Source organism: Enterobacter wuhouensis (assembly GCF_004331265.1).
Taxonomy (GTDB): domain Bacteria; phylum Pseudomonadota; class Gammaproteobacteria; order Enterobacterales; family Enterobacteriaceae; genus Enterobacter; species Enterobacter wuhouensis.
Genome location: NZ_SJOO01000013.1, coordinates 1 through 56,962, shown reverse-complemented (window position 1 = coordinate 56,962; position 56,962 = coordinate 1). Strand labels below are relative to the sequence as shown.

Genomic DNA, 56,962 nt, shown 5'->3' with positions numbered 1-56,962 from the left:
TTTCGCTAACATTAACAGGGGGCTGGTCGTGTCTTGCCCTCTGCATCAGATCTCGCATCTGTTGACGCTGATGTTCGGTTAAACTTATGCCGTCAAACATATGGCTTTGGCTGCTATTCTGCGGTGCGCCCTCTTGCGAGGAACCGTTATTGCCGATGATAGCTACAGCAGCCTGGCTACACGCACTGAACGCCAGCGTTGAGGCCATGACGGCAGCGGTAACTTTGCGCATCACTTGCTCCCAAAATCTTTCGTGTCGCGATTCAACGAGAGACAGTCTACGATTCAGGCTGCAAACATGCGTCAGGGGGTGTAAAACAACGTAAAGTCATGGATTAGATAGCCTTGATGTCGTAATTTCTGCCTCGGAGGTATTTAAACAATGAATAAAATCCTGTTAGTTGATGATGACCGAGAGCTCACATCCCTTTTAAAGGAGTTGCTCGACATGGAAGGTTTCAACGTCCTGGTTGCCCACGATGGCGAACAGGCGCTGAGTCTCCTTGACGACAGCATCGATTTACTTTTGCTCGACGTGATGATGCCGAAGAAAAACGGTATTGATACGTTGAAAGAGCTTCGCCAGACGCACCAGACCCCCGTTATCATGCTGACCGCGCGCGGCAGCGAACTTGACCGCGTACTCGGCCTTGAGCTGGGCGCGGATGACTACTTACCTAAACCGTTCAACGACCGTGAACTGGTGGCCCGTATTCGCGCGATCCTGCGTCGTTCCCACTGGAGCGAGCAGCAGCAGAATACCGACAACAGCTCACCGACGCTGGAAGTGGATTCTCTGAGCCTCAACCCGGGCCGTCAGGAAGCGAGCTTCGACGGTGAAACCCTGGAACTGACCGGCACCGAGTTCACCCTGCTGTATCTGCTGGCGCAGCATCTCGGCCAGGTAGTCTCGCGTGAACACTTGAGCCAGGAAGTGCTGGGCAAACGCCTCACGCCGTTTGACCGCGCTATCGACATGCACATCTCTAACCTGCGCCGCAAGCTGCCGGAGCGTAAAGACGGTCACCCATGGTTTAAAACCCTGCGTGGACGCGGCTATCTGATGGTTTCCGCTTCATGATAGGAAGCTTAACCGCCCGCATTTTTGCCATCTTCTGGCTGACGCTGGCGCTGGTTTTAATGCTCGTGTTGATGCTGCCAAAACTCGACTCACGCCAGATGACGGAGCTTCTCGACAGCGAGCAACGTCAGGGCGTGATGATCGAGCAGCACGTCGAAGCCGAGCTGGCAAACGATCCGCCAAACGATTTGATGTGGTGGCGCAGGCTGTTTCGCGCCATCGATAAGTGGGCACCGCCCGGACAACGCCTGCTGCTGGTCACCAGCGAAGGCCGCGTCATTGGGGCCGATCGCAATGAAATGCAGATTATCCGTAACTTCATTGGCCAGGCGGATAACGCCGATCACCCACAGAAGAAAAAATACGGTCGCGTTGAGATGGTGGGCCCTTTCTCCGTCAGGGATGGGGAAGATAACTACCAGCTCTACCTGATCCGCCCGGCGAGCAATTCCCAGTCCGACTTTATCAACCTGCTGTTTGACCGCCCGCTCCTGCTCCTGATCGTTACGATGCTGGTCAGTTCACCGCTGCTGCTATGGCTGGCATGGAGCCTGGCAAAACCGGCGCGTAAGTTGAAAAACGCCGCGGATGAAGTGGCGCAGGGCAACCTGCGGCAGCATCCCGAACTGGAAGCCGGCCCGCAGGAGTTCCTTGCTGCCGGCACCAGCTTTAACCAGATGGTAACGGCGCTTGATCGCATGATGACCGCCCAGCAGCGCCTGCTGTCGGATATCTCGCACGAGCTGCGTACCCCGCTCACGCGCTTACAGCTCGGCACCGCCCTGCTGCGCCGCCGCAGCGGTGAGAGCAAAGAGCTGGAGCGTATTGAGACAGAAGCCCACCGCCTGGACAGCATGATTAACGATCTGCTGGTGATGTCGCGTAACCAGCAGAAAAACGCGCTGGTGAGCGAAACGGTGAAAGCCAATCACCTGTGGCACGAGGTGCTGGACAACGCGGCGTTCGAAGCGGAGCAAATGGGTAAATCCTTTACCGTCAACTTCCCACCGGGCCCGTGGCCGCTGTACGGTAACCCCAACACGCTGGAAAGCGCGCTGGAGAACATCGTGCGTAACGCCCTGCGCTACTCGCACACGAAGATTGAGGTGGCGTTCTCGGTGGATAAAGACGGGATCACCGTTATTGTCGATGACGACGGTCCTGGCGTCAGCCCGGAAGACCGCGAGCAGATTTTCCGTCCGTTTTACCGTACCGACGAAGCGCGCGACCGCGAATCTGGCGGCTCGGGGCTGGGGCTGGCGATTGTTGAAACCGCCATGCAGCAGCACCGCGGCTGGGTGAAAGCCGACGACAGCCCGCTGGGCGGGCTGCGGTTAACGCTGTGGCTACCGTTGTATAAGCGTTCGTAGTTTTCCCCTCACCCCGGCCCTCTCCCCAAAGGGGCGAGGGTGTTCAAGTCCCCTCTCCCCTTTGGGGAGAGGGTTAGGGTGAGGGGTAAAGCGTCGCCTTATTTACCCCACAATCTCCGCGAATTATCCTCAATCTTGCCGCTTACGCGTCGCTTCTGCATCGTTCTGGTCCAGCTGGTTGATAACCCCGCCGCCGACAGCATGCGGTGATACTGCTCGTCGTCAAAAGGCATATGCCAGGCAATGGCGCAGGCGTCATAAACAGACACATCGCTCAGGCGCGACGCCAGCTCAAGCGGCGCGTCCGCAGAAACCTGCCCAGCCAGCACCACGCGGTACAGCCAGCCGGTCTTACCCGCAATTTGCAGCTGCTCGGACATATCGCTGATGCCAAAATGGTAGTTGAGCTTAAAGCACGGCGAGCGCGGCTGCGTCACCTGAATCAGGGCATCACCCCAGCGGTAAATATCACCGATAAAGACGTTTTTCTCGGTCAGTCCTTCGGTCGAGAGGTTCTCGCCAAACGCGGGCGCGACAAACAGATCCGCCTGTTCGGGGAATTCGGTTTTCCAGTGCTGGTAGTGCTCGCGCGGATAGTGGCACAGCGCGCGCTCGGGCCCGCCGTGGATTTTCTTCTCCGCCTGCTCATCCCCCGCCAGCCCCAGCTCGGTGAGGGTGAGTTCGCCGTCAACCTGCAGTTTGGCAATAGCGCTCGGGCGACTGCCATCGTAATCCCTTATTTTTCCGGTGAATACATTAACGGGATAGTTCATCGCGGCTCCTTACGCAGATTGTGGGTATAAAAAAAGCGAGTCATCAGACTCGCTTCTCACAGGCGTCAATGCAACCTTATTTTTTAGCGGCGAAACGCGCTGCTGCTTCGTCCCAGTTCACCACGTCCCAGAAGGCTTTGATGTAGTCCGGGCGACGGTTCTGGAATTTCAGGTAGTAAGCGTGTTCCCACACGTCCAGGCCCACGATTGGGAAGCCGGATGCGCCAGAGATTGCTTCACCCATCAGCGGGGAGTCCTGGTTCGCGGTAGAAACAACCGCCAGCTTGTCGCCTTTCAGAACCAGCCACGCCCAGCCAGAGCCGAAACGGGTTGCAGCGGCTTTTTCGAATTCCGCTTTGAAGTTGTCAACAGAACCGAAGTCGCGCTCGATAGCCGCTTTCAGGTCGCCCTGCAGGGTGGTACCGGTTTTCAGGCCTTTCCAGAACAGGCTGTGGTTAGCGTGACCGCCCGCATTGTTACGCAGCACGGTTTTCTTGTCCGCAGGCAGCTGGTCCAGCTTGGTGATCAGCTCTTCAGCAGACAGGTTCGCGAACTCTGGCAGGCTTTCCAGCGCGGCGTTCGCGTTGTTCACGTAGGTCTGGTGGTGTTTAGTGTGATGGATTTCCATCGTCTGCTTGTCGAAATGCGGTTCCAGTGCGTCATAGGCATACGGCAGGGATGGCAGTGTATAACTCATAATCCTCTCCATTATTGTCGGGCGGCACAGCTGTTAATGCCGCGTAAGCAGTTGGTTCATTATAGTTAATTAAATGATATTGAAAATGATTATCAATGCCGTAGTTTTTATAAGGTTATTCATTTTTCGATTAATAGCGGAATTGTGAGTCTGCTCACGCGGTTAACGTGCTGATTGCCATCCAGAACAAAAGTGCGGCAACCTTCTGAAGGTTCCCAAACCGCCTAATTTTTACACTCATCAAGTCGGCGGGAAGCCACCGACTATAAAAACGATGAGGATGTAAAAATGAATCATGCGATTACGATGGGTATTTTCTGGCATTTGATAGGCGCGGCCAGTGCAGCCTGTTTCTATGCCCCGTTTAAAAAGGTAAAAGGCTGGTCGTGGGAAACCATGTGGTCCGTAGGCGGTACCGTCTCCTGGCTGATTTTGCCGTGGACCATTAGCGCCATGCTGCTCCCGGATTTCTGGGGCTACTTCTCCTCCTTCAGCGCCTCTACCCTGCTGCCGGTGTTTCTGTTCGGCGCGATGTGGGGCATCGGCAACATCAACTACGGCCTCACCATGCGCTATCTCGGCATGTCGATGGGCATCGGCATCGCGATTGGCATTACGCTTATCGTCGGCACCCTGATGACGCCGATCCTCAACGGCCACTTCGACGTGCTGATTAACACGCAGGGCGGACGGATGACGCTGCTGGGCGTGCTGGTCGCGGTGATCGGCGTGGGTATCGTCACCCGCGCGGGCCAGCTGAAAGAGCGCAAGATGGGCATTCGTGCGGAAGACTTCAACCTGAAGAAAGGCCTGCTGCTGGCGGTGATGTGCGGCATCTTCTCGGCGGGCATGTCGTTCGCCATGAACGCCGCCAAACCGATGCACGAAGCCGCTGCCGCGCTGGGCGTCGACCCGCTGTACGTTGCCCTGCCAAGCTACGTGGTGATTATGGGCGGCGGCGCGCTGGTGAACCTCGGCTTCTGCTTCATTCGTCTGGCAAAAGTGAAGAACCTGTCGGTAAAAGCCGACTTCTCGCTGGCAAAACCACTCATCATCACCAACGTGCTGCTTTCCGCGCTCGGCGGCCTGATGTGGTACCTGCAGTTCTTCTTCTACGCCTGGGGCCACGCCAGCATTCCGGCGCAGTATGACTACATGAGCTGGATGCTGCACATGAGCTTCTACGTGCTGTGCGGCGGGCTGGTTGGGCTGGTGCTGAAGGAGTGGAACAACGCCGGGCGTCGTCCGGTGGGCGTCCTGAGCCTGGGCTGCGTGGTGATTATCATTGCCGCTAATATCGTTGGCCTCGGCATGGCGAACTGATTACGCCGCCTTTCGACTGCGATGACGCCACTGAACCGGCGTCATCCCCACCTCGCGGTTAAACACCACCGAAAAGTAGTTGCTGTCCTCAAAGCCGCAGCGCATCGCCACTTCGCTCACCATCAGCTCCGTATGCTGCAGCAGATACTGGGCGTGGCAGATGCGCAGCTGGCGCAGGTAGTGGTTGACCGTCATCCCCGTCTGGGTGCGGAACTGCTGGCGCAGCGCGCGCTCGCTGCACTGCTCCTGCTCGCAGAATTTCTCCAGCACGAAGCTTCTGTTCAGGCTGCCCGCAAGCGTGGTGATGAGCTTATCCAGCAGGGCTTCCTGCGTGGTGGCTGAGGGGTTGTCCGTGGCATAACGATGGCGCTTCAGCGTCATCACCAGCTGGGCAAAAAGCAGCTCCGCCATCTGGTTAGCGACCGGGTCGCTCTTCTGGCTCTCCTGCTCCAGCTGGGAGATAACCTGCCGCACCTGCGTCATACCGCTGCTGCTTAACCGCCAGTGCGGGGAACCCTTAGCGTCAAGAAAACCGGGGATGTTCGCCGCCCAGTCGACGTTAAGCCTGAGCCTGTCGGGGCAGTAGATGACGTTTTGCAGCACCAGGTCGTTAACCGAGGCGTAGGAGTGCTTATCTTCGGCGCGAATGTAGAAAAGATCCCCACGCGTGATGCGGTAGGGCCGGTCGTTGAGGACGTGCAGGCCGTTGCCGCGCCACACCAGCACCAGCTCGCAAAACTCGTGGGTGTGCTCGGCAAAGACGTTTTGCGGGTAGCGATCGGCCACCGCCACGGCCTGACCGGCGGAGGCAAAAAAATCATCTTTGCGAAGTATTAACTGAGCAGCCACACCACGACCTCTACGGCGAATAACCGGACATTATTAGCCTTTTTGCGGTTAAAAAACGGTGACTGCCCTCGCGTTACTGAAGTGACGCATCCTTGCCCTGGCGTATATCGCGCGGCGACCAGCTAAACTCGCGGCGAAAAAGCGTCGAAAAGTGGTTACTGTCGCCGAACCCGCAGCGATAGGCGATATCCGTAACGCTTTCGTCCGTATGGCGTAAAAGATGACGCGCTTTGATCAACCGCAGACGGTTAAGGTAGCGCTGGGGCGTCAGCCCGGTGTGCTGCTTGAGCTGGCGATGCAGGGTGCGCAGCGACAGCGAAAAGTCCTCCGCCAGCGTTTCCCAGCAGACGTCCTCGGCGAAATGATCTTCCAGCCAGGCCATCAGCTGGTTCAGCCGCGCGTCGTTATTTTCCAGCCCTTCCACCAGGCTGCTGCGGCGCAGCAGCACCAGTAGCTGCATGAACAGCAGCTCGCGGGTAGCGATGGCGTGCGTCTCCTGCCCGTCCTCGCTCTGCTCCATCTGGCTCACCAGCTGTCGCACCTGCTGCAACGTGGACTGATTCACCCGCCAGTGCGACGGGTAGTGCCCGTCCTTCTCCTGCGGCAGCAGCTGATTCAGCCCGGAAAGGAACTGGAACGCGTCCGGGGAACGATAGAGCACGTTGGTCAGGCACAGGTTGTCGGTATGTTCATACAGGTGCCTGTCGTGGTCGCGCACGAAGCACACCGTGCCGCCGCTGATGGTATACGGCTGGCCGTTAAAGACGTGAATGCCCGTGCCGTGCTCAACAATCACAATCTCATGAAAATCATGATGATGTTCCGGGAACGCGGCCTGAGGGAGCCGCGGCTCAATCGCGACGGGCGACCCTCCCGAAGGAAAAAAATCCACGCTGTGCAGTACGGTCATAACGGCCCCCACCAATGAGAAATGTTCTCAAAATAGTAATGGGGGCCTGCCGCGCTCACCTTAAATTTTCGGCAGCAAACTTCGCAAAAGCTGTCCGTTTTTCAAGAAACAGGCGGAAAGATCGGGAAATGCGGTAAGCGTCACACTGCCTGAAAACCCCGCCATTACTGGAAACTGTGAACTCCCTCACGTTCATCTTTGCTTTCTTGCCAGCGCGGGATTTGCCCTGTCAGTGGCGAGAAGGTGCCTTTTTCTTCCCTTTCTTACACTCACCGCTAATGACTTAAGAAAGGACCCGACCATGACTTTTCGCCATTGTGTGGCAGTCGATTTAGGCGCATCCAGCGGCCGCGTAATGCTCGCCACCTGGGACTGCGACCAGCGCACACTTTCGCTTCGCGAAATGCACCGTTTCGCCAACTGCCTGCAAAAGCAGGACGGTTTTGAGACCTGGGATATCGATGCCCTGGAAGCGGAGATCCGCACCGGACTGAACAACGTCTGCGATGCCGGCATTCGCATCGACAGCATCGGCATTGATACCTGGGGCGTGGACTACGTGCTGCTGGACGGTGACGGCGAGCGCGTCGGCCTGCCCGTCTCCTACCGCGACAGCCGCACCGACGGCCTGATGGCGCACGCCATCGCCCAGCTTGGCAAAGACAACATCTACGGGCGCAGCGGCATTCAGTTCCTGCCGTTTAACACGCTGTACCAGCTGCGCGCCCTGGTCGAGCAGCAGCCGGAGCTGGTCGCGAACGTGGCCCACGCGCTGCTAATCCCGGATTACCTGAGCTACCGCCTGACCGGCAATATGAACTGGGAATACACCAACGCCACCACGACGCAGCTGGTGAACATCAACACCGATAGCTGGGACGAAAACCTGCTGGCGTGGACGGGCGCATCGCCGTCCTGGTTCGGCACGCCAACGCATCCCGGAAATGTGATCGGTCAGTGGATTTGCCCGCAGGGGAACGACATCCCCGTCGTTGCCGTCGCAAGCCACGACACCGCCAGCGCGGTTATCGCGTCGCCGCTCGCCGGCAAAGACGCGGCGTATCTTTCTTCCGGCACCTGGTCGCTGATGGGCTTCGAGAGCAAGACCCCGTACACCAGCGATGCCGCGATGGCGGCGAACATCACTAACGAAGGTGGCGCGGAAGGGCGCTACCGCGTGCTGAAGAACATTATGGGCCTGTGGCTGCTCCAGCGGGTGCTGAAAGAGCAGAACATCACCGACCTGACCGCGCTTATCGCGGAAACCGAAAAGCTGAAGGCCTGCACCTTCCTGATCAACCCGAACGACGACCGCTTTATCAACCCGGCGCACATGAGCGCTGAAATCCAGGCCGCCTGCGTCGAGGCCGGGCAGCCGGTGCCGTCCAGCCCGGCAGAGCTGGCGCGCTGCATTTTTGACAGCCTCGCCCTGCTGTATGCCGACATCCTCAGCGAGCTGGCCGATCTGCGCGGCAAGCCGTTCAGCCAGCTGCACATCGTGGGCGGCGGCTGCCAGAACCGGCTGCTGAACCAGCTCTGCGCGGATGCGTGCGGCATCACCGTGGTCGCGGGCCCCGTGGAGGCCTCCACGCTCGGCAATATCGGCATTCAGCTGATGACCCTGGACGAACTGTCTAACGTTGACGACTTCCGCTCGGTGGTCACCGCGAACACCCGACTGACCGCCTACACCCCCAATTCCTGCCATGAAATTGCCCGCTACCGGGCGCAGTTTCAGCAAAACCGACTGACTAAGGAGCTTTGCGCATGACCACTCAACTTGAACAAGCCTGGGACCTGGCTAAACAGCGTTTCGCCGCCGTCGGCGTGGATGTCGAAGAGGCCCTGCGCCAGCTCGACCGTCTGCCCGTCTCCATGCACTGCTGGCAGGGCGATGACGTCGCCGGTTTCGAGAATCCGGGCGGTTCCCTGACGGGTGGTATTCAGGCCACGGGTAACTACCCGGGCAAAGCGCGTAACGCGACCGAACTGCGCGCCGATCTGGAGCTGGCCCTGAGCCTGATCCCGGGGCCAAAGCGTCTGAACCTGCACGCGATTTATCTCGAATCCGACGAGCCGGTGGCGCGTAACGAGATCAAACCGGAACACTTTACGAACTGGGTTGAGTGGGCGAAAGCCAATAAGCTGGGCCTGGACTTTAACCCATCCTGCTTCTCGCACCCGCTGAGCGCCGACGGGTTTACCCTCGCCCACGCGGACGATGAAATCCGTCAGTTCTGGATCGACCACGTGAAGGCCAGCCGCCGCGTTTCTGCGTATTTCGGCGAGCAGCTCGGCACGCCGTCGGTGATGAACATCTGGATCCCGGACGGCATGAAGGACATCACCGTTGACCGTCTGGCCCCGCGCCAGCGCCTGCTGGCCGCGCTGGATGAGGCCATCAGCGAAAAACTGGACCCGGCGCACCACATCGACGCCGTGGAGTGCAAGCTGTTCGGCATCGGCGCCGAGAGCTACACCGTCGGTTCAAACGAGTTCTATATGGGGTACGCCACCAGCCGCCAGACCGCGCTGTGCCTGGATGCCGGCCACTTCCACCCAACCGAGGTGATCTCCGACAAAATCTCCGCCGCCATGCTCTACGTGCCGCGCCTGCTGCTGCACGTCAGCCGCCCGGTGCGCTGGGATAGCGACCACGTGGTGCTGCTGGATGACGAAACCCAGGCGATTGCCAGCGAAATCATCCGCCACGACCTCTTTGACCGCGTGCACATCGGCCTCGACTTCTTCGATGCCTCCATCAACCGCATCGCGGCGTGGGTTATCGGCACCCGCAACATGAAGAAGGCCCTGCTGCGCGCCCTGCTGGAGCCGACTGCCGAACTGAAAAAGCTGGAAGCAAACGGCGACTACACCGCGCGTCTGGCGCTGCTGGAAGAGCAGAAATCCCTGCCGTGGCAGGCGGTGTGGGAGATGTACTGCCAGCGTAACGACGCGCCTGCGGGCAGCCAGTGGCTGGATAACGTGCGGGCGTATGAGAAAGACGTGTTGAGTCAGCGCGGGTAACTGCCCCCTCACCCCTGCCCTCTCCCCAAAGGGGAGAGGGAGCAAACCATCCCCTCGCCCCTTTGGGGAGAGGGTTAGGGTGAGGGGAAACTCTCACCGCGATAACTGGAAATGAAAACTATGCAGACCATCACCACCTCCTGGTTCGTCCAGGGCATGATCAAAGCCACCTCCGACGCCTGGCTGAAGGGCTGGGACGAGCGCAACGGCGGCAACCTGACGCTGCGCCTGGACGACGCGGATATCGAGCCGTTCGCGGCCGACTTCCACCAGAAGCCGCGCTATATCGCGCTGAGCCAGCCGATGCCGCTGCTCGCCAACACGCCGTTTATCGTCACCGGTTCCGGCAAGTTCTTCCGCAACGTCCAGCTCGACCCGCAGGCCAACCTCGGCGTGGTGAAGGTGGACAGCGACGGCGCGGGCTACCACATTCTGTGGGGCCTGACGGACGAAGCGGTGCCAACCTCTGAGCTGCCGGCGCACTTCCTCTCCCACTGCGAGCGCATCAAGGCCACCAACGGCAAAGACCGCGTGATCATGCACTGCCACGCCACCAACCTGATCGCCCTGACCTACGTGCTGGAAAATAATTCTGATTTCTTCACTCGCAAACTGTGGGAAGGCAGCACCGAGTGTCTGGTGGTGTTCCCGGACGGCGTCGGCATTCTGCCGTGGATGGTGCCGGGTACCGACGAAATCGGCCAGGCAACCGCCGTGGATATGCAAAAGCATTCTCTGGTGCTGTGGCCGTTCCACGGCGTCTTCGGCAGCGGCCCGACGCTGGATGAAACCTTTGGCCTGATCGACACCGCCGAGAAATCCGCGGAGGTGCTGGTGAAGGTCTATTCCATGGGCGGCATGAAGCAGACCATCACCCGGGAAGAGCTGATCGCCCTGGGCAAACGCTTTGGCGTCACCCCGATGCAGTCCGCGTTAGATCTTTACCCATAACAACATCGCGCCCCGCTCACCGAGACGGGGCGAAAACCACCTGCAATCCCTACAACTAACTCAAGTCAGTGGAGTAAAAGCAATGAAAATAAAGACAAGCTTGATCCTCACCGTTGCCGCTCTGGCGTTGTCCGGTTCCGCTTTAGCAGAAGTGAAAATCGCCCTGGTGGCGAAGTCCTTGGGGAATGGATTCTTCGAAGCAGCGAACGTCGGCGCGCAGGAGGCGGCCAAAGAGTTAGGCGATGTAAAAGTGATTTATACCGGCCCGACCACCACCACGGCGGAAGCGCAGATCGAGGTGCTGAACGGGCTGATCGCCCAGGGCGTGGATGCGATCGCGATTTCCGCGAACGATCCGGACGCCGTTGTGCCGGTGCTGAAAAAAGCGATGCAGCGCGGCATTAAGGTGGTGTCGTGGGATTCCGGGGTGGCGAAAGCCGGACGTCAAATTCATCTGAACCCGTCCAATAACGCCCTGATTGGCGAAACCAACGTTAAGCTCGCCGCCGACGCGCTGAAGGCGCTGAACGTCGAGAAAGGCGACGTGGCCGTGCTGAGCGCGACCCCAACCTCCACTAACCAGAATACCTGGATTGCGGAGATGAAAAAGGTGCTGCCGAAGTACCCGTCCGTCAATCTGGTGACCGTGGCCTACGGGGACGATCTCTCTGATAAAAGCTACCGCGAGGCGGTCGGCCTGCTGAAAACCTATCCTGATCTGAAAGTGATCGTTTCACCGTCGTCCGTCGGCATTGTCGCTGCGGCGCAGGCGGTGAAAGACCAGGGCAAGATCGGCAAAGTGTACGTGACGGGGCTGGGCCTGCCGTCCGAGATGGCGGGCGCGGTGAAGTCCGGCGCGAGCAAAAGCTTTGCCATCTGGAACCCGATTGACCTGGGCTATGCGGCAACCTACCTGGCGGATGACCTGGTGAAAGGCACCGCCACGAAGGGCGAGGCCAGCATGGGCAAGCTGGGCAAAGTGAAGCTGGATGCCGACGGCAACGGCGCAATGGCCGAGCCGTTCGTCTACGATGCCAGCAATATTGATAAGTTCTCGAAGATTTTCTGATAAATACCGAACCCTTACCCCTCACCCCAACCCCTCTCCCCAGAGGGGCGAGGGGCTCGATCGGCGCCATCCTCCAATAGGTGCGAGGGGCTCGATCAATTCCCTCTCCCCTTTGGGGAGAGGGTTAGGGTGAGGGGTGAGGGTGAACCAAACGGAGAACTATCATGACCCCATTGCTACAGCTTTCCGGCATCACCAAGGTATTCCCCGGCGTGCGTGCCCTTGAGAACGTGCAGCTTGCGCTCTGGCCCGGCAAAGTGACGGCACTTATCGGCGAAAACGGCGCGGGCAAGTCGACGCTGGTCAAAGTGATGACCGGCATTTACCAGCCCGACGAGGGCGAAATCCTCTACAAGGCGATCCCCGTTCACCTCCCTACGCCGGAATCAGCGCATAAGATCGGCATTACCGCCATTCATCAGGAAACCGTCCTGTTTGATGAACTCTCGGTCACCGAAAATATCTTTGTCGGCCAGTATCTCTACAAAGGCTTTCTGAAAAAACTCGACTGGACGGAAATGCACCGCCGGGCGCAGGCGCTCCTCACCCGCCTTGAGGTGCAAATCGACCCGCGCGCGACGCTGAAAACGCTGAGCATCGCCCAGCGCCACATGGTCGCCATTGCCCGCGCGCTGTCGTTTGAGGCGCAGGTGGTTATTCTTGATGAACCTACAGCGGCCCTGTCGCAGCACGAAATCCTCGAGTTTTATCAAATCGTTGAGCGCCTGAAGCAGGAGGGCAAAGCCATCCTGTTTATCTCCCACAAGTTTGACGAGATTTTCGAGCTTGCCGATCACTACACCATTTTGCGCGACGGCGCGTTCGTCGGAGAAGGCGCGATGAGTGCGATAACCGAAGAGCGGATGGTGTCGATGATGGTCGGGCGCGCCATTACCCAGACCTTCCCGAAGGTGGAGTGCGAAAAAGGCGAGACGGTGCTGGAGGTAAAAAATCTCTGCCACCCGACCGAGTTTGCCAACATCTCTTTCTCCCTGCGTAAAGGGGAAATCCTCGGCTTCTACGGGCTGGTCGGCGCCGGGCGTACCGAGCTGATGCAGGCGCTTTCCGGCGTCACGCGGCCATCTTCAGGAGAGATCATCCTCAACGGTCAGCCCCGGCGCTTCCGGCAGCCTGCGGATGCGATTAAAGCCGGTATCGTCTGCGTGCCGGAAGAGCGGCAGAAGCAGGGTGCGATTATCGAACTGTCCATTGCCCAAAACATCAGCCTGCCGCAGCTCGCCAAGCTCAACCCGAACGGCGTGCTGCACGACGACCGCGAATGGCGGCTGGCGGATGAATACGCCAGGCGCCTGCAGGTGAAAGCCTTTAGCTGGAAGCAGGCGGTGCAGACCCTCTCCGGCGGCAACCAGCAAAAGGTGGTTATCGGCAAATGGCTGGCGACGCATCCTGACGCGATCATCCTCGATGAGCCGACAAAAGGTATCGATATCGGCTCAAAGGCCGCCGTTCATCAATTTATGTCCGAGCTGGTCGCTCAGGGGCTGGCGGTGATTATGGTGTCGTCCGAGCTGCCGGAAGTGATGGGCATGGCGGACCGCATCATCGTAATGCACGAAGGGCTGATGGTGGCCGAATACCGGGCGGGTGACGCGACGGCGGAAACCATCGTCAGCGCCGCCAGCGGTGCAAAACAGGAGGCGGCATAATGCTTACCTCACTGTTAAAACACCGCGAAGCCCTGCTGGGCGCGGTAGTGTTACTCATGGTGGTCGCTATCGGCAGCCGCGTGCCGTCGTTTATCGCGCCGGGCAACCTGGTGGAGATGTTTAACGACACTTCGATTCTCATCATTCTCGCGCTCGGGCAGATGATGGTGCTGCTTACTAAAGGCATCGACCTGTCGATGGCGGCCAACCTGGCGCTGACCGGGATGATTGTCGCCCTGATTAACTTCCACTACCCGGACGTGCCGGTCTGGGCGCTGCTGATCCTCGCGAGCGCGCTCGGGCTGCTGATGGGCGCAATTAACGGCCTGCTGGTGTGGAAGCTCGGCATTCCGGCGATTGTGGTGACGCTCGGCACCATGAGCATCTACCGCGGGATTATCTTTTTGCTCTCCGGCGGCGGCTGGGTGAACGCCAACCAGATGGGCGCGGACTTCCTCGGCCTGCCGCGCGCCTCGGTGCTGGGCCTGCCGGTGCTGAGCTGGTGCGCCGTCGCCGCGCTGCTGCTGGTGGGCTATTTCCTGCGCTTCAGCCGCACCGGACGGGCGCTGTACACGGCGGGCGGCAACGCCACGGCGGCGTACTACACCGGGATCAACGCAGGGAAAATGCAGTTTGTCAGCTTCTGCCTCTCCGGGCTGCTGGCCGGGTTCTGCGGCTACCTGTGGATTTCGCGCTTCGCCGTGGCCTACGTCGACGTGGCGAACGGCTTTGAGCTACAGGTTGTCGCCGCCTGCGTGATTGGCGGTATCAGCACCATGGGCGGCACCGGGCGCGTGCTCGGCTGCCTGTTCGGCGCACTGTTCCTCGGCGTTATCAACAATGCCCTGCCGGTGATCGGCGTCTCCCCGTTCTGGCAAATGGCGATTTCCGGCACGGTGATCGTCATTGCGGTGCTGCTGAACGAGCGCGGCAACAGGCGTAAAGGGCGGCTGATCCTGCGCGACGCGGCGCTGGCACGGCAGAAACTGGCGGTGAAATCATGAGCAAAATGATGGCCTCTGAAGAGATCAAAAACGTGCCTGCTGCGCCGGGCATCTTCCAGCGCCTGCTGTGCTGGGAAGGCTTCCTGCTGGCGGTGACGCTGGCGGTGTTCGTGGTGAACGCGCTGGCCTCGCCCTACTTCCTCAACGTCTGGAACCTCTCCGACGCGACGTTCAACTTCACCGAAAAGGCGATCATCGTGCTGCCGATGGCGATGCTGATCATCGCCCGGGAAATTGACCTGTCGGTGGCCTCCACCATCGCGCTCAGCTCCACGGTGATGGGCTTTTGCGCGGCGGCGGGCGTGGATACGCCGCTGCTGGTCTGCGTGGGATTAGGCGTCGGGCTGCTGTGCGGGCTGCTCAACGGCATCCTGGTGACGCGCTTTAACCTGTCGTCCATCGTCATCACCATCGGCACCATGAGCCTGTACCGCGGGATCACCTACATCCTGCTCGGCGACCAGGCGCTGAACAGCTACCCGGAGAGCTTCGCCTGGTTCGGACAGGGCTACGTCTGGGGCGCGCTGTCGTTCGAGTTCGCGCTGTTTATCGTGCTGGCATTGCTGTTTGCCTTTGTGCTGCACCGCACCAACTTTGGCCGCCGCACCTACGCCATCGGCAATAACCCGACCGGCGCGTGGTACTCCGGCATTAACGTTAAGCGCCACAACCTGATGCTGTTCGCGCTGGTGGGGCTGATGTCCGGCCTGGCGTCGGTGCTGCTCACCTCGCGCCTGGGCAGCACCCGCCCGACGATCGCGATGGGCTGGGAGCTGGCGGTGGTGACGATGGCGGTGCTCGGCGGCGTCAATATTCTCGGCGGGTCCGGCAGCATGGTGGGCGTGATTATCGCCGCCTTCCTGATGGGGCTGGTGACCTTTGGCCTGAGCCTGCTCAACGTGCCCGGCATCGTGATGTCGGTGATTATCGGCGCGATGCTGATCGTGGTGATTTCGCTGCCGATTATTACCCGCCGGGTGATGCAGCGAAGACGGAGTTAAATTGCCCCTCACCCCTGCCCTCTCCCCGGAGGGGAGAGGGTGAAACCCGCACCGAGCAGTCCCCTCTCCCCTCCGGGGAGAGGGTTAGGGTTAGGGTGAGGGGGAAACGGATTACCTCAAAATCATATTAAGGAGAATTATCATGAGCTTTATGTTGGCACTGCCAAAAATCAGCCTGCACGGCGCGGGCGCAATTGGCGATATGGTGAACCTGGTGGCAAACAAGCAGTGGGGAAAAGCGCTGATTGTTACCGACGGCCAGCTGGTAAAGCTGGGCCTGCTCGACAGCCTGTTTACCGCGCTGGACGCCCATCAGATGTCGTATCACCTGTTCGATGAGGTGTTCCCGAACCCGACGGAAGCGCTGGTGCAAAAGGGCTATGCGGCATATCAGGATGCGGAGTGTGATTACCTCATTGCCTTCGGCGGCGGCAGCCCGATTGATACCGCCAAGGCGATCAAAATCCTCACCGCCAACCCCGGCCCGTCAACCGATTATTCCGGCGTCGGCAAGGTGAAAAACGCGGGCGTGCCGCTGGTGGCGATCAACACCACCGCGGGCACGGCGGCGGAGATGACCAGCAACGCGGTGATCATCGACTCCGCGCGGCAGGTGAAAGAGGTGATTATCGACCCGAACATCATCCCGGATATCGCCGTGGACGATGCCAGCGTGATGCTCGATATTCCCGCCTCCGTGACCGCCGCAACCGGTATGGATGCGCTAACCCACGCCATTGAAGCCTACGTGTCCGTCGGCGCGCACCCGCTGACCGACGCCAACGCGCTGGAAGCGATTCGCCTGATCAACCTCTGGCTACCGAAAGCGGTCGACGACGGTCATAGCCTGGAGGCGCGCGAACAGATGGCGTTTGGCCAGTATCTGGCGGGCATGGCGTTTAACAGCGCCGGTCTAGGTCTGGTACACGCCCTGGCGCACCAGCCGGGGGCGACGCACAACCTGCCGCACGGCGTGTGCAACGCCATCCTGCTGCCGATCATCGAAAACTTTAACCGCCCGAACGCGGTCGCCCGTTTTGCCCGCGTGGCGCAGGCGATGGGCGTGGATACCCGCGGCATGAGCGACGAAGCCGCCAGCATGTCCGCCATACAGGCGATTCGCGACCTGAGCGCCCGCGTCGGCATTCCGTCCGGCTTCAGCCAGCTCGGCGTGACCAAAGCGGACATCGAAGGCTGGCTGGATAAAGCCCTCGCCGATCCGTGCGCGCCGTGCAACCCGCGCACCGCCAGCCGCGATGAGGTCCGCGAGCTGTACCTGGAGGCATTATGATCCGCAAAGCCTTTGTGATGCAGGTAAACCCGGAGGCGCACGAGGAGTACGCGCGACGCCACAATCCCATCTGGCCCGAGCTGGAAGCGGTGCTGAAAGCCCACGGCGCGCACCACTACGCCATTTATCTCGACAAAGCCCGCAACCTGCTGTTCGCAACCGTGGAGATTGAATCGGAGGAGCGCTGGAATGCGGTAGCCAATACCGAGGTTTGCCAGCGCTGGTGGAAGCATATGGGTGACGTCATGCCGTCGAACCCGGATAACAGCCCGGTGAGCGCGGAGCTGAAAGAGGTGTTTTACCTGGACTGATGTGTTAACGCTGCTGCCCCCGAGGCGGCAGCAATCTCCCGCCTGCCACTCAGCGTAAACGCCGACACCACCGTAATCGCCAGCACGAAGCAGCCCAGCATCAGGTATGTCTCCTGGAAGCCGATCCGGTCATACATATTCCCGGCAAAGGCGGAGAGGAAAATGGCCGCCGACTGTTTGGCAAACTGGAAGCCAATCAGGTAGATGGTGGCCGACAGCCGCGTGTCAAACACCCCCGTGATGTACTTGAATGCGCCCACCAGCAGGAACGGGACCTCCAGCGCGTGCAGCATCTTGAGGGCAATGACCTCCACGGCGGTGGTGGCGAACGACGAGCCGATAATGCGCGTCGCCATAATCACCCCAGCGATCAGCAGCGTGTTTTTCGCGCCGATGCGGTTGATGATCCACGGCGAGCAGAACATGATGATGGCGTTGCAAATTTCCCCTGCCGTGGTGGCAAAGCCAAAGGCACGGGTGCCTTCCTGCGGCGTGGCGAAGAAGGTTTTAAAGAAGGTGGCAAACTGCTGGTCGAAAACGTCATACACGCAGGCCACGCCAATCACGTACAGAATGAACATCCACATTCTGCGCTGGCGGAACAGGTTGAATACGGTTTTGGCGGTGATCTGCGGCTGATTCGCACCCAGGGCGTTCATCACCTGCGCCGTCTGGTTGGGCTTCGGCTTCGCGACCACCAGCAGCAGCATCAGCAGCAGCAGCGCCGCCGCCGATCCCATCCAGAAGACGTAAGACGGATCGATACCAAAAAGGATGCCGCCCGTTGAGGCGCACAGCCCCCAGCCGAGACAGCCGAACATCCGCGCCTTGCCGTATTCGAAGAAGCTGTTGCGGCTCACGCGCTCAATGTAGGCCTCAATGGCCCCCGATCCCGCCGAGAAGACAAAGCCGATATACAGCCCGCCGCTCAGCGCCCCCAGCCAGATATTGGTTTTCAGCAGCGGGGCGAAGACGTACAGGAAGAACGGCGCGAACAGGAACAGCAGCACCGCGATGATCCACAGCAGGTGTTTTTTCAGCCCCAGCTTGTCCGAAATCACCCCCAGCACCGGCTGGAAGGCGATGGCCGACAGCGAGATGCAGGAGAAGACAATCCCGGTATGGGTTTTATTCAGGCCGATGATGTCCGACAGCCAGATCGGCAGGAACGGAAAGCAGGTGGCCATGATGAAGAAATAGAGAAAGAAGAACAGCCCGAAGATCCAGAAGTTAGGGTTGTCTTTGTGGGTACAGGTTGTTGTGTTCATTATTTTTATCCTCAACGGAGGGCCGGCTGCCCGGCCCTTCAACCTTACACGCGTTCGACGCCAATCAGAATGGCGGTCTCCGGGTCCAGAATCGGCAGCGCAATGCCCGCCTGCATCAGCCACTCGCCGCTCGCCGTTTGCGGCGCTTCCATCCACGCCGGCAGCTTGCGCATGGTGTGCCCGCCCTCGCCCGTAATCTGGATGTTCGGGTGATCGAGCAGCGTGATGCGGTACCGCGCGCTGGCGTCTAGCCCCGGCATGCGCAGCGGCATCATCAGGGTGTAATCCGGCATCCTGAGCTGGCTGACGATAAACAGCCCCTGCGTCTTGTCTTCGCTCACGATACCCTGCGCCAGGGTGGTAGCGTCCGGCATATCCACGCGCCACTGCGTGCCGTGATGAATGACCTCGCGCCACCGCTTGTGCAGCGCGGCGTAGTGCCGGTAGCCTTCACGTTCATTTTCATCAACGGTGAGCGGATCCAGCTCCAGCCCCATATGGCCAAACAGGGCCGTCAGCCCGCGAAACTGGATGCTGTGCTGGCGGAAGGTGGCGTGACATTTATGATGACCGATATGCGCGCCCATCACCTCCGGCGGGAAGAAGTAGCTCATGCCGCGCTGGATGGTATTGCGCTCCAGGGCGTCGTTGTTGTCGGACGCCCAGAAGCGGTGGCTGCGGGTCAGCACTTCGTAATCAATACGCCCGCCGCCGGAGGAGCAGGATTCAAACTCAACGTGCGGGAAGCGCTCGCCCAGCACGTCCAGCAGGCGGTAAAACTGGCGGGTCTGCGCGTCGGCGGCGGCTTTACCCTTGTGTCCCGGCTGCACCAGCTCGCGGTTCATGTCCCACTTCACGTAGTCGACTGCGTGATCGCCCAGCAGCCAGCACATACGCTCGACAAGATAATCAAAGGCTTCAGGGATGTTGAGGTTGAGCACCAGCTGGTGTCGTCCGGTCGCCTGGGCGTATCCCGGCAGCGCCAGCACCCAGTCAGGATGCGCGCGATACAGATCCGAATCCGGGTTGATCATCTCCGGCTCAACCCAGATGCCGAACTCCATGCCGAGCCGTTTGACGTGGTCGATTACCGGTGTCAGGCCGTTCGGGTATTTTTCCTCGTCCAGATACCAGTCGCCCAGCGCGGCGTGGTCGTCGTTGCGGCCTTTGAACCAGCCGTCGTCGATGATAAAACGCTCCACCCCGAGCGCCGCGGCCTCGTCGGCCATGCGCATGATGTAGTCCGGGTCGTGGTTGAAGTAGATCCCTTCCCAGGTATTGAGGTGCACCGGGCGCGGTTTGTCGTCCGGGAAGCGGATAACGTTGTCGCGCAGGTAGCGGTGAAACTGCTGGCTCATGCCGTTCAGGCCGCGCGCGGAGTAGCTGGCGTACAGGCGCGGCGTCCAGAGCGTGTCGCCCTCTTCCACGGCCATTTCGCCGGGTAGGTAAAGCGCTTCGGCCTGCAGATAGCGACGACCGTCGGTTTTGGCCTCCGCGCGCAGGCGGTGGTTGCCGCTCCAGCCCAGATGCACGCCCCAGACGTCGCCCTGCATTTCGCTGAACGACGGCGTACCTGAAATCAGCGCGGGGAAGTGCTCGTGGGAGGTTTTGCCCCGACGGTTTTCGATCACGAAGCCGTCGTGTTCGAGCAGCACGCGGTGCGGCTGAAATTCTCTGATCCAGCGTCCGTGGAAGGCCATCACCTCCTGCGCGCGCTCGGCCACCGGCAGCGTGACGGCGAAACGGTCCACCTGCCACGGCAGCGCTTTCAGATTGGTTAAGCCGTGGCGCACTACCAGCACGCCGCTGGCATCCAGCACCAGCTCGCTGGTCAGGCGCAGGCCCGCAAGCTCATCCTCAGCGGTTATCGTTAGGGTGTTTAATTCATGCTGCACATGCATGGTTTTGAACACCGGGGAACCGTCCAGCCCCTGGCGGTGCCCCTCAATGCCCGGCGAGCCAAACAGGCCGTGCCCCAGCTCCGCCATCAACGTGACCGGGGAGTCGACGTCCAGCCTGCCGTTCGCAACAGGGCGCGCAATGCTCGGCACATCGTGCGGCGAAAAGTGCTGAAGGTGCGGCCCCCAGTAGAGAATTTCGGCGAACGGGCGGGTTTTCACCACCACGTCTACCGTATGGCTTTCGAGTCGAAATATGGAATCTTGCATCAGACATCTCCTGTCGTCGGGATGTCCTGAGTGTTGATCCGAAACGTTTCGGATACAAACCAAAACGTTTCGGATCTGTGATCGGGTTTGGAATTTTAGTGGGTTTAGGCCGTCTGACCCGGAGAGAATTCAGGCTGCCAGAGCACCTGAAGCCGCTCGATATCGTCGCCGTTAATCAGCTGGCGCACCATATCGGCAATCTGTTTCCCCACGCCCTGACGGGTGGACTGAATGACCGACGCCACGTCGATATCGACGATGCTGTCCTGCGGCAGGCCGTCGTAGACCACCAGCGAGACGGCGTTGTCGCCGGACAAGCGCCCCATCTGCGCCAGCGCCATCGCCGCGCCGTCGCCGTGGGTGTTGCAGTCGGTAATGATGGCCGTGGGCGGCTGCGGCAGAGAGAGAAGCTCTTTGGTTGTGGCGTACCCGACGCGGCGCGACGGCGGCATGGCGCGCAGCCATTCGCTGGAAAGCCCGGCCTCACGCAGGGCGTCCAGATAGCCCTGACGGCGCTGGGTAATAAACGCCTGGTTATTGCTTTCGCCCAGCAGCGCGATGCGCTGATGGCCTTTTTCGATCAGCCAGCGGGTAGCCTGATGCGTACCGGCGTAGTTGTCGAAGTCAAACCACGCGTACGGCTGCGGGAGGTGGCTGCGCCCGAGCGCCAGGAAAGGGAAACCGGCGGCCTGAAGCTGTTCAAGACGCGGATCGTGATCCAGCGTGTGCGCCACGATCAGCGCATCCACGCGGCGGCTCTGCACCATGCGCATGTAGCTGTGCTTATCGGCTAAATCATCATCGGCAATCAGCAGCAGGTCGATTTCATGTCGCGCCAGTTCGTGGCTAATTTCGCCGACCATGTCCATAAAAACGCTATTATTGAGCGGAACGGGATGCACGGGGAACACCAGCCCGACGGCGTCGATTTTGCCCATCTTGAGGCGGCGGGCGAAGGTGTTAGGCCGGTAGCCACGGCGCTGCGCCTCTGCTTCCACGCGGGCGCGCGTCTCGGCGGAGACGTCGTCATATCCGTTGAGGGCGCGGCTGACGGTGGTGACTGACAGCCCCAGTTCTTTGGCAATGGCTTTAAGCGACATGATTTTCCGTATCTCGGTTAGTTCTGTTCCGCCACCAGCAGCGCGTGCGTGTCCGGCTCCAGCGCCTTAAAGATATGCGGCAGATCGGCGGGATAACAGATGTAATCCCCCGGCCCCAACTCTTCCGCCGCGTCGATCAGGCCGACTAACGCGCGCCCCTGCGTCACAATAATATGTTCAACGGACCCCGGCGGATGCGGCTGAGAAATGCGGTCTGCGCCCGGCTGGGTGAGCAGAAGATAGATGTCGCGCCGCGCGCCCGGCGGACACGCCGCCAGCAAAATCGCCTCGTAGTTGGCCTGTCCGGCAACGACCTTCGTTCCCTCTCCACGGCGGATGACCTGTGTTGTCGTCTGCTGTGGTTCCAGCAATCGGGCGAAAGGGATATCCAGCGCCACGCAAAGCGACCACAGCGTCTCCAGGCTCGGGTTACCGTTGCCGGACTCCAGCTGGGAAAGCGTGGATTTGGCGATACCGGCACGGCGAGCGATTTCCGCCAGTGAAAGCCCGGTTCGCAGGCGTTCTCGCACCAGACTCTTGGCGATCACGCTAATTGGCTGCGTCATAAACGGCCCTTAGTTCTATAAATCGAACGAATCGTTCATCTTGAAAAACGATTTTGATGCGTTCATTATAATGGAAATACGTTCGATATGGCTAAAATTGTATGAAGCATCACCTCTCCTGCCTGAAAGGCGACACGATAAAAGCAATCATCCTGGTGTGCCTCGCGGTGGGCGTGGTCGGGATGTCCTACGGCTCGCTGGCAATGGCCTACGGCTTCCCGCTGTGGGTGCCGTTTGTGCTCTCCCTTACCGTGCTGGCGGGCGCGTCGGAATTTATGTTTATCGGCATTGTGGCGAGCGGCGGTAATCCGCTGGCGGCAGCGGCCGCCGGTTTGCTGGTCAATGCCCGCCACGTGCCGTTTGGCGTGACGGTCCGCGAGCTGGTCGGCAAGCGCGGCCTGAGCTTTTTGGGCTGCCACATCATGAACGACGAAAGCGTGGTCTTTGGCCTGTCGCAGAAAACCCCCGAGCAGCGTAAGGCCGCCTACTGGCTGTGCGGTTTGGGGGTGGCGATCATCTGGCCGCTGGGCGCGCTGCTTGGCGCCATGATCGGCAAACTGCTGCCAGATCCGGAAACCATCGGGCTGGATGCGGTATTCCCGGCTATCCTGCTGGCATTAGTGGTGCCCGCGTTTAAAAACCGCACCACGCTGATCCGCGCCTGCAGCGGCGCAGCGCTGTCGCTGGCCGCCGTGCCGTTTGCGCCGGTGGGCCTGCCGGTGCTGCTCTCTTTACTCGGCCTTGCCGCGAGGAAAAAATAATGGGAAATATGACGGTCTTTATTCTCGGCATCGCCATTCTTTCTGCCGGAACGTATTTGATGCGCCTCGGCGGGGCCAAACTCGGCAACCGGCTGGCGCTGTCCGAGCGCTCTCAGGCGCTGCTTTCCGACGCGGCAACGGTACTGCTGTTTTCGGTGGCGCTGGCGACCACGTTCTATGAAGGCGAACATTTCGCGGGGATGGCGCGCGTGCTGGGCGTGGCGTTTGCGGTGTTTCTGGCCTGGCGCAAGGTGCCGTTAATTGTGGTGATCGTCGCGGCAGCGGTGGTGACGGCATTGCTGCGTCTGGCGGGGATCCACTAAGAGAAATGCCCGACAGAACAGGTCTGCCGGGCATCAGAGGGATTAATGCGCGGGAAGCGTATCGACGCTAAGCGTGAGCGTTTCGTCAAAATTCGTCGTGTTCGTCACGCTGAAGGCTTTTTCAGAGAGATAGGTCGTGATCATCATGGTGGCGGTAAACTGCTCCCCCGCCACTTCCGTGCCGTTAACCGCCGCCAGCGCTTTTTCGGGCTTCAGCGTCACCTGCGATGCCCCGCCCTGAACGTTAACCGCGCCGATATCAACGGCGGCCAGCTGTACCGAACTGCCGTCAACCCGCCCCTCTTTGAACTCGATTTTCATCGCGCCATAGTCGGTAAAGCGATACGCCATGTTCTGGCGCGCGGCACCGTTAATGGAGATGCGCATTTTACGCGCGTCCGGACACATCACCGACACCTGAAACTCGCGCGTGACCGAAGCATAGCCGTTATAGACCTTACCAATGTGTTCAGCAGAGGTCCGGCGCATATCCTCTTTACGGTAGCGACCATAGTCGACTTTCTTCACTGCCGACATCATTTCGCAGTCGCCATCATCGGCCTGGGCAACCGCCGGTAGCGTCGACGCGCCGCAGAGTAATGCGATCATCAGCGCGCATTTACGAACGTTATTTAGAGACATTTCCCTGTCACCTCTTCATAGAATTTATTCAGCTCCGCCTCAGGCAGGGTATACGTCAGCTTGCAGCGTCCGTCGTCCAGCTTCGCATACAGCTGCTGGCTGGCGGAGATGTCGTTGAGGAAGATCACCCCGTCCTCAGGCGCGGTCGTCACGTATTCACCCGCGCCGTTCACAATAGAAACACCTTCCGGCAGCGGCGTGCCGTCCGCGCGATTAATGCTCAGCAGCACGCGGCGCTGGCTTAACGTTGCGAACTCCCACTTCGCCACGGCGCCGTGAGACGCCTTGATCGCCGTGCTGCCGTTTCTCACGTCCAGATTCCCCGGCAGGCTTTGGGTGTTGACCTCAATCGTACTTTCGCGGAACGGCGACAGCGCAGGAATAACCGCCTGACCCCATTTATCCGTCCATACCGCGCCGCGCGAGGTATCAATCTCAACGCCTGCCACCGGTTTATCCAGGCTGGCGATGGCATACGTATCCGCCACGCGGTAAGGCGAGAAGGTCACGCCGTCGCCGTGGGCCACAATCCCGCCGCTCAGCGCCGCAGAATAGTTGGTGTTGCTGTCGTTATCGCCGCCTGCCGCCAGCGCCAGGTTGGTGTAGTGCAGGTTGCTGTTCAGCGAGCTGTCCCAGCTGGTGGTGTTCTCGTCATGATCCTGCGTCACGCCGACCGTGTACTGGTTTTCGGCATTAAGTGAACCCATTGCGCGCGTACCGTAGGAGCTTCTGCCCTCGCTTTCGCGATACCAGGAGCTGGTGGTGACGCCGGTGCGTCCCAGCGGGATCGACACGTTCACATAAAACTGATCGTTGTCGCTGCTGTCGTTCCGGCTAACGTCCGACTCCCAGTTCACGCTCACGTTGAAATACTTAAAGGTCTGCGACCACGAGGTGATAAACCGGCGGCTGTCATATTCGCTGTTCCAGCTCTCATTGCGGTAGTAGCTGAGCGAGAAGCGGCCCAGCATCGCGTTTGACCAGTTGATACCGACGTTACTGTCGTATTTGGTTTGCGAGATATCATCCTCATCACCGTAGAGCTCCTGCATTTCACGGTAGTCCGGCGTGCCGTAGCTGCCGCCCAGCGAAATGCCGATGCCGTACGGCAGGGAATAGCCCAGATCTAGCGTCGTTTTGTTGCCGTCGGTTTGCGTCTGGTTGTCGATGGACGCCAGAAAACCGAGCGAGGCATACAGGTTCTGCATGGGCACGGTATCGATGTTGCCGGAGAAACCGTAATAGTGGTTATCCGCCATCACCATACCGGCGAGGAAGTTCATGCGCTTGTTGATGGACCAGCCGTTGTTGGCAGAGACCACCCACGGATTTTCATAGCGGGAATCTTCCATGTCCTCAACGCGCCCAACCGCCATGGTAAAGCCCGGTGCACGCCCAACGTGGTTGCTGCGAAAAGTGCTCGCAGACACGGTAAAGCGGTTTTCGCTGCCGTCGGTCTCGGTGACCGTCACGTTCAGGTCGGTGTTGAGGTTGGCAAGCGGCACATCGTCCAGGTTAAACGGCCCGGCGGGAACGAGCGTTGAGTAAATCAGCTGTCCGCCCTGGCGGATATCAACGCGCGCCTGCGGGTAGCGGGCAATCCCCGATACCTCAACGCCCGTGCCGTTCTGAGGCAAAAGCGCGGTATCCGGCATCATCTGGACCCCGTAAATACTCGGAATACTGAAGCGGCTGTTGGCCACGTTGATCTGGCCGCCCTGCACCATCACGCCGTAATCGGTAAAGGTACGCTGGGCATAGGTATAGGAGGAATCAATGTCAAAATCTTGATCGCTGCCGTCGCTAATAAACTGCGCGCTGCGCACAATCCAGTCTCCGGCGTTAAAGCCCATTTCAAGCGTAGACTGGAAACGATCGGCATTTTCATCGTCATATTGGTTATGGGTGCCAAACATGGAGTAGTTCAGCATCGCCGCGCGACCCCCGCGCACCTCGGCGAACTGTCGACCAAAGTCGGGATCGAGCGCTTCGGGTGGAACAACGACCGAGATCTCTTCGATATCCGGTGAAGATTCAATCGTGGACCCGGACCAGTACTGATGGATTTTAGGGCAGGAGCCGCGTTTAATCTGTTTAATCAACCCTGCATTTTCCAGAAACTCTTTATCGATACAGGGCGTACCTTCCTCATCAAATTTCACCGGCGTTAGCGTACGCTTCTTGCCGTTAATGTTCACGGTCACGTTATGATAACCGGGCGTAAAACGGGCAGCCATGGAATAGTAATCGGCTATTGCGGTATCAAGTCCATTGGTTTTGAGGGCATCGGTATCAAATATCGCCCGAGCCAATTCCATAGGTTCATTCGCGGTCGGATTTATTTCTGCCCGAATACTGAAAGCAAGCGCGGTAAGGCAAAACGCAAGCATTCCCTTTTTACAGGAACCGTTTAACATAACTACTCCATGTGCTGTTAAATGTATTTTTATTTTTTCAGGTCGGCAATATAGCTCTGGGCTTTATAGCCATAGCGAGTCGCGGGATATATTTCAATCTGCTTTTCTGAGGACGATATTTTATTGCTGGCGGTGGCGGTCAGCGTTTCACCCGGCAGAATATAGGTCTTGGCTAAATGCGCGAAAGTGCCTGAGGCCATTAACTTCACTTTTTGCTCCAGACGGACGATATACGGGGTTTTATTTTCAACCACGACGTTACCGTTTTTAATCTGCCAGGTGAGTTCCTTCCAGGGCTCAATATTAACTGCCAGTCCAGCAGGGTGAATAATCACGGGCAGGTTCTGGCTAAAGACCACTTTAACTTTGTTTTTTTCGCGCTGTGGGATCGCGGTAAAAATAACGCGCTTGAAGTGCTCTACCTTCAGCGGCTCCGCGCTGCTTTTCATGACAAAGCGCACGCGCTGGGTTTTACCTCCCTCCACGCGCACAACAGGCTGCGTGACAATCAGGCCCGGCTTTGGATCATCCGGTAAATCGATAATTTTGGTGTAGAGTAGCTGTGCGTCAGCATCGGTATTTTTGACGTCCATGCTGGCGCCCTGCTCGTCTTCATTGACGATAAGCAGCGAGGTATCCGGCACCATGCCAACGGCCAGCGCATTGAATGAGGCCAACAGGCAGGCGCAGATCAGCGTTCTCTTTAAAAGCAGCATAATATTAGTCCATTAATATTGATTAATAACACTCCACTGACGTGGAGTGTTAGGCATTCCCTGGTGACGGAAAACGATTACAGATAGACCAGCTCAACGTTGGTCAGACCGTCCAGCGTCGCTTCATCCGTAACGTTCAGATCGTTGGTTGGGTTAATCATCGCCGCTACGCCAACGTTAAAGTTAACTTTAGTTTGTGCAACAGGCGTGCCGCCCCGCGTGCCGCTGAAGGAATAAATTTCGCTTTTATCGTTAGCAATCTGCATATATCGCTCGCCTGATTTAGTACCCCAGCTCGTACCGTTGTCGACTGAGACCGTTGGATACAAATCATCACCGGCATCGTTGGTGACCGCACCTTCTGTCAGCTGGATGCCTAATGAATAAGCGCCAATTTTCTTGCCGTTATACATACCCAGGCCCGACGTGCTTTTAGGCTTAAGAGAGAAGTTATCGTCAACAAATGCAATCGGCAGGTCTGCTGTAGGCGCTGAATCAGAATGCGCATCGTTAAAGGTGACAGCGATGCGGGTAGCATCTTCACAGGTGATCGTAATAGGGATCACTTTTACATCTGCCAGCGGGGTCATGGAAGTGGAATTCAGGGATGCTACTTTCATGGTACCGAAGTCAGCAATACCGCCACCGCTGGTGAAGGTTGGCGTACAGGAAGAAGGTACGATTTTACCGGTGACCTGAATATCAATACTGGAGGCCGCCATTGCAGATGAGGCCGCTACGGCCAGTACGGACGCCAGCATTCCTTTTTTAAAGATCGCGTTCATTTAATTTCCTTATTTAGGTGAAATACTAAAAGCACCAAACTATAAATAGCCTGGCTTATGGAGAATAACTACACACATATTGTTTTTGAAAAGTATCACTACAAATAATTCCGATCAATGGCTTGAAATTCTTTTAAGATTTATGCCTGAGGAATTCCTTAAATAATAAGAAAAAACATTATTCCACTGGATATGAAACCGGAATCAGTGGCTAAAAATAGCCGCAGCCATTTACCAGGGGAATATTTCCAATAATCTGGTCTGACCATATATTTAACATGTGTATAGGAATGCTAATTTTTCAAACAAAAGTAACTAAAGAAGGAGAACTATTACACTTATTGTTTCGGTAATCAGGAATTTCCTGGACGATTTAACTAATAAAAGAGATTAATGCAGCAGAGGTGGGTGGGAGGCGAGAAGGGGGAGTAAGGCAAGGAACCTGTCCCTGCTCCGGAGAGCGAGGGACAGTGGCTACACGGCTTATTTATTCAGTTCTGCGGTCATATGTACGCGGTTACCGGAGAACGCCTGGGTGATTTTGTAGGAAGATGCGCCAGCGTCCTGAGCCTGTGCTGCAATTTTGGCTTCTGCACCGTCAATGGTGGAGGCGGTAGCGGTCACGGTCTGCGCAGCGAAAGAACCGAAAGAAGCAGCCAGAGCGATTACAGCGACAAAAGTTTTGATGCTTTTCATGAGATAAACCCTTTCGTTAAGTTGTTTAGGTAAGGCACCGTGCCTTGATGAGATAAATACTAGACCTCATCTCCCACAACTAAAAGCGGAAGGATTTGTTATTCTCTTTCAAAATTACTGATTAACAATTAACCGCTGTGCATGGGTGTAAATCGTCGCCCTGCCCGGCTTGCAGAACCCCACCAGCGTCAGGTTGCAGCGCTCTGCCACTTCTACCGCCAGCGTTGTGGCCGCCGACACCGCAAACAGGATCTCCACGCCACACATGGCCGCTTTCTGCACCATCTCGTAGCTGGCGCGGCTGGAAACGAGCGCAGCGCCCTGCTGCCAGACGTCGCTTTCGCGCGCGCGGCGACCCAGCAGCTTATCCAGCGCCACGTGGCGGCCGACATCTTCATGGCCCCCGACGATCTCGCCCGACGGCAGCACCCACGCCGCCGCGTGCGTACAGCCGCTCAGCTGACCAATGGGCTGGACATCGTTGAGGTGCTCCAGCGCTTTATCGAGGTTCGCAAGGTTGAAGGTCTGGGTAAACGGCAGCGGCGCGACGGGTTTGCCGATATCGTTGAGCTGCTCGACGCCGCATACGCCGCAGCCGGTGCGGCCGGCCAGCGCGCGACGACGCTCTTTTAATCCCATAAAGCGGCGGCTGGAGAGTTCGATCTGCACTTCAAGACCGTTGCAGGCCTGCACCACGTCCATGCCGTAGATCTCCTGCGGATGGTCGATGATGCCTTCGGACAGGGAAAAACCAATGGCGAACAGATCGAGATCTTTCGGCGAGGCCATCATCACCACGTGCGAGATGCCGTTGTATACCAGAGCAACAGGCACTTCTTCCGCCAGAAAATCGGGCGTAGCTTGGGTAATGTGGGGCGGTCTGTGTACCGACAGTTCCACAACGCCCGCAGGCAGTGGTGACGAGTGGGTAGCACGGTTTTGTTTAGACACGACGGTATTCCTGAACAACCACGGAGGTGAGCCTGCTATTGCATCATAAAGTGCAGGCCTTACGCATAGTATGGATCAACTTTTCAGCATCGAGTTTACCTACTCATTTGGGAGAGGTGCAACCCGACCCCCGCTACACCCCTTTAACATGCAGGGTTAATAATGTGATTGATATCACATTTTATAATCAATGCCGTGATAATACGTTCACTTTGTTTTAACGCCATTGGAACAGGCGTACCGACATTGTGGTATTCTGATGATATCCCTCGGAGAAATGAGGGATTAACGCAAATTTTTCTCCTTTGCGGTCAATTCTCAACCGCAAAGTAAAACTACAAAGCAATGTCGAAATGAACCAAGGAGTGACCCATGCAGGTCAGCAGAAGGCAGTTCTTTAAGATCTGCGCTGGCGGTATGGCAGGCACAACGGCAGCGGCACTGGGCTTTGCGCCCGGCGTAGCGCTGGCGGAAACACGGCAGTATAAGCTGCTGCGCACCCGCGAAACCCGTAACACCTGTACGTACTGCTCCGTCGGCTGTGGGCTGTTGATGTATAGCCTCGGCGACGGTGCAAAAAATGCCAAAGCGTCTATCTTCCACATCGAAGGCGACCCGGACCATCCGGTTAACCGTGGTGCGTTGTGCCCGAAAGGGGCTGGCCTGGTGGACTTTATCCACTCCGAAAGCCGCCTGAAATTCCCGGAATATCGCGCGCCAGGCTCAGACAAGTGGCAGCAAATCAGCTGGGAAGAGGCGTTTGACCGCATCGCAAAACACATTAAAGAAGACCGCGATGCCAACTTTATCGAGAAGAACGGCGACGGCGTCACCGTCAACCGCTGGCTCTCTACCGGCATGCTGTGTGCTTCTGCCTCCAGCAACGAAACCGGTTATTTAACCCAGAAATTCACGCGCGCACTCGGTATGCTCGCGGTCGACAACCAGGCGCGCGTCTGACACGGACCAACGGTAGCAAGTCTTGCTCCAACATTTGGTCGCGGTGCGATGACCAACCACTGGGTCGACATTAAGAACGCCAACCTTATTGTGGTGATGGGCGGTAACGCCGCTGAAGCGCACCCTGTCGGGTTCCGCTGGGCGATGGAAGCCAAAATCCACAACGGTGCGAAACTGATTGTGATCGATCCCCGCTTTACGCGTACGGCGTCAGTGGCGGATTTCTACACCCCTATTCGTTCAGGTACTGACATCACTTTCCTGTCAGGCGTATTGCTGTACCTGATGACCAACGAAAAATATAACCGCGAATACACCGAAGCCTACACCAACGCCAGCCTGATCGTGCGTGAGGACTACAGCTTCGACGATGGCCTGTTCAGCGGTTACGACGCGGAAAAACGCAAGTACGACAAAACCAGCTGGAACTACGAGCTGGACGAGAAAGGCTTTGCGAAGCGCGACACCACCCTGCAACACCCGCGCTGCGTGTGGAACCTGCTGAAAGAGCACGTTTCCCGCTATACGCCGGACGTTGTCGAAAACATCTGCGGGACGCCGAAGGCGGACTTCCTGAAGGTGTGCGAGCTGATCGCCGAGACCAGCGCGAAGGATAAAACCGCGTCGTTCCTGTATGCCCTCGGCTGGACGCAGCACTCCATCGGCGCGCAGAACATTCGCACCATGGCGATGGTTCAGCTGCTGCTCGGCAACATGGGGATGGCAGGCGGCGGCGTGAACGCCCTGCGCGGCCACTCCAACATTCAGGGCCTGACCGACCTCGGCCTGCTGTCTCAAAGCCTGACGGGCTACATGAACCTGCCGAGCGAGAAACAGCCCGACCTGCAGACCTACCTGACCGCCAGCACGCCAAAACCGCTGCTCGAAGGACAGGTAAACTACTGGGGCAACTATCCGAAGTTCTTCGTCTCGATGATGAAAGCCTTCTTCGGTGACAAAGCGACGGCGGAAAACAGCTGGGGCTTTGACTGGCTGCCGAAGTGGGACAAAGGCTACGACGTTCTGCAGTACTTCGAGATGATGCACCAGGGCCAGGTCAACGGCTATATCTGCCAGGGCTTTAACCCGGTTGCCTCGTTCCCGAACAAAAACAAGGTTGTCGAGTCGCTGTCGAAGCTGAAGTTCCTGGTGACGATTGACCCGCTCAACACCGAAACCTCGACCTTCTGGCAGAACCACGGTGAATCGAACGACGTCGATCCATCGAAGATTCAGACCGAAGTTTTCCGCCTGCCGTCCACCTGCTTCGCAGAAGAGAACGGTTCTATCGTCAACTCCGGACGCTGGCTGCAGTGGCACTGGAAGGGCGCGGACGCCCCGGGCATCGCCCTTAACGACGGCGAGATCCTGGCCGGCATCTTCTTACGCCTGCGTAAGATGTATGCGGCAGAAGGCGGCGCGAACCCGGAACCGGTGCTGAACATGACCTGGAACTACTCGACGCCGGAAAACCCTGCGCCGGAAGAAGTGGCCATGGAGAGCAACGGCAAGGCGCTGGCGGACGTTATCGACCCGGCCACCGGCGCGGTTCTGGCGAAGAAAGGCGATCAGCTCAGCACCTTCGCACACCTGCGCGATGACGGTACGACGTCAAGCGGCTGCTGGATCTTTGCCGGTAGCTGGACGCCGAAAGGCAACCAGATGGCCAACCGCGATAACGCCGACCCGTCGGGACTCGGCAATACGCTGGGCTGGGCATGGGCGTGGCCGCTGAACCGCCGCATCCTCTATAACCGCGCGTCCGCTGACCCGCAGGGCAACCCGTGGGATCCGAAGCGTCAGCTTCTGAAGTGGGACGGCGCGAAATGGGGCGGCGTGGATATTCCGGACTACAGCACTGCCGCACCGGGCAGCGACGTTGGGCCGTTTATCATGCAGCCTGAAGGGATGGGACGCCTGTTTGCTATCGATAAGATGGCGGAAGGTCCGTTCCCGGAACACTACGAGCCGTTTGAGACGCCGCTGGGCACCAACCCGCTGCACCCGAACGTGGTCTCTAACCCGGCAGCCCGTATCTTCAAGGGCGATTTCGACGCGCTGGGTAAAAAGGACAAGTTCCCGTACGTGGGTACGACCTACCGTCTGACCGAGCACTTCCACTACTGGACCAAGCACGCGCTGCTTAACGCCATCGCGCAGCCGGAACAGTTTGTGGAGATCGGCGAGAAGCTGGCGAACAAGCTCGGCATCGCCCATGGCGATACCGTGAAGGTCTCCTCTAACCGCGGCTATATCAAAGCCAAGGCGGTGGTGACCAAGCGTATTCGCACGCTGAACGTTCACGGTCAGCAGGTGGACACCATCGGTATCCCGATCCACTGGGGCTATGAGGGCGTGGCGAAGAAAGGGTTCATTGCGAACACCCTGACGCCGTTCGTCGGCGATGCGAACACGCAGACGCCGGAGTTTAAGGCCTTCCTCGTGAACGTGGAAAAGGTGTAACGGAGACGACTTATGGCTTATCAATCTCAAGACATTATCCGTCGTTCCGCGACAAACAGTTTCACGCCCGCGCCTCAGGCGCGGGACCACCAGCAGGAAGTGGCGAAGCTTATCGACGTGACCACCTGTATCGGCTGTAAAGCCTGTCAGGTGGCCTGTTCAGAGTGGAACGACCTGCGTGACGAAGTGGGTCACAACGTCGGGGTGTACGACAACCCGGCGGACCTGACCGCCAAGTCCTGGACGGTGATGCGTTTCTCGGAAGTGGAGCAGAACGACAAGCTGGAATGGCTTATCCGCAAAGACGGCTGTATGCACTGTGCGGATCCGGGCTGCCTGAAGGCGTGTCCGTCAGAAGGGGCTATCATTCAGTATGCCAACGGCATCGTCGACTTCCAGTCCGAGCAGTGCATCGGCTGCGGCTACTGCATCGCCGGCTGTCCGTTCGACGTGCCGCGCCTGAACCCGGAAGACAACCGCGTCTACAAATGCACGCTGTGCGTTGACCGCGTCACCGTCGGCCAGGAGCCTGCATGCGTGAAGACCTGCCCAACCGGCGCTATCCACTTTGGCTCCAAAGAGGATATGAAAACGCTGGCGGGTGAGCGCGTATCCGAGCTGAAAACCCGCGGCTACGACAACGCAGGGCTGTACGATCCGGCCGGGGTTGGCGGTACGCACGTGATGTACGTGCTGCACCACGCCGACAAGCCGAACCTGTATCACGGCCTGCCGGAGAATCCGGAAATCAGCGCCACCGTGAAGTTCTGGAAAGGCATCTGGAAACCGCTGGCAGCGGTTGGTTTTGCTGCCACCTTCGCAGCGAGCATCTTCCACTACGTCGGCGTTGGTCCGAACCGCGCGGAAGAGGAAGACGACAACCTGCATGAAGAGAAAGACGAGGTGCGCAAATGAGAAAACGTGACACCATCGTGCGCTACACCGCGCCGGAACGCATCAACCACTGGGTCACCGCCTTCTGCTTCATGCTGGCGGCGATAAGCGGGCTGGGGTTCTTCTTCCCGTCCTTCAACTGGCTGATGCAGATCATGGGGACACCGCAGCTGGCGCGTATACTGCACCCGTTTGTTGGCGTCATCATGTTCGCGTCGTTCATCATCATGTTTTTCCGATACTGGCACCATAACCTAATCAATCGGGATGATATCTTTTGGGCGAAGAATATTCGTAAGATCGTCGTCAACGAGGAAGTAGGTGATACCGGGCGTTATAACTTCGGCCAGAAATGCGTATTCTGGGCGGCGATTATCTTCCTGGTCCTGTTGCTGGTGAGCGGCGTGATCATCTGGCGTCCGTACTTTGCGCCTGCTTTCTCAATCCCGGTGATCCGATTCGCGCTGATGCTGCATTCATTTGCCGCAGTGGCGTTAATTGTGGTTATCATGGTGCATATCTACGCCGCCCTCTGGGTGAAAGGCACCATTACCGCGATGGTGGAAGGATGGGTAACCAGCAAGTGGGCGAAGAAACATCACCCGCGCTGGTACCGTGAAGTCCGCCAGAAACAGGAAAAGTCATCTGAATGAGTATTCGCATAATCCCGCAAGATGAGCTGGGTTCGAGCGAGAAACGCACGGCGGATTACATTCCGCCGTTGTTATTCCCCAGGCTCAAGAACCTCTACAACCGCCGCGCAGAGCGTCTGCGCGAGCTGGCAGAGAATAACCCGCTGGGCGATTTCCTGCGCTTTGCCGCGCTGGTTGCCCACGCGCAGGAAGTGGTGCTGTACGACCACCCGCTGCACATTGACCTGACCGCGCGCATCAAGGAAGCCAACGAGCAGGGCAAGCCGCCGCTGGATATTCACGTCCTGCCGCGCGACAAGCACTGGCATAAGCTGCTGAACTCGCTGATTGCCGAGCTGAAGCCGGAGATGAGCGGAACCGCGCTGGCGGTTATCGAGAATCTGGAAAAAGCCTCTGACCTGGAGCTGGAAGAGATGGCGAGCGCGCTGTTCGCGTCCGACTTCTCGCTGGTGAGCAGCGATAAAGCCCCGTTCATCTGGGCCGCGCTGTCGCTCTACTGGGCGCAAATGGCCAGCCTGATCCCGGGCAAAGCCCGCGCTGAATACGGCGAAGCGCGTCAGTTCTGCCCGGTCTGCGGTTCGATGCCGGTCTCCAGCATGGTGCAGATTGGCACGACTCAGGGGCTGCGCTATCTGCACTGCAACCTGTGTGAAACCGAGTGGCACGTGGTGCGCATCAAGTGCAGCAACTGCGAACAGACCCGCGATCTGAACTACTGGTCGCTGGAAAATGAAGAAGCGGCAGTGAAAGCGGAAAGCTGCGGCGACTGCGGCACTTACCTGAAGATTCTGTATCAGGAAAAAGACCCGAAAGTCGAAGCCGTGGCCGACGATCTCGCCTCGCTGATTCTGGACGCGAAGATGGAGCAGGAGGGCTTTGCCCGCAGCTCGATCAACCCGTTCCTGTTCCCGGGTGAAGGGGAGTAATCTCCTGTGAGGGTGCCGGGCGGCGCAAGCTTGCCCGGCCTACAGCTGGTAAGGTGAAACGACCCCGGCGATGCCCGAAAAGTCTTTCGTATTGCGCGTAATTAACGGGCAACTTCTGCTCTGAGCCGTAGCCAGAATGATGGCATCGGGCAGCTTCATGCCGTGCTTCTCGCGAAGTAATACGCTTCTTTCCGCGATATCACGTGACACATCAATAATTTCAAAAGCCCCCATCACAGCCGCCGTTTTTGCTTCATGACCGTGCTTGCGCGCGCCCACCATGACTTCCATCCACGTGATTAGGCTAATGGCTCTATGCGACGCCGTGCGATCAATCGCATCCGCCGCCTCAACGCGATTATTAAAAAGATCGATGAGAATATTGGTATCAAACACAGCCATGTGCTCCATGATTACCACTCCTCACGCAGCTTGCGTTCATACTCAAGCCCATCTTCCTGCTGGTTTCCCCACAGGCCAAGCGCATCGCGGATAACCGATGAACTCTGCTGGTCAAGATATTGCTCAATAGCTTCCCGTAGCAATTCGGCGCGGGGCCGGTTACGCAGCTGCTTCAGGTTATCCAGCCGCTGAATCACGTCATCAGACAAATTGATCAGTATTCTGCCCATATCAAGATCCGCCAAAAGACTCATATATCACCTTAGTATATCATCTGCGGTTAATTTTCAGGCAAAATACTCCTTATCCATTTAGTGTTAAAGGATATTTAGAAAATGGCGGGCGATTTTGCGAGCCGCTTTCCAGACGACCCCTACTCTTCCTCGTTCCCGCCCTCTTCGTACGCACCGTACGGCTTTGCAGGCAGAACGATATAGGTGCCTTCAAACACCGCGCCTGCCGTTTCATCACCAAACAGCTCCACCTGCATCTGCACGCGCGCCTTACGGCCGCGCGCCAGGCGGTCGAGATCGCCGCCCAGTGCGCCAAGGTCGGCTACCGCGCTCGGCTTGCCGCTGATCGGTGCGCTGTAGCGAATATGGGCATCGGCCAGAATAATGGTGCCGCCCAGATGACGCTCGCGCAGCATGAGCCAGATCAGCCCCCAGCCGGTGAGGGTCGCCAGGGAAAACAGGCTACCGGCAAACAGCGTGTGGTGAGGGTTCTGGTTACCGGTTTCCGGCATGGTGGTAATGAATTTTTGTCCGGTGTACTGCTGAATGCGTACGCCCATCTTTTCACTGAGCGGAATGTGCTCATACCACGCCTGCTGCAGCTGGCCGCACCAGTCGGCGCGGTGCAGAATGTCGTCCAGCGTGGCAATCGGTTTGATCATCAAAAAGTGGCGAATCGGCGTGGTTTGCGGGGCGGCGATCTCCCCCTGATTCACAAAACCGAGCTTGGCAAAGAATTCGACGGCGTCTTCACGGGCGCTGCAGGTGACGCGCTTAACGCCTTCCTGACGGGCAACGGACTCCAGGGTCATCGCCATCAGGGTGCCGAGGCCTTTATCCTGAACGGACGGGTGAACGGCCATAAAACGAATAGAGGCTTCGTTATCGGCGTTGATATACAGGCGTCCGACGGCGACGAGGTTGCCCTCTTCATCCACCACCATTTGATGGTGCGCCATCGCGTCCCAGGCGTCGCGTTCTGACCCTTTCGGTTGATGTAATGGCTTGCGCAGCATTTCCCAGCGAAACTGGTAGTAAACCTCTAACTCTTCTTCCGTTTGCGGTACTCGAAGGTGATACATAGCTGTACTCTCTCTTGTTACCCGCGGCCTGACCGCCAGCTGGCTCATACCTGGAGCCAGAATGTGACGGGGCCATCGTTCACCAGCGATACCTGCATATCTGCAGCGAATCGTCCGGTTTGCGTGTTCATGTCCTGTTGGCGACAGCGCTCAACAAAGTACTCATACAGTGCTTCTGCACGGTCCGGCGCTGCACCTTTCGAAAAGCCCGGACGCATGCCGCGCTCGGTATCAGCCGCCAGCGTAAACTGGGAAACCACCAGCACGCTGCCGCCTGCCTGCTGCACGTTCAGGTTCATTTTGCCTTCCACATCGCTGAAGATGCGGTAGCCCAGCACGCGCTCGCACAGGCGGTTGGCTTTTTGCTCGTCGTCATCCTTTTCGACACCTAACAACACCAAAAGTCCTGGGCCAATTTCACCCGTCACCTCGTCCTCCACGGTGACGCTGGCACGGGTTACGCGTTGTATCAATGCAATCATGGTTGGTCTGCTTCTTGTTGTTTTTCAGCAATCGCTGCTTGTTTTAGTTCGCGGTAGACCCCGAGAGTGACAGTTATTTCGGCACCAAGCAAGACGATGCACCAGGTCCAGTAGACCCAGACAAACAAAATGGGGATTACCGCCAGCACGCCGTAAATCAGCTGATACGACGGGAACATGGTGATGTAGAGCGCGAACCCTTTCTTGCCCAATTCAAAGAGCACGGCCGCGACCAGGGCACCCACGATGGCGTCACGGTTGGGCACGCGCGTCGTCGGCACCACGCTGTATAGCAGCCAGAACGAGAGCCAGGACAATATCAGCGGGAAGATGCGCAGCACGTTATCAATTACGCTGTTCAAGTCGCTCGCCCAGCGCAGCGAAAGAAGATATGAACTGATCGCCAGGCTCGCTCCCGCCAGCAGCGGGCCGAGCGTCAAAATCATCCAGTACACGGCAAAGGAGTAAACCTTTGGCCGGACTTTCTTGCTCCGCCAGATGGTGTTCAGGGCGCTGTCGATGGAGTACATCAGCAGCAGCGCGGTGATGATAAGCCCGCACGCCCCCACCGCCGTCATCTTGCTGGAGTTAGCAACAAACTGCTCAATGTAGTTCTGAATAACGTCCCCTGTGGCGGGAATGAAATTCGCAAAAACGAAATGACGAAGCTGCAGGCTGACGTCCGCAAACATCGGAAACGCGGAAAAAAGCGCAAAGATAACCGCCACCAGCGGCACCAGTGAGAGCAACGACACGTAGGCGAGATTGCCCGCCAGCGTCGTCATGTTATCTTCATCAATGCGGTGCCAGAGCAGTTTCAGCCACGCCCGAAAAGGGCGCGAGTGATGTGTCGCTTTTTGATGAACGGTTTTTAGCATAGCTGCTTCGCAAAGTAGTTCGGTATCGTCTCTTTTCCGGTCACCAGAATTGACGTGATACCCAGCTGGTTAGCTCCCTCTATATTATCGGCATTGTCGTCGAAAAAGACCGCGTCGGCCGCAGAATAGCCTTCTTCCTGCAGGACGGCCTGATAAATACGCGCTTCCGGCTTGCGCATCCCCATCTCCTGGGAGAGATAGATTTTATCCGCCGCAGCGTGGATTTCCGGATATTCATCCGGCCAGAAGGTGGTGTGAAGACGGTTGGTGTTCGACAGCACCACCACGCGATGCCCCTGCTCGCGCAGCTTTTGCATGATGTCGGTGACGTCCGGGCGGATCGCGACAAATACCGCCTGCCAGCCGTGGGAAAACTGTTCGTAGCTTAACGGCAGATCCATTTCATGGCAGAAGCGCTCTGCGAATTCTTCATCGCTTATCTCGCCGCGCTCGTGCTGGTGGAAGGTTTCCCCCATCTTAAAATTCTGCTTTAGCGTCGCCAGCGGTACACGGCTAAAATCGCTCCATGCGCCCAGCACCCGATTGAAATCGATGTCGACGATTACATTTCCTAAATCAAAGATATAAAGCATGTTTATCTCCTTTTCGCCGTGGAAAAGTAACTGTAGCGGGAAAGATAAGGTTTGGCTATGGAGAGGGACACAACGCAGAAAAAGAAAAACCCCGCCATAAGGGCGGGGTTTTAGAGACTAAAAGAGGAGTGAATTAGTCTTCTTTCGGACCACGCATCGCGCGTTTACGGTCGTTCTCGGTCAGGTGACGTTTACGGATACGAATTGACTGTGGAGTCACTTCGACCAGTTCGTCATCATCGATGAACTCCAGAGCCTGCTCCAGGGTCATCTTAACCGGTGGAACCAGAACCGTTGCTTCGTCAGTACCGGACGCACGCATGTTGGTCAGTTTCTTACCGGTCAGGCAGTTTACGGTCAGGTCGTTAGAACGGCTGTGAATACCGATGATCTGGCCTTCGTAAACTTCGGCACCGTGGCCCAGGAACAGCTTACCGCGGTCCTGCAGGCTGAACAGTGCGAACGCAACCGCTTTACCCTGACCGTTGGAGATCAGCACGCCGTTGTTACGCTGGCCCACTTCGCCTGGACGCACGTCGTCGTAGTGGCTGAAGGTGGAGTACAGCAGACCGGTACCGGACGTCATGGTCATGAATTCTGAACGGAAGCCGATCAGACCACGGCTTGGGATCACGTAGTCGAGACGTACGCGGCCTTTGCCGTCTGGATTCATGTTTTTCAGGTCGCCTTTACGCTCGCCCAGAGCCTGCATCACAGAACCCTGGTGCTGCTCTTCAACGTCCAGCGTGACGTTTTCGAACGGCTCTTGTTTACGGCCGTCGATTTCGCGGAAGATAACTTTCGGACGGGAAACCGCCATCTCGAAACCTTCACGACGCATGTTTTCGATCAGAACTGACAGGTGCAGCTCACCACGACCGGACACGCGGAATGCATCGGCGTCTGGTGTTTCTTCAACGCGCAGCGCAACGTTGTGCACCAGCTCTTTGTTCAGGCGGTCAAGGATCTGACGAGAAGTAACGAACTTACCTTCTTTACCACAGAACGGAGAGGTGTTGACGTTGAAGAACATGGATACGGTTGGTTCATCAACGGACAGGGCCGGCAGCGCTTCGACGTTCTGCGGATCGCAGATGGTGTCGGAGATGTTCAGCTCACCCAGACCGGTGATGGCGATGATGTCGCCTGCTTCAGCGATGTCGCTATCGATACGCTCAAGACCTAGGTGAGTCAGGACTTTACCGACTTTACCGTTACGGGTTTTGCCTTCGCTATCGATGATAGTAACCTGCTGGTTAGGCTTAACTTTACCGCGCTTGATACGACCAATGCCGATGACGCCAACGTAGTTGTTGTAGTCGAGCTGAGAGATCTGCATCTGCAGGGTGCCGTCGAGATCAACGTTTGGTGCAGGAACACGGTCAACAATCGCCTGGTACAGCGGGGTCATGTCTTCGGCCATGTCTTCGTGGTCCAGACCTGCAATACCGTTCAGCGCAGAAGCGTAAACGATAGGGAAGTCCAGCTGCTCGTCGGTCGCGTCGAGGTTAACGAACAGGTCGAAGACCTGGTCAACAACCCAGTCAGGACGCGCGCCAGGGCGGTCAACTTTGTTAATAACAACGATTGGCTTCAGACCATGGGCAAAAGCTTTTTTGGTCACGAAGCGCGTCTGTGGCATTGGGCCATCCATTGCGTCAACGACCAGCAGAACGGAGTCTACCATGGACATTACACGTTCAACTTCACCACCGAAGTCGGCGTGCCCTGGGGTATCAACGATGTTGATACGGTAGTCATTCCATTTAATCGCGGTGTTTTTCGCGAGGATAGTAATCCCACGCTCTTTCTCCAAATCGTTGGAGTCCATCACGCGTTCTTGGGTTTCGGCACGCGCATCAAACGTACCGGATTGCTGCAGCAGCTTGTCAACCAGGGTAGTTTTACCATGGTCTACGTGCGCGATGATGGCGATGTTACGCAAATTTTCGATCACAACTTTGCCTCAGGCATTTAGAAATAGCGCGTTATTGTACACGGATTAATCGCACTACAAAACAGGATCACAAACATCCCCCGCAAACAAGTATTGCAGAGATGCTTTGTGATCGCTTTCACGGAGCGGTAAAAGGGCACTTTAACGTAAATTGCACCAATATGGTGCTCAATGTTCACATTGAAGCACTATACTGGTGCAACAAATCCATCGTGGTGCAGCCCTTTTGCACTATGGTGCGCATGATAACGCCTTTTGGGGGTGTTTTAAAAGTTGGCACAGATTTCGCTTTATAAAAAATACATGGCAACAGCCAGTACAAACAGAAATTGAAGACCTCGTTACCACGACGACAATGACCAATCTGGAGAGTTAAGTATGTCCGCTGAACACGTTTTGACGATGCTGAACGAACATGAAGTGAAGTTTGTTGATCTGCGCTTCACCGATACCAAAGGTAAAGAACAGCACGTCACAATCCCTGCTCATCAGGTGAACGCCGAATTCTTTGAAGAAGGCAAAATGTTTGACGGCTCCTCCATTGGCGGCTGGAAAGGCATTAACGAATCCGACATGGTTCTGATGCCGGACGCGACCACCGCGCTCATTGACCCGTTCTTCGAAGAACCGACTCTGATCATCCGTTGTGATATCCTCGAGCCAGGCACGCTGCAGGGTTACGACCGCGATCCACGCTCCATCGCGAAACGCGCTGAAGAGTACCTGCGTTCTACCGGCATCGCGGACACCGTTCTGTTCGGGCCAGAGCCAGAGTTCTTCCTGTTTGACGACATCCGTTTCGGCGCTTCAATTTCTGGTTCCCACGTGGCTATCGATGACATCGAAGGCGCATGGAACTCTTCCACCAAATACGAAGGTGGTAACAAAGGTCACCGTCCTGGCGTGAAAGGCGGTTACTTCCCGGTTCCTCCGGTCGATTCTTCACAGGACATTCGTTCTACCATGTGTCTGATCATGGAAGAGATGGGCCTGGTTGTTGAAGCGCACCACCACGAAGTGGCCACCGCTGGCCAGAACGAAATCGCTACCCGCTTCAACACCATGACCAAAAAAGCGGATGAGATTCAGATCTACAAATACGTTGTGCACAACGTTGCGCACCGTTTCGGTAAAACCGCGACCTTCATGCCAAAACCAATGTTTGGCGACAACGGTTCCGGTATGCACTGCCACATGTCCCTGTCCAAGAACGGCACTAACCTGTTCTCTGGCGACAAATATGCCGGTCTGTCCGAGCAGGCGCTGCACTACATCGGTGGTGTTATCAAACACGCTAAAGCGATCAACGCCCTGGCGAACCCAACCACTAACTCCTACAAGCGTCTGGTCCCAGGCTACGAAGCGCCGGTCATGCTGGCTTACTCTGCCCGTAACCGTTCTGCTTCTATCCGTATCCCGGTTGTTGCGTCGCCAAAAGCGCGCCGTATCGAAGTGCGCTTCCCGGACCCAGCGGCTAACCCATACCTGTGCTTCGCAGCGCTGCTGATGGCCGGTCTGGACGGTATTAAGAACAAGATCCACCCAGGCGAAGCCATGGACAAAAACCTGTACGACCTGCCGCCAGAAGAAGCGAAAGAGATCCCACAGGTTGCCGGTTCTCTGGAAGAAGCCCTGCAGGCGCTGGACGCAGACCGTGAGTTCCTGACGGCTGGCGGCGTGTTCACCGATGAAGCTATCGACGCTTACATCGCGCTGCGTACCGAAGAAAACGACCGCGTTCGCATGACCCCGCACCCGGTTGAGTTCGAACTGTACTACAGCGTTTAAGTTTTAACGGGTTTCACGCGACCTTTTCGCGTGACCCGCAAGCTGTTTTTAGTTGTTGCCGTGGAAACTTTCAGCCCATCTTCGGATGGGCTTTTTTCTCCACCAACAACCTGATCTCACGCGCTTTTTACGACGAAAAAGCTATACTGCACTAAATTAGTGCAACCAACTCCAGGAGACTGCTGAATGGCAACTGGCACGCTGCCCGATGCTGGGCAGATCCTCAATTCCTTGATTAACAGTATCTTGCTGGTCGATGACGAGCTGGCGGTGCATTACGCCAACCCGGCGGCGCAGCAGCTGCTCGCCCAGAGCGCGCGTAAACTGTTTGGCACCCCGCTTCCTGAGCTGTTGAGCTATTTTTCGCTGAATATTGGCCTGATGCAGGAGAGTCTGCAGGCCGGTCAGGGGTTCACGGATAACGAAGTGACGCTGGTGATCGACGGGCGCTCGCACATTCTGTCCCTGACGGCGCAGCGGCTGCCTGAAGGGTTGATCCTGCTCGAAATGGCGCCGATGGATAACCAGCGCCGCCTCAGCCAGGAGCAGCTCCAGCACGCCCAGCAAATCGCGGCTCGCGACCTGGTACGCGGCCTGGCGCATGAAATCAAAAACCCGCTGGGCGGGCTTCGCGGCGCGGCGCAGCTGTTGACCAAAGCGCTGCCGGACCCCGCGCTCGCGGAGTATACCAACGTCATCATTGAACAGGCCGACCGCCTGCGTAATCTGGTCGACCGCCTGTTAGGGCCGCAGCAGCCGGGAATGCATATCTCTGAAAGCATTCATAAAGTGGCCGAGCGCGTGGTGAAGCTTGTCTCTATGGAACTCCCGGACAACGTCACGCTGGTGCGTGATTACGACCCAAGCCTGCCGGAACTGGCGCACGACCCGGATCAGATCGAACAGGTTCTGCTGAATATTGTGCGCAACGCGCTGCAGGCGCTGGGGCCGGAGGGGGGCGAAATAATCCTGCGCACCCGCACCGCATTCCAGCTTACGCTGCACGGCGTTCGCTACCGTCTGGCGGCACGTATCGACGTCGAAGATAACGGACCGGGTATTCCACCGCATCTGCAGGACACGCTGTTTTACCCGATGGTCAGCGGCCGCGAAGGCGGGACCGGGCTGGGGTTATCCATTGCCCGCAGCCTGATTGACCAACACTCTGGCAAAATTGAATTTACCAGTTGGCCGGGGCATACCGAGTTTTCGGTTTTCCTGCCGATTAAAAAATAAAGGTGACGTTTATGCAACGAGGGATAGTCTGGGTAGTCGATGACGATAGCTCCATCCGTTGGGTGCTTGAACGCGCGCTCACCGGAGCGGGATTGACCTGCACGACGTTTGAGAGCGGCAGCGAGGTGCTTGATGCACTGACGACCAAAACGCCGGACGTTCTGCTGTCCGATATTCGCATGCCGGGAATGGACGGGCTGGCGCTGTTAAAGCAGATCAAACAACGCCATCCTATGCTTCCGGTCATCATAATGACGGCGCACTCCGATCTGGATGCCGCCGTAAGCGCTTACCAGCAAGGGGCGTTTGATTACCTGCCAAAGCCGTTTGATATCGACGAGGCGGTTGCGCTGGTCGAACGCGCCATCAGCCACTACCAGGAACAACAACAGCCTCGTAATGCGCCCGATTTTGGCCCCACGACGGACATCATTGGCGAAGCGCCTGCGATGCAGGATGTGTTTCGCATCATCGGACGTCTTTCACGTTCGTCCATCAGCGTATTGATTAACGGCGAATCGGGAACCGGTAAAGAGCTTGTTGCCCACGCGCTGCATCGCCATAGCCCGCGGGCAAAAGCGCCTTTTATCGCGCTAAACATGGCGGCGATCCCGAAGGATTTGATTGAGTCCGAGCTGTTCGGCCATGAAAAAGGGGCGTTTACCGGCGCGAATACCATTCGTCAGGGTCGCTTTGAGCAGGCCGATGGCGGCACGCTTTTCCTGGATGAAATCGGCGATATGCCGCTGGACGTTCAGACGCGCCTGCTGCGCGTGCTGGCCGACGGGCAGTTTTACCGCGTGGGCGGCTATGCGCCGGTGAAGGTCGACGTGCGCATTATCGCGGCGACGCACCAGAACCTGGAGCTGCGCGTGCAGGAGGGTAAATTCCGCGAGGATTTATTCCACCGCCTGAACGTGATCCGCGTTCACCTGCCGCCGCTGCGCGAGCGTCGTGAAGACATTCCGCGCCTCGCGCGTCACTTCCTGCAGGTGGCTGCCCGCGAGCTGGGCGTTGAAGCGAAGCTGCTGCATCCGGAAACCGACGCCGCCCTCACCCGCCTGGCCTGGCCGGGCAACGTGCGCCAGCTGGAGAACACCTGTCGCTGGCTGACCGTGATGGCCGCCGGGCAGGAAGTGCTGATTCAGGATTTACCGGCGGAGCTTTTTGAAGCCACTGTCCCTGAAAGCAGCACCGGACACGCGCTGCCGGACAGCTGGGCGACGCTGCTGGCGCAGTGGGCCGATCGCGCGCTGCGTTCCGGTCATCAAAACCTGCTGTCTGAGGCTCAGCCTGAGATGGAGCGCACGCTGCTGACCACCGCGCTTCGTCATACGCAGGGCCATAAACAGGAGGCCGCTCGCCTGCTGGGATGGGGCCGAAATACCCTGACGCGCAAGCTGAAAGAGCTGGGAATGGAGTGATCTTTACCGCTGTGTAAAGATGATTATTTGAGCGTAAATTGCCGTTATTTTGCGCTTTACTGTTCCGATGAGTTTTGTATGATCGTGCCCGGAAATTTGGGGGGATCATCATGCTGGAATCATTAGTCAATTTGCTCTCTAGCGGAGCAGCTGAAAGCCATACGCCACAAACAGCCGTTGCCGCAGTGCTGTGTGCGGCGCTGGTGGGGCTGTTTAGCTAGCTAGAAGGTGAAGAAAAGCCGGGTGGCGCTTCGCTTACCCGGCCTACATTTCGCACTTTTGTAGGCTGGGTAAGGCGAAGCCGCCACCCAGCATTGCAGCTTAAATCACCCGCGAGAACTGCTGCATACGGGCTTTCTGACGCAGGTACGCGTCAAAGCACATGCAGATATTACGAATCAACAGGCGCCCTTTCGGCGTAACCTCAATCGCACTCTCCGACGCATCCACCAGCCCATCTTTCGCCAGCGGTGCAATGAGCTTCAGGTCTTCGGCGAAATAATCACTGAACGTCAGATCCCACTGCGCTTCCACGTCGCGGAAGTCGAGACGGAAGTTGCAGATCAGCGCCTTTATGACGTCGCGTCTGATGCAGTCATCACGGGTTAATGCGATACCGCGCCACAGGGCGTTGCCGGTTTCATCGACCTGCTGATAGTAAAGCTTCAGCTCTTTCTGGTTCTGCGCGTAGCAGTCGCCGATCATGCTGATGGCGGAGACGCCCATTCCCAGCAGATCGGTATCGCCCTGCGTGGTGTAGCCCTGGAAATTGCGGTGCAGAATGCCTTCACGCTGGGCAATCGCCAGCTCGTCGTCCGGACGGGCAAAGTGGTCCATCCCGATAAACTGATAGCCGGCGTCGGTCAGCGAGGTGATGGTTTCCTGCAGGATATCCAGCTTTTGCTGGGCTGACGGCAGGTCGGCATCTTTGATTTTGCGCTGAGCGGCAAACAGCGTCGGCAGATGCGCGTAGTTAAAGACGCTCAGGCGGTCCGGATTGAGCTCGGCCACGCGTTTTAGCGTGAAGGCAAAGCTCTCCGGCGTCTGCTTCGGCAGGCCGTAAATCAGGTCGATATTGGTTGAGGTAAAGCCGATGTCACGCGCGTGGTTGAGTAAGGCAAAGATAAATTCTTCGTCCTGCTCGCGGTTCACCAGGCGCTGCACCTCTTTGTTGAAGTCCTGCACGCCCATGCTCAGGCGGTTGAACCCCTCTGCGCGTAAGTGATCCAGTACATCCAGCTCGATTTCACGCGGATCCACTTCAATCGAGATTTCGGCATCTTCATCAAAATTGAAGTTGCTGCGCAGCAGCGTCATCAGGCGGGTGATTTGCGTTTTATTCAGATAGGTTGGCGTACCGCCGCCCCAGTGAAGCTGGCTGACGTGACGACCGGCAAACAGCGGCGCGCGATGCAGAATTTCTTGTTCGAACGCATCAAGGTACTGATCGGCTTTATGCTGCTGGCGGGTAACAATTTTATTGCAGCCGCAGAAGTAGCAAAGCTTGTGGCAGAACGGAATATGGACGTAGAGCGACAGCGGACGCTCGGGATAGCGCGCGACAGCCTGCTGAAATTCCGCCTCGCCGAAAGTATCGGAGAACTCCAGCGCGGTGGGGTAAGAGGTATAACGCGGCCCGGAATAGTTATATTTCTGGATTAGGGCCAAATCCCAGTCGATAGTTGGTGCTGACATGCTCACTCCTTCCGTTGGTGTCGCGTTCGCATACGGCGGCCCGTTCTGGCCCCGTTGGGGGGCATCATTCGGGTGCGCAGCCACTTCTGTCGCCGCGACAACCGCCGTAGTTTAACGAATAACCACACCAGATAACATATAACCGGAAGGGTTATAAGCAGGACTATCGTACCTGCCGGGTGCAAATGTTAGTTTCCACCCTTCAGAAGACGCATCATATCTTCCTGCTTTTCTTCTTCTTCTTCGTCTTCTTCATCATCGTAAGACAGGCCCAGCTTCTGCATCAGCTCATCGATACGGTCCAGTTTGGCATCCACCCATGACTGCTCTTCAGTGGTCAGGGTTTCACCCTCTTCAAGACGTTCCAGCAGCGCGTCCAGGCGCTCATCGTTCTCCAGCAAATCCAGCTCAGCCTGCGGTGAAAGCATAGGTTTCTCGCTCTTTGGTTTGTGCTGCTTAGTGACCGGGGTGTCTGTCACGCCCAGTGGAATGGGAGTTTTACTGCCGATACGGGGATCTTTCTGCGCCTTACCATTTGCAGAAGCGCCTGCTGCACCGCTGCCGCTTGCACGGCTACCCGCCGCATGGCCACGATGCTTTTTATCGCGTTTGCGATCGCGCGCTTCCTGGTTCAGTTCTTCGCGCGTTTTGCGGCGTGCTTTTGCTGGGCGTTTCGCGCCCGCTGCGGTGGTCGGTTTTTTCATGATGTTTTATCTTTAAGCCGTTTTATTCAGTATAGAATTGCGGCGAAATCTAGCAGAAAGCAAGCAAAGAAAAAAGGCGACAGAGCAATCTGTCGCCTTTTTTCCTGACTCACAACCCTTAGCGGGCCAGACATTCCATGTTTGCCAACAACAAACCCTGTTTATCCCTTGGCTAATACCGTCCGTGATACGGTTCCTTTTCCTGTTAAAACGCCTCCAGGCGCTCGTCGTCCTGACAATCCTGAGTCTTCGCCTCCTGGCGTTCCTGACCCTTGTCCTTAAGTCGTTATCCTGTTGGCATCCTCGCCTTGACGCACACTTTACCTTGTTCCGTTAAACTAACAAGCAACGAAGGAGTACAAAAACGGATTTTCAGATAATTACCCAATATTAACTCTCTGATATTTAATGTTTTGCATTTTTAAACACCTGCGATTTCTCTTAAATCTCCCATAGTTTTAATGGCAGATCTCCTACAAACAACAGGGTTTTTACCTACACGCAAATTGCAATGAGCAAAGTCTTTTGTCCGCATTCGGGTATAATCCCCCACAGATTACGATTTTTGGAGACGACCACGTGACTACCTGGAACTACCAACAGACGCATTTTGTCACCAGTGCGCCTGATATTCGCCACCTGCCTTCTGATACAGGTATTGAAGTGGCATTCGCTGGCCGCTCCAATGCGGGGAAATCTAGCGCGCTAAATACGCTGACCAATCAGAAGAGCCTGGCGCGTACCTCAAAAACACCTGGCCGTACTCAGCTGATCAACCTGTTTGAAGTGGCTGACGGCAAGCGATTGGTCGACCTACCGGGCTACGGCTATGCGCAGGTCCCGGAAGAGATGAAGATCAAATGGCAGCGTGCGCTGGGTGAATACCTCGAAAAACGCCAGTGCCTGAAAGGCCTGGTGGTGCTGATGGATATTCGCCATCCGCTGAAAGATCTCGATCAGCAGATGATCGACTGGGCCGTAGAGAGCGATATCGCCGTGCTGGTCTTGCTGACCAAAGCCGATAAGCTGGCAAGCGGCGCGCGTAAAGCTCAGGTGAATATGGTTCGCGAAGCCGTACTGGCGTTCAATGGTGACGTGCAGGTTGAGCCGTTCTCATCGCTGAAAAAACAGGGCGTGGATAAGCTGCGTCAGAAGCTAGACAGTTGGTTCAACGAGCTGGAACCCGCCACGGAAGCGGAAGAAGAGTAATAACGAGCGCGGCGATGTCCGCGCTTTTTTTTGCCTGACATTTTCTTTGCCGCAATAAAAAACGCCCCAGTCATTACTGACTGGGGCGGCTAAAATATTCAGCCAAATCCGATTACGTGAAGTAAAAGGTCTGAAAGATAGAACATCTTACCTCTGTACCCTACGTCGTTAACTCTACCCCTTTTTTATCTGTAGAAAAAGCACTTTTTGTAGTTTTTTTTCATTCTTTACATAGGGAATTCTAATGATCGTCACAAAACGCGCGCTGTTATGTTGCTAACTTACGTAAAACGCGCGTTATTCGATAAACCCTTAGTGAGCCTGATCCCAGTTTTCACCGCTACCCACTTCCACCAGCAACGGCACATCCAGCGTCATGCTGCTTTCCATCAGCTCGTGGATCTTCTGAGACACGTTTTCCAGATCGTCCTTGTGCACTTCGAACACCAGTTCATCGTGCACCTGCATGATCATTTTCACGCGCGGTTTCTCTTTTTCCAGCCAGGCATCTACGGCAATCATTGCGCGCTTGATGATGTCCGCTGCGGTGCCCTGCATTGGGGCGTTGATTGCGGCACGTTCTGCACCTGCGCGACGCGCCGCATTGCTGGATTTGATGTCCGGCAGATACAGACGACGACCGTCCAGGGTTTTAACGTAACCTTTTTCTTTCGCCTGGGCACGCGTGCGCTCCATGTACTCCAGCACGCCCGGATAACGCTCGAAGTAGAGATCCATATACTTTTGGGATTCTTTACGCGGAATGTTGAGCTGGCGGGAAAGGCCAAAGGCGCTCATGCCGTAAATCAGACCAAAGTTGATCGCTTTCGCACTGCGGCGCTGTTCGTTAGTTACGCTGTCCAGCGGCAGGCCGAACACCTCAGCAGCCGTCGCCCGGTGGATATCCTTACCTTCGGCAAACGCGGTCAGTAAGCCCTTATCGCGCGACAGGTGCGCCATAATGCGCAGCTCAATTTGCGAGTAGTCCGCAGAGACAATCAGATAGTCATCTGGTGCGATGAACGCCTGACGGATGCGACGCCCCTCTTCGTTACGCACCGGGATGTTCTGCAGGTTAGGATCGGTCGACGAGAGTCGCCCGGTCGCCGCAACGGCCTGGTGATAAGAGGTATGCACGCGGCCCGTTTTCGGGTTGATCATCAGCGGCAGCTTATCGGTATAGGTCGATTTAAGCTTCGCCAGACCGCGATACTGAAGAATGACTTTTGGCAGCGGATAGTCCAGCGCCAGCTCTTCAAGCACCTCTTCAGAGGTAGACGGCGCGCCGCCAGGGGTTTTCTTCAGCGGCTTGATGCCCTGCTTTTCAAACAGGATGGTCTGTAGCTGTTTAGGAGATGACAGGTTAAACGGCTCGCCCGCAAGCTCGTGGGCCTTTTGCTCAAGCTCGGTCAGACGCTGTGCAAGCTCTCCAGAGTGGTTATGCAGAACGGTTGGGTCAATCTTAACGCCGTTGCGTTCAATCCGCGAAAGCACCGGTACCAGCGGCATTTCAATATGCTGGAACACGTTCAGCGGGCCTTCATGCTTCTGCAGTTTTGGCCACATCTTCAGGTGAAGCTGCAGCGTCACGTCGGCGTCTTCTGCCGCGTAGCGACCCGCCTCTTCCAGCGCAATCTGGTTAAAGGTGAGCTGATTTTTACCTTTGCCAGCGATCTCTTCAAAGGTGATAGTTTTGTGCTTCAGCCAGCGGTCAGAGAGGGAGTCCATATCATGACGACCCGCCACGCTGTCCAGAATGTAGGATTCAAGCATGGTGTCGAAGGCAATCCCGCGCAGTTCAATGCCGTAGTTTTGCAGAATGCCGCGGTCATATTTCAGGTTTTGCCCGACCTTCAGTACCTTGTCATCTTCAAGAATTGGCTTCATCAGTTCAAGCACGCGCTCGCGGGAGATCTGATCCGGCGCATCCAGGTAATCGTGCGCAACAGGCACGTAGGCCGCAACGCCTGGCTCTGTCGCAAACGACAGGCCCACCATGTTGGCTGAGATGTTATCGAGGCTGTCGGTTTCCGTATCGAAGGCAAACACCGGCGCTTTTTTCAGTTTTTCAATCCAGGCGACCAGCTGCGACTCTTCTAGGATGGTTTCGTACTTGTCGAAGGAGAGGGTTACGGCTTCTTCTTCTTCCGCCAGCTCTTCAGCATCAACGACAATGGTCTCTTTTGGCTTCGAAGCAGGCTTGGCGCCTTTTGCCTGTAGCCACTTACCGCCTTCTACATCAACGATCCAGCGCTTGAATTCATATTGCTTAAACAGGCTCAGCAGATCGTCAGCGGAAGGTTGCTGCACTTCAAGCTGTTCACAGCCCAGTTCAAGCTCAACGTCCGTTTTGATGGTAGCGAGCTTATAGGAGAGATAAGCCACCTCTTTGTTGTCTTCCAGTTTCGCGGCCATAGTTTTTGCGCCACGGAATGTCAGGCCGGCGATTTTGTCGGACTGCGAATACAGCGTATCCAGACCGCCCAAACCCTGCAGCAGCGCCTGCGCGGTTTTTTCACCCACGCCCGGCACGCCTGGAATGTTGTCCGAGGAGTCACCCATCAGGGCCAGAAAATCGATAATCAGCTCTGGCGGCACGCCATATTTCGCGACGACCTCTTCCGGCCCCAGAATGGTGTTGGTCATGGTGTTAATCAGGGTGATCCCAGGCGTCACCAGCTGAGCCATATCTTTATCGCCGGTGCTGATCAGTACCGGGCGGCCCATTTTTTCAGCTTCACGCGCCAGCGTGCCGATCACGTCATCGGCCTCAACGCCAGAGACGGCCAGCAGAGGCAGACCCATCGCTTTCACCATGGTATGCAGCGGCTCAATCTGCGCGCGCAGATCGTCCGGCATTGGCGGGCGGTGAGATTTGTAATGCTCAAACAGTTCGTCGCGGAAGGTTTTGCCCTTCGCATCAAAGACGACCGCCGCATGGGTGGGCTGATACTGGAGGATCAGGCTGCGCAGCATATTCAGCACGCCGTACATTGCGCCGGTCGGTTCTCCTGCGCTATTGGTCAGAGGAGGAAACGCATGATACGCCCGATACAGGTAAGAAGAGCCATCGACGAGAATAAGAGGGTTTTCTGGGATCTGAACCATAATGTCCGTGCCTTTAATCAATTTATGGGTAAAGGATGCCACAGAAGGATGAAAACATCAGTTATTAGGGCCGGAAACAGGAAAAGATTTTGCGATCGTGAGGATCGCTCGCAAAAACCGTTCTGTGGATAACTTTGTGTATACTTTCAATTCATATGAATAACAAACGCTAAAACGTTCTACATAAAATTAATTAACGCTTAATTATCAGTTAATTAGTGATGGTATTTTTGTCTATATGGCTTACTGATGGCAATTTAGTCTATGTGGATATAAGCCTCATCAACCTTGCCTCCATAGATAAATCTGCTGTACAGAGGTCAAAGCCCATTGCCTACAGCCTTAAAGCACCATTTTTTTGTCTGTTTTCTGATAAAATCAGCGCCCTGCACCGGATGACCGGCTGCACCTCTTTATCTAACCACTTGAAAAAGCTCATCATGTCGAGATTGCTCGCTGCAATAACATTAGTGCTCAGCATTATTTTAACTATTCTGGTGACTATCGCCTGTTCTGTGCCAATCATCCTCGCCGGAATAATTAAACTCTTGCTGCCTGTACCCCGGGTCTGGCGAGCCGTGTCTGCATTTTGCAATTTGATGATGTACTGCTGGTGCGAAGGCCTGGCGATCCTGCTGTATCTGAATCCGCATTTAAAGTGGGACGTCCAGGGACTGGAAAGGCTCGATAAAAAGAACTGGTATCTCCTGATCTGCAATCATCACAGCTGGGCTGATATCGTGGTGTTATGCGTGCTGTTCCGCAAGCACATTCCGATGAATAAATACTTCCTTAAGCAGCAGCTGGCATGGGTACCTTTTATCGGCCTTGCCTGCTGGGCGCTGGATATGCCGTTTATGAAACGCTATTCACGCAGCTATTTACTTCGTCATCCCGAACATCGCGGTAAAGATGTGGAGACCACTCGCCGCTCCTGCGAGAAATTTCGCGCGCATCCGACGACTATTGTTAACTTTGTAGAAGGCTCCCGCTTTACGGAAGAGAAGCGCCAACAGACGCGTTCGCCCTACAAGAACTTACTGCCACCTAAGGCGGCAGGCATAGCAATGGCGCTTAACGTTCTGGGCGAGCAGTTCGATAAATTACTGAACGTTACGCTCTGCTATCCGGAAAACGACAAGACGCCGTTCTACGATATGCTCAGCGGCAAACTGACGCGCATTGTTGTGCGTGTCGATTTGGTCCCGATTGATGCCGGGCTGCACGGTGATTACGTTAACGATAAGAATTTCAAACGTCGTTTCCAGCAGTGGCTTAATACGCTCTGGAACGAGAAAGACGAGCAGATAGACAACATTAAAGCTTCATACAAAAACGCCGGTCAGTGACCGGCGCTTTTACATCAATAATCTTATTTCTTTTCAACCAGATATTTCACGGTGTCTGCATACTGCTGTACGAAGATATCCATGCTGCTGGTATCCATGCCCTGCATGTTCAGCTGATATTTTCCGTTAACAAACATGGCTGGCACACCCTGCAGCTGCAGGTCAGCTGCCGCTTTTTCCTGCTGGGCAACCAGGGATTTCACCACAAAGCTGTTCCAGGCTGCGTCGTACTCTTCACCTTTCACGCCCGCATCCACGAACACTTTACGGATATCAGCCGTAGTTTGAACGGTCTGGGTTTTCTGTACGGCTTCAAACATTGGGGCAGTGACTTTATCTTCCACACCCAGCGCCATAGCAACCGCCCACGCCTGAGTCAGGTCTTTACCCAATGGGCCCAGGAACTCAACGTGATACTTGGTCATTTTGGTGCCTTCTGGCAGCTTTTTCTTCACGCTATCCGAAACGTGCAGCACTTCCTCGAATTGATAGCAGTGCGGGCAGTAGAACGAGAAGAACTCCAGAACCTGTGGCTCACCGGCAACCGGCTTTTCCAGCGTGGTGAACTGTTTACCGTCGGTAAACTGTGCAGCAGAAGCGCTAAATGCCAGAATCATACCTGCCAGCGCCAGCCAAATTTTTTTCATGATCAACTCTCTCCTGGATGTGTCTAATTAATACATCGGCGTTATTTGCAAAGGGGGTTCTTGCAGAACCTTAACCTGCTCGGTAAATGTGGATATCTGGCTGCGCCAGTAATCCTCCCCGGTGAGCCACGGGAAATTTCGAGGGAATGCGGGATCGTCCCAACGCCTGATAAGCCACGCGAGATAATAAACAAAACGCATCGCACGTAAAGGTTCTATCAAGGCAATTTCGTCTGAATTAAAGGGGCTGAATTCTTCATACGCTTCAATGATGGTTTCAAGCTGCATACGTTGTTCGGCTTTGTCGCCGTTGAGCAGCATCCAGAGATCCTGAACAGCAGGTCCCATTCGCGCATCATCAAGATCGACAAACAGCGGGCCATCACGCCAGAGGATATTTCCCGCATGGCAATCACCGTGCAGGCGCAGAGTGGAAATATCATCGCGCCAGCAAGCTTTAACCGCGTCAATAAGTTTATCGGTCGCGTTGAGGAAATTATCCTTTAATCCATTGGGGATTAGCGTCGAGGTTTCGAATACCTTACGGGGTTCGATAAGATATTCCTCGATACCGATAGTGGGCCGGGCGATAAATGGCTTTTTACGTCCCGTCTGATGAATGCGTCCCAGATAGCGGGCAACCCATTCCATCTGATCGATATTATCCGCCTCAAACTGACGGCCGCCCAGGCTTGGAAATACAGCGTAGTAAAACCCTTCGTGCGTTAGCAGCGTTTGGTTATTAAATTTCAGGGGTGCAGCAACGGGAACGTCGTCATCCAGCATATCGTGGGTAAACTGATGCTCTTCCTGAATTTGTTCTGCAGACCAGCGTTTTGGACGATAGAACTTAACAACAAAGCGCTGACGGTCCTCGTCCTGAAATTGATAGACGCGGTTTTCGTAGCTGTTTAAAGGGGTTAACCCAGATTCCACCCGAATACCCTGCTCGAAGAGGGCGTCCATAATGGTATCCGGGTGTAATGTCTGGAAAGTAAAAGCCTGGTCGTTCATCCGATCATCCGGAAATTATACGAATGATTCAGGATATCATCTTGTGGCGATTTCGGTGGCTCCGCTTACAAGCTTTTACTCTTTAATTACCCCGCGCGCGCGCAGCAATGCGGTTTTAAAATCTTCCTCATAATCTTTCTGAATACCAGGAATAACAGCATCTTTGGCAGAATCACGCATTTTGAGGTGATAGATCAGGATGTCGTCAGAAAGGTCCGTCAGTTCACCGTCAAAACCTGACTCTTTCGCCAGTTTCTGTAAAAATTGCATTAGGTTCAGCTCTGGCTCTTTTTGCCAGGCTGGCTGGAGGAGTTCAATGACTTCATTCAGACGTTTACATTTCATGGTGGTGCTCCTTTCATTTAGAGTGACACGTTAGCAGGGTCAAACCCACAATAAAAGAGGCGATATTCGTGAATCAGTGCCAGGAAATCATCGGCGTCGTGCTGGCCGGTGGCAGAGCGACGCGCATGGGAGGGGAAGATAAAGGGCTTCAGCTCCTTAACGGTAAGCCATTATGGCGGCACGTCGCTGATACGCTTGTCGATCAGGTGTCGGCACTGGCGCTGAGCGCTAACCGCCATGTCGATATCTACCAGCGCAGCGGGTTTCCCGTTTATCAGGATAACCTCGCGGATTATCCGGGGCCGCTGGCTGGCATGCTTTCGGTGATGCAGCAGTCACAGGGAGAGTGGTTTGTCTTTTGTTCGTGTGATACGCCGTATATTCCGGATTGCCTGGTAGAACGTCTGGTACAGCAGCGTGGTAATTCTCCCGTAGTCTGGGTGCATGACGGCGAACGAGACCATCCTACTATTGCATTGATTCATAGATCGTTAGTTCCTGACTTGCAGGATTATCTGGCTGCAGGGGAGCGAAGGGTGATGGTGTTTATGCGGCAGGCAGGCGGTCATCCGGTGGACTTCAGCGACCTGAAGCCTGCATTCGTGAACATGAATACGACAGAAGATTTGCAGGCAATGCAGGAGAAACGATGATACCCGTTTTAGCTATTTCTGCCTGGAGTGGTACAGGTAAAACTACGTTGCTGAAAAAACTGATACCAGCGCTTTGCGCCAGGGGCATTCGTCCCGGATTGATTAAGCATACGCACCATAATATGGATGTCGATAAGCCGGGAAAAGACAGCTATGAGCTGCGCAAAGCGGGCGCGGCACAGACGATGGTGGCAAGCCGTCAACGCTGGGCGTTGATGACTGAAACCCCGGTTGAGGCGCCGCTGGATCTCGCTTATCTGGTCAGCAGAATGGATCATTCCACGCTGGATCTGGTGCTGGTTGAGGGGTTTAAGCATGAGGCCGTTGCAAAGATCCTGCTGTTTCGAAGCGATGCAGGGCATGATGTTCAGGAGCTAACGCTGGATGAGCATGTGATTGCGGTGGCCAGTGATGTTGTATTGGGGCTTGAAGTTCCGGTGTTGGATTTGAATGATGTTGAAGGGATTGTGGAGTTTATTGTGAGGTGGAGTGCAGTCTGACTTGCCGGGTGGCGGCGTTGCCTTACCCGGCCTACCTTTTTTTGGTCTAT

55 protein-coding genes (1 of these 55 cut by a window edge) are annotated in these 56,962 nt (G+C 56.6%); 26 read left to right on the top strand and 29 right to left on the bottom strand.

Annotated elements, in window-relative coordinates:
- Positions 1–232, bottom strand: the beginning of a protein-coding gene (gene cpxP, locus E0L20_RS20835) for a cell-envelope stress modulator CpxP (RefSeq protein ID WP_131635615.1). It extends 275 nt beyond the left edge of the window; the window shows 232 of its 507 coding nt (coding positions 1–232); it begins with the start codon at positions 230–232; its stop codon lies beyond the left edge, outside the window.
- A gap of 150 nt (positions 233–382) precedes the next feature.
- On the opposite strand from cpxP, the gene cpxR reads away from it, so the two are divergent.
- Entirely contained in the window at positions 383–1,081 is a 699-nt protein-coding gene (gene cpxR, locus E0L20_RS20830) for an envelope stress response regulator transcription factor CpxR (protein ID WP_003862004.1), read from the top strand.
- Positions 1,078–2,451, top strand: coding sequence for an envelope stress sensor histidine kinase CpxA (gene cpxA / locus E0L20_RS20825; RefSeq protein ID WP_131635614.1), 1,374 nt, complete (start codon positions 1,078–1,080; stop codon positions 2,449–2,451). The genes cpxR and cpxA overlap by 4 nt, the downstream gene beginning before the upstream one ends.
- 98 nt (positions 2,452–2,549) lie before the next feature.
- On the opposite strand, the gene yiiM is transcribed toward cpxA, so the two are convergent.
- Positions 2,550–3,224 (bottom strand): 6-hydroxyaminopurine reductase, encoded by a 675-nt coding sequence (gene yiiM / locus E0L20_RS20820; protein ID WP_131635613.1) that lies wholly within the window; start codon positions 3,222–3,224, stop codon positions 2,550–2,552.
- 76 nt (positions 3,225–3,300) lie between these two features.
- Positions 3,301–3,921, bottom strand: a complete 621-nt coding sequence (gene sodA, locus E0L20_RS20815) for a superoxide dismutase [Mn] (RefSeq protein WP_010436906.1) — start codon at positions 3,919–3,921, stop codon at positions 3,301–3,303.
- Between the two features lie 288 nt (positions 3,922–4,209).
- Here sodA and rhaT point away from each other — a divergent pair, with 288 nt between their 5' ends.
- Positions 4,210–5,244 (top strand): L-rhamnose/proton symporter RhaT, encoded by a 1,035-nt coding sequence (rhaT, locus tag E0L20_RS20810; RefSeq protein WP_131635612.1) that lies wholly within the window; start codon positions 4,210–4,212, stop codon positions 5,242–5,244.
- On the opposite strand, the gene rhaR is transcribed toward rhaT, so the two are convergent.
- Together rhaR and rhaS (E0L20_RS20800) are read right to left on the bottom strand one after the other, a co-directional pair.
- A complete protein-coding gene (rhaR, locus tag E0L20_RS20805) occupies positions 5,245–6,093 on the bottom strand; it encodes an HTH-type transcriptional activator RhaR (protein ID WP_131635611.1) in 849 nt (282 codons plus the stop codon). It abuts the gene before it with no gap.
- Between the two features lie 73 nt (positions 6,094–6,166).
- Positions 6,167–7,003, bottom strand: coding sequence for an HTH-type transcriptional activator RhaS (rhaS, locus tag E0L20_RS20800; protein ID WP_131635610.1), 837 nt, complete (start codon positions 7,001–7,003; stop codon positions 6,167–6,169).
- Between the two features lie 301 nt (positions 7,004–7,304).
- On the opposite strand from rhaS (E0L20_RS20800), the gene rhaB reads away from it, so the two are divergent.
- The 9 genes from rhaB to rhaM all read left to right on the top strand — a co-directional run bounded on the left by rhaB (position 7,305) and on the right by rhaM (position 17,324).
- Positions 7,305–8,774: a rhamnulokinase gene (rhaB, locus tag E0L20_RS20795; RefSeq protein ID WP_131635609.1), complete on the top strand. Its 1,470-nt coding sequence runs from the start codon at positions 7,305–7,307 to the stop codon at positions 8,772–8,774.
- The gene (gene rhaA, locus E0L20_RS20790; protein ID WP_131635608.1) at positions 8,771–10,030 is read left to right on the top strand and encodes an L-rhamnose isomerase; all 1,260 of its coding nucleotides are present in this window, start codon (positions 8,771–8,773) and stop codon (positions 10,028–10,030) included. The genes rhaB and rhaA overlap by 4 nt, the downstream gene beginning before the upstream one ends.
- Before the next feature lie 120 nt (positions 10,031–10,150).
- The gene (gene rhaD / locus E0L20_RS20785; protein WP_131635659.1) at positions 10,151–10,981 is read left to right on the top strand and encodes a rhamnulose-1-phosphate aldolase; all 831 of its coding nucleotides are present in this window, start codon (positions 10,151–10,153) and stop codon (positions 10,979–10,981) included.
- An 82-nt stretch (positions 10,982–11,063) separates the two neighbouring features.
- Positions 11,064–12,050, top strand: coding sequence for a rhamnose ABC transporter substrate-binding protein (gene rhaS / locus E0L20_RS20780; protein ID WP_108417954.1), 987 nt, complete (start codon positions 11,064–11,066; stop codon positions 12,048–12,050).
- Between the two features lie 164 nt (positions 12,051–12,214).
- Positions 12,215–13,717 carry a sugar ABC transporter ATP-binding protein gene (locus tag E0L20_RS20775; protein ID WP_131635607.1) on the top strand — a complete coding sequence of 501 codons (1,503 nt, stop codon included), beginning with the start codon at positions 12,215–12,217 and terminating at the stop codon, positions 13,715–13,717.
- Positions 13,717–14,721 (top strand): ABC transporter permease, encoded by a 1,005-nt coding sequence (locus E0L20_RS20770; RefSeq protein ID WP_131635606.1) that lies wholly within the window; start codon positions 13,717–13,719, stop codon positions 14,719–14,721. Before E0L20_RS20775 ends, E0L20_RS20770 begins: the two co-directional genes overlap by 1 nt.
- Positions 14,718–15,722 (top strand): ABC transporter permease, encoded by a 1,005-nt coding sequence (locus E0L20_RS20765; RefSeq protein WP_131635605.1) that lies wholly within the window; start codon positions 14,718–14,720, stop codon positions 15,720–15,722. Before E0L20_RS20770 ends, E0L20_RS20765 begins: the two co-directional genes overlap by 4 nt.
- 142 nt (positions 15,723–15,864) lie before the next feature.
- Entirely contained in the window at positions 15,865–17,013 is a 1,149-nt protein-coding gene (fucO, locus tag E0L20_RS20760) for a lactaldehyde reductase (RefSeq protein ID WP_131635604.1), read from the top strand.
- A complete protein-coding gene (gene rhaM, locus E0L20_RS20755) occupies positions 17,010–17,324 on the top strand; it encodes an L-rhamnose mutarotase (protein WP_131635603.1) in 315 nt (104 codons plus the stop codon). Before fucO ends, rhaM begins: the two co-directional genes overlap by 4 nt.
- Here the strand turns inward: rhaM and E0L20_RS20750 are convergent.
- The 4 genes from E0L20_RS20750 to E0L20_RS20735 all read right to left on the bottom strand — a co-directional run bounded on the left by E0L20_RS20750 (position 17,312) and on the right by E0L20_RS20735 (position 22,426).
- The gene (locus E0L20_RS20750; protein ID WP_131635602.1) at positions 17,312–18,592 is read right to left on the bottom strand and encodes an MFS transporter; all 1,281 of its coding nucleotides are present in this window, start codon (positions 18,590–18,592) and stop codon (positions 17,312–17,314) included. The two genes, rhaM and E0L20_RS20750, sit on opposite strands and share 13 nt — an antisense overlap.
- Positions 18,593–18,636: 44 nt before the next feature.
- Positions 18,637–20,760, bottom strand: a complete 2,124-nt coding sequence (locus tag E0L20_RS20745; protein ID WP_131635601.1) for an alpha-galactosidase — start codon at positions 20,758–20,760, stop codon at positions 18,637–18,639.
- A gap of 104 nt (positions 20,761–20,864) precedes the next feature.
- The gene (locus tag E0L20_RS20740) at positions 20,865–21,860 is read right to left on the bottom strand and encodes a LacI family DNA-binding transcriptional regulator (protein ID WP_131635600.1); all 996 of its coding nucleotides are present in this window, start codon (positions 21,858–21,860) and stop codon (positions 20,865–20,867) included.
- Positions 21,861–21,877: 17 nt separating this feature from the next.
- Positions 21,878–22,426 carry a helix-turn-helix domain-containing protein gene (locus E0L20_RS20735; RefSeq protein WP_010436871.1) on the bottom strand — a complete coding sequence of 183 codons (549 nt, stop codon included), beginning with the start codon at positions 22,424–22,426 and terminating at the stop codon, positions 21,878–21,880.
- 101 nt (positions 22,427–22,527) lie between these two features.
- Between E0L20_RS20735 and E0L20_RS20730 the strand changes: the two genes are divergently transcribed.
- A complete protein-coding gene (locus E0L20_RS20730) occupies positions 22,528–23,187 on the top strand; it encodes an AzlC family ABC transporter permease (RefSeq protein WP_131635599.1) in 660 nt (219 codons plus the stop codon).
- Positions 23,187–23,510: an AzlD domain-containing protein gene (locus tag E0L20_RS20725; RefSeq protein ID WP_131635598.1), complete on the top strand. Its 324-nt coding sequence runs from the start codon at positions 23,187–23,189 to the stop codon at positions 23,508–23,510. The genes E0L20_RS20730 and E0L20_RS20725 overlap by 1 nt, the downstream gene beginning before the upstream one ends.
- A 42-nt stretch (positions 23,511–23,552) precedes the next feature.
- Here E0L20_RS20725 and E0L20_RS20720 read toward each other — a convergent pair whose 3' ends face one another.
- From E0L20_RS20720 to fdhD, 6 genes are all read right to left on the bottom strand, one after another.
- On the bottom strand, positions 23,553–24,152 hold the full coding sequence (locus E0L20_RS20720) for a DUF1120 domain-containing protein (protein WP_131635597.1): 600 nt from the start codon (positions 24,150–24,152) through the stop codon (positions 23,553–23,555).
- Complete coding sequence (locus E0L20_RS20715; protein ID WP_131635596.1) at positions 24,143–26,569, bottom strand: fimbrial biogenesis usher protein; 2,427 nt, start codon at positions 26,567–26,569, stop codon at positions 24,143–24,145. The genes E0L20_RS20720 and E0L20_RS20715 overlap by 10 nt, the downstream gene beginning before the upstream one ends.
- Positions 26,570–26,598: 29 nt before the next feature.
- Complete coding sequence (locus tag E0L20_RS20710) at positions 26,599–27,285, bottom strand: fimbria/pilus chaperone family protein (protein ID WP_131635595.1); 687 nt, start codon at positions 27,283–27,285, stop codon at positions 26,599–26,601.
- A 77-nt stretch (positions 27,286–27,362) separates the two neighbouring features.
- On the bottom strand, positions 27,363–28,070 hold the full coding sequence (locus E0L20_RS20705) for a DUF1120 domain-containing protein (RefSeq protein ID WP_131635594.1): 708 nt from the start codon (positions 28,068–28,070) through the stop codon (positions 27,363–27,365).
- Positions 28,071–28,553: 483 nt separating this feature from the next.
- Positions 28,554–28,766: a YdgH/BhsA/McbA family protein gene (locus E0L20_RS20700; protein WP_114980033.1), complete on the bottom strand. Its 213-nt coding sequence runs from the start codon at positions 28,764–28,766 to the stop codon at positions 28,554–28,556.
- A 114-nt stretch (positions 28,767–28,880) separates the two neighbouring features.
- A complete protein-coding gene (gene fdhD / locus E0L20_RS20695) occupies positions 28,881–29,717 on the bottom strand; it encodes a formate dehydrogenase accessory sulfurtransferase FdhD (RefSeq protein ID WP_131635593.1) in 837 nt (278 codons plus the stop codon).
- 372 nt (positions 29,718–30,089) lie between these two features.
- Here fdhD and fdnG point away from each other — a divergent pair, with 372 nt between their 5' ends.
- The 4 genes from fdnG to fdhE are packed head-to-tail and all read left to right on the top strand — an operon-like array spanning position 30,090 to position 35,613.
- Positions 30,090–33,140 (top strand): formate dehydrogenase-N subunit alpha, encoded by a 3,051-nt coding sequence (fdnG, locus tag E0L20_RS20690; protein WP_131635592.1) that lies wholly within the window; start codon positions 30,090–30,092, stop codon positions 33,138–33,140.
- A 12-nt stretch (positions 33,141–33,152) separates the two neighbouring features.
- Positions 33,153–34,055, top strand: a complete 903-nt coding sequence (fdxH, locus tag E0L20_RS20685; RefSeq protein WP_131635591.1) for a formate dehydrogenase subunit beta — start codon at positions 33,153–33,155, stop codon at positions 34,053–34,055.
- Positions 34,052–34,687: a formate dehydrogenase cytochrome b556 subunit gene (gene fdoI, locus E0L20_RS20680; protein WP_131635590.1), complete on the top strand. Its 636-nt coding sequence runs from the start codon at positions 34,052–34,054 to the stop codon at positions 34,685–34,687. The genes fdxH and fdoI overlap by 4 nt, the downstream gene beginning before the upstream one ends.
- Positions 34,684–35,613 carry a formate dehydrogenase accessory protein FdhE gene (fdhE, locus tag E0L20_RS20675; protein ID WP_131635589.1) on the top strand — a complete coding sequence of 310 codons (930 nt, stop codon included), beginning with the start codon at positions 34,684–34,686 and terminating at the stop codon, positions 35,611–35,613. The genes fdoI and fdhE overlap by 4 nt, the downstream gene beginning before the upstream one ends.
- A 39-nt stretch (positions 35,614–35,652) precedes the next feature.
- On the opposite strand, the gene E0L20_RS20670 is transcribed toward fdhE, so the two are convergent.
- From E0L20_RS20670 to typA, 7 genes are all read right to left on the bottom strand, one after another.
- Positions 35,653–36,024, bottom strand: coding sequence for a type II toxin-antitoxin system VapC family toxin (locus E0L20_RS20670; RefSeq protein ID WP_131635588.1), 372 nt, complete (start codon positions 36,022–36,024; stop codon positions 35,653–35,655).
- 2 nt (positions 36,025–36,026) lie between these two features.
- On the bottom strand, positions 36,027–36,269 hold the full coding sequence (locus E0L20_RS20665) for a ribbon-helix-helix domain-containing protein (RefSeq protein ID WP_131635587.1): 243 nt from the start codon (positions 36,267–36,269) through the stop codon (positions 36,027–36,029).
- 119 nt (positions 36,270–36,388) lie between these two features.
- Positions 36,389–37,330, bottom strand: a complete 942-nt coding sequence (gene fabY / locus E0L20_RS20660; RefSeq protein WP_165500738.1) for a fatty acid biosynthesis protein FabY — start codon at positions 37,328–37,330, stop codon at positions 36,389–36,391.
- 44 nt (positions 37,331–37,374) lie between these two features.
- Positions 37,375–37,812: a D-aminoacyl-tRNA deacylase gene (gene dtd / locus E0L20_RS20655; protein WP_131635585.1), complete on the bottom strand. Its 438-nt coding sequence runs from the start codon at positions 37,810–37,812 to the stop codon at positions 37,375–37,377.
- Positions 37,809–38,690: a virulence factor BrkB family protein gene (locus E0L20_RS20650; protein ID WP_131635584.1), complete on the bottom strand. Its 882-nt coding sequence runs from the start codon at positions 38,688–38,690 to the stop codon at positions 37,809–37,811. Before E0L20_RS20650 ends, dtd begins: the two co-directional genes overlap by 4 nt.
- Positions 38,684–39,283, bottom strand: a complete 600-nt coding sequence (gene yihX, locus E0L20_RS20645) for a glucose-1-phosphatase (RefSeq protein ID WP_131635583.1) — start codon at positions 39,281–39,283, stop codon at positions 38,684–38,686. The genes E0L20_RS20650 and yihX overlap by 7 nt, the downstream gene beginning before the upstream one ends.
- Positions 39,284–39,416: 133 nt before the next feature.
- A complete protein-coding gene (typA, locus tag E0L20_RS20640; protein ID WP_039032182.1) occupies positions 39,417–41,240 on the bottom strand; it encodes a ribosome-dependent GTPase TypA in 1,824 nt (607 codons plus the stop codon).
- Between the two features lie 378 nt (positions 41,241–41,618).
- Between typA and glnA the strand changes: the two genes are divergently transcribed.
- The 4 genes from glnA to E0L20_RS20615 all read left to right on the top strand — a co-directional run bounded on the left by glnA (position 41,619) and on the right by E0L20_RS20615 (position 45,909).
- Complete coding sequence (gene glnA / locus E0L20_RS20635; protein WP_023333896.1) at positions 41,619–43,028, top strand: glutamate--ammonia ligase; 1,410 nt, start codon at positions 41,619–41,621, stop codon at positions 43,026–43,028.
- 186 nt (positions 43,029–43,214) lie between these two features.
- Complete coding sequence (gene glnL, locus E0L20_RS20625) at positions 43,215–44,264, top strand: nitrogen regulation protein NR(II) (RefSeq protein WP_119938075.1); 1,050 nt, start codon at positions 43,215–43,217, stop codon at positions 44,262–44,264.
- Positions 44,265–44,275: 11 nt separating this feature from the next.
- Positions 44,276–45,688, top strand: coding sequence for a nitrogen regulation protein NR(I) (glnG, locus tag E0L20_RS20620; protein ID WP_131635582.1), 1,413 nt, complete (start codon positions 44,276–44,278; stop codon positions 45,686–45,688).
- A 110-nt stretch (positions 45,689–45,798) separates the two neighbouring features.
- Entirely contained in the window at positions 45,799–45,909 is a 111-nt protein-coding gene (locus E0L20_RS20615; RefSeq protein ID WP_125358805.1) for a YshB family small membrane protein, read from the top strand.
- Positions 45,910–46,009: 100 nt separating this feature from the next.
- On the opposite strand, the gene hemN is transcribed toward E0L20_RS20615, so the two are convergent.
- Both hemN and yihI read right to left on the bottom strand, forming a co-directional pair.
- Positions 46,010–47,383, bottom strand: a complete 1,374-nt coding sequence (gene hemN / locus E0L20_RS20610; protein ID WP_131635581.1) for an oxygen-independent coproporphyrinogen III oxidase — start codon at positions 47,381–47,383, stop codon at positions 46,010–46,012.
- Positions 47,384–47,571: 188 nt separating this feature from the next.
- Complete coding sequence (yihI, locus tag E0L20_RS20600) at positions 47,572–48,087, bottom strand: Der GTPase-activating protein YihI (protein WP_131635579.1); 516 nt, start codon at positions 48,085–48,087, stop codon at positions 47,572–47,574.
- Positions 48,088–48,666: 579 nt separating this feature from the next.
- Here yihI and yihA point away from each other — a divergent pair.
- Positions 48,667–49,296, top strand: coding sequence for a ribosome biogenesis GTP-binding protein YihA/YsxC (gene yihA / locus E0L20_RS20595; protein WP_131635578.1), 630 nt, complete (start codon positions 48,667–48,669; stop codon positions 49,294–49,296).
- 98 nt (positions 49,297–49,394) lie between these two features.
- Here yihA and spfP read toward each other — a convergent pair whose 3' ends face one another.
- Both spfP and polA read right to left on the bottom strand, forming a co-directional pair.
- A complete protein-coding gene (gene spfP, locus E0L20_RS24335) occupies positions 49,395–49,442 on the bottom strand; it encodes a small protein SpfP (RefSeq protein ID WP_071892919.1) in 48 nt (15 codons plus the stop codon).
- A 166-nt stretch (positions 49,443–49,608) separates the two neighbouring features.
- Positions 49,609–52,404 (bottom strand): DNA polymerase I, encoded by a 2,796-nt coding sequence (gene polA / locus E0L20_RS20590; protein ID WP_131635577.1) that lies wholly within the window; start codon positions 52,402–52,404, stop codon positions 49,609–49,611.
- Positions 52,405–52,844: 440 nt separating this feature from the next.
- Between polA and E0L20_RS20585 the strand changes: the two genes are divergently transcribed.
- Positions 52,845–53,753 carry a 1-acylglycerol-3-phosphate O-acyltransferase, YihG family gene (locus E0L20_RS20585; protein ID WP_131635658.1) on the top strand — a complete coding sequence of 303 codons (909 nt, stop codon included), beginning with the start codon at positions 52,845–52,847 and terminating at the stop codon, positions 53,751–53,753.
- Between the two features lie 23 nt (positions 53,754–53,776).
- On the opposite strand, the gene dsbA is transcribed toward E0L20_RS20585, so the two are convergent.
- The 3 genes from dsbA to E0L20_RS20570 form a co-directional block, all read right to left on the bottom strand.
- Entirely contained in the window at positions 53,777–54,400 is a 624-nt protein-coding gene (gene dsbA / locus E0L20_RS20580) for a thiol:disulfide interchange protein DsbA (RefSeq protein ID WP_131635576.1), read from the bottom strand.
- Positions 54,401–54,427: 27 nt separating this feature from the next.
- Positions 54,428–55,414, bottom strand: coding sequence for a serine/threonine protein kinase (locus E0L20_RS20575; protein ID WP_131635575.1), 987 nt, complete (start codon positions 55,412–55,414; stop codon positions 54,428–54,430).
- A gap of 75 nt (positions 55,415–55,489) precedes the next feature.
- The gene (locus tag E0L20_RS20570) at positions 55,490–55,759 is read right to left on the bottom strand and encodes a YihD family protein (RefSeq protein ID WP_010436801.1); all 270 of its coding nucleotides are present in this window, start codon (positions 55,757–55,759) and stop codon (positions 55,490–55,492) included.
- A gap of 68 nt (positions 55,760–55,827) precedes the next feature.
- On the opposite strand from E0L20_RS20570, the gene mobA reads away from it, so the two are divergent.
- Together mobA and mobB are read left to right on the top strand one after the other, a co-directional pair.
- Positions 55,828–56,412, top strand: coding sequence for a molybdenum cofactor guanylyltransferase MobA (gene mobA, locus E0L20_RS20565; protein WP_131635574.1), 585 nt, complete (start codon positions 55,828–55,830; stop codon positions 56,410–56,412).
- A complete protein-coding gene (gene mobB, locus E0L20_RS20560; protein WP_131635573.1) occupies positions 56,409–56,912 on the top strand; it encodes a molybdopterin-guanine dinucleotide biosynthesis protein MobB in 504 nt (167 codons plus the stop codon). Before mobA ends, mobB begins: the two co-directional genes overlap by 4 nt.
- Positions 56,913–56,962: the final 50 nt, after the last annotated feature.

Bases quoted from the DNA above. Each gene is read 5' to 3' on its own strand.
- cpxR (WP_003862004.1), top strand. From the start codon at position 383: ATGAATAAAATCCTGTTAGTTGATGATGACCGAGAGCTCACATCCCTT.
- cpxA (WP_131635614.1), top strand. From the start codon at position 1,078: ATGATAGGAAGCTTAACCGCCCGCATTTTTGCCATCTTCTGGCTGACG.
- yiiM (WP_131635613.1), bottom strand. From the start codon at position 3,224: ATGAACTATCCCGTTAATGTATTCACCGGAAAAATAAGGGATTACGAT.
- sodA (WP_010436906.1), bottom strand. From the start codon at position 3,921: ATGAGTTATACACTGCCATCCCTGCCGTATGCCTATGACGCACTGGAA.
- rhaT (WP_131635612.1), top strand. From the start codon at position 4,210: ATGAATCATGCGATTACGATGGGTATTTTCTGGCATTTGATAGGCGCG.
- rhaS (WP_131635610.1), bottom strand. From the start codon at position 7,003: ATGACCGTACTGCACAGCGTGGATTTTTTTCCTTCGGGAGGGTCGCCC.
- rhaB (WP_131635609.1), top strand. From the start codon at position 7,305: ATGACTTTTCGCCATTGTGTGGCAGTCGATTTAGGCGCATCCAGCGGC.
- rhaA (WP_131635608.1), top strand. From the start codon at position 8,771: ATGACCACTCAACTTGAACAAGCCTGGGACCTGGCTAAACAGCGTTTC.
- rhaD (WP_131635659.1), top strand. From the start codon at position 10,151: ATGCAGACCATCACCACCTCCTGGTTCGTCCAGGGCATGATCAAAGCC.
- rhaS (WP_108417954.1), top strand. From the start codon at position 11,064: ATGAAAATAAAGACAAGCTTGATCCTCACCGTTGCCGCTCTGGCGTTG.
- E0L20_RS20775 (WP_131635607.1), top strand. From the start codon at position 12,215: ATGACCCCATTGCTACAGCTTTCCGGCATCACCAAGGTATTCCCCGGC.
- E0L20_RS20770 (WP_131635606.1), top strand. From the start codon at position 13,717: ATGCTTACCTCACTGTTAAAACACCGCGAAGCCCTGCTGGGCGCGGTA.
- E0L20_RS20765 (WP_131635605.1), top strand. From the start codon at position 14,718: ATGAGCAAAATGATGGCCTCTGAAGAGATCAAAAACGTGCCTGCTGCG.
- fucO (WP_131635604.1), top strand. From the start codon at position 15,865: ATGAGCTTTATGTTGGCACTGCCAAAAATCAGCCTGCACGGCGCGGGC.
- rhaM (WP_131635603.1), top strand. From the start codon at position 17,010: ATGATCCGCAAAGCCTTTGTGATGCAGGTAAACCCGGAGGCGCACGAG.
- E0L20_RS20750 (WP_131635602.1), bottom strand. From the start codon at position 18,592: ATGAACACAACAACCTGTACCCACAAAGACAACCCTAACTTCTGGATC.
- E0L20_RS20745 (WP_131635601.1), bottom strand. From the start codon at position 20,760: ATGCAAGATTCCATATTTCGACTCGAAAGCCATACGGTAGACGTGGTG.
- E0L20_RS20740 (WP_131635600.1), bottom strand. From the start codon at position 21,860: ATGTCGCTTAAAGCCATTGCCAAAGAACTGGGGCTGTCAGTCACCACC.
- E0L20_RS20735 (WP_010436871.1), bottom strand. From the start codon at position 22,426: ATGACGCAGCCAATTAGCGTGATCGCCAAGAGTCTGGTGCGAGAACGC.
- E0L20_RS20730 (WP_131635599.1), top strand. From the start codon at position 22,528: ATGAAGCATCACCTCTCCTGCCTGAAAGGCGACACGATAAAAGCAATC.
- E0L20_RS20725 (WP_131635598.1), top strand. From the start codon at position 23,187: ATGGGAAATATGACGGTCTTTATTCTCGGCATCGCCATTCTTTCTGCC.
- E0L20_RS20720 (WP_131635597.1), bottom strand. From the start codon at position 24,152: ATGTCTCTAAATAACGTTCGTAAATGCGCGCTGATGATCGCATTACTC.
- E0L20_RS20715 (WP_131635596.1), bottom strand. From the start codon at position 26,569: ATGTTAAACGGTTCCTGTAAAAAGGGAATGCTTGCGTTTTGCCTTACC.
- E0L20_RS20710 (WP_131635595.1), bottom strand. From the start codon at position 27,285: ATGCTGCTTTTAAAGAGAACGCTGATCTGCGCCTGCCTGTTGGCCTCA.
- E0L20_RS20705 (WP_131635594.1), bottom strand. From the start codon at position 28,070: ATGAACGCGATCTTTAAAAAAGGAATGCTGGCGTCCGTACTGGCCGTA.
- E0L20_RS20700 (WP_114980033.1), bottom strand. From the start codon at position 28,766: ATGAAAAGCATCAAAACTTTTGTCGCTGTAATCGCTCTGGCTGCTTCT.
- fdxH (WP_131635591.1), top strand. From the start codon at position 33,153: ATGGCTTATCAATCTCAAGACATTATCCGTCGTTCCGCGACAAACAGT.
- fdoI (WP_131635590.1), top strand. From the start codon at position 34,052: ATGAGAAAACGTGACACCATCGTGCGCTACACCGCGCCGGAACGCATC.
- fdhE (WP_131635589.1), top strand. From the start codon at position 34,684: ATGAGTATTCGCATAATCCCGCAAGATGAGCTGGGTTCGAGCGAGAAA.
- E0L20_RS20670 (WP_131635588.1), bottom strand. From the start codon at position 36,024: ATGGAGCACATGGCTGTGTTTGATACCAATATTCTCATCGATCTTTTT.
- E0L20_RS20665 (WP_131635587.1), bottom strand. From the start codon at position 36,269: ATGAGTCTTTTGGCGGATCTTGATATGGGCAGAATACTGATCAATTTG.
- fabY (WP_165500738.1), bottom strand. From the start codon at position 37,330: ATGTATCACCTTCGAGTACCGCAAACGGAAGAAGAGTTAGAGGTTTAC.
- dtd (WP_131635585.1), bottom strand. From the start codon at position 37,812: ATGATTGCATTGATACAACGCGTAACCCGTGCCAGCGTCACCGTGGAG.
- E0L20_RS20650 (WP_131635584.1), bottom strand. From the start codon at position 38,690: ATGCTAAAAACCGTTCATCAAAAAGCGACACATCACTCGCGCCCTTTT.
- yihX (WP_131635583.1), bottom strand. From the start codon at position 39,283: ATGCTTTATATCTTTGATTTAGGAAATGTAATCGTCGACATCGATTTC.
- glnA (WP_023333896.1), top strand. From the start codon at position 41,619: ATGTCCGCTGAACACGTTTTGACGATGCTGAACGAACATGAAGTGAAG.
- glnL (WP_119938075.1), top strand. From the start codon at position 43,215: ATGGCAACTGGCACGCTGCCCGATGCTGGGCAGATCCTCAATTCCTTG.
- glnG (WP_131635582.1), top strand. From the start codon at position 44,276: ATGCAACGAGGGATAGTCTGGGTAGTCGATGACGATAGCTCCATCCGT.
- E0L20_RS20615 (WP_125358805.1), top strand. From the start codon at position 45,799: ATGCTGGAATCATTAGTCAATTTGCTCTCTAGCGGAGCAGCTGAAAGC.
- hemN (WP_131635581.1), bottom strand. From the start codon at position 47,383: ATGTCAGCACCAACTATCGACTGGGATTTGGCCCTAATCCAGAAATAT.
- yihI (WP_131635579.1), bottom strand. From the start codon at position 48,087: ATGAAAAAACCGACCACCGCAGCGGGCGCGAAACGCCCAGCAAAAGCA.
- polA (WP_131635577.1), bottom strand. From the start codon at position 52,404: ATGGTTCAGATCCCAGAAAACCCTCTTATTCTCGTCGATGGCTCTTCT.
- E0L20_RS20585 (WP_131635658.1), top strand. From the start codon at position 52,845: ATGTCGAGATTGCTCGCTGCAATAACATTAGTGCTCAGCATTATTTTA.
- dsbA (WP_131635576.1), bottom strand. From the start codon at position 54,400: ATGAAAAAAATTTGGCTGGCGCTGGCAGGTATGATTCTGGCATTTAGC.
- E0L20_RS20575 (WP_131635575.1), bottom strand. From the start codon at position 55,414: ATGAACGACCAGGCTTTTACTTTCCAGACATTACACCCGGATACCATT.
- E0L20_RS20570 (WP_010436801.1), bottom strand. From the start codon at position 55,759: ATGAAATGTAAACGTCTGAATGAAGTCATTGAACTCCTCCAGCCAGCC.
- mobB (WP_131635573.1), top strand. From the start codon at position 56,409: ATGATACCCGTTTTAGCTATTTCTGCCTGGAGTGGTACAGGTAAAACT.